General features: G+C 72.4%; 52 protein-coding genes and 2 pseudogenes. 34 read left to right on the top strand and 20 right to left on the bottom strand.

All coding sequences use genetic code 11. The annotated features are described in order from the left end of the window. Nucleotides 1-113 precede the first annotated feature (113 nt). On the top strand, nucleotides 114-725 hold the full coding sequence (locus OO68_RS13975) for a sigma-70 family RNA polymerase sigma factor (RefSeq protein ID WP_033308651.1): 612 nt from the start codon (nucleotides 114-116) through the stop codon (nucleotides 723-725). 72 nt (nucleotides 726-797) lie between these two features. Here OO68_RS13975 and OO68_RS13970 read toward each other — a convergent pair whose 3' ends face one another. From OO68_RS13970 to OO68_RS13955, 4 genes are all read right to left on the bottom strand, one after another. Beyond that, nucleotides 798-1,631, bottom strand: a complete 834-nt coding sequence (locus OO68_RS13970) for an alpha/beta fold hydrolase (protein ID WP_033308650.1) — start codon at nucleotides 1,629-1,631, stop codon at nucleotides 798-800. Between the two features lie 3 nt (nucleotides 1,632-1,634). Beyond that, a complete protein-coding gene (locus tag OO68_RS13965; protein ID WP_033308649.1) occupies nucleotides 1,635-3,017 on the bottom strand; it encodes an FAD-binding oxidoreductase in 1,383 nt (460 codons plus the stop codon). Between the two features lie 136 nt (nucleotides 3,018-3,153). Next, nucleotides 3,154-4,440 carry a cytochrome P450 gene (locus OO68_RS13960; protein WP_403551431.1) on the bottom strand — a complete coding sequence of 429 codons (1,287 nt, stop codon included), beginning with the start codon at nucleotides 4,438-4,440 and terminating at the stop codon, nucleotides 3,154-3,156. A gap of 29 nt (nucleotides 4,441-4,469) precedes the next feature. After that, on the bottom strand, nucleotides 4,470-5,819 hold the full coding sequence (locus OO68_RS13955) for a glutamine synthetase family protein (protein ID WP_033308647.1): 1,350 nt from the start codon (nucleotides 5,817-5,819) through the stop codon (nucleotides 4,470-4,472). 343 nt (nucleotides 5,820-6,162) lie between these two features. Here OO68_RS13955 and OO68_RS13950 point away from each other — a divergent pair, with 343 nt between their 5' ends. From OO68_RS13950 to OO68_RS13905, 10 genes are all read left to right on the top strand, one after another. Continuing rightward, nucleotides 6,163-6,351, top strand: a complete 189-nt coding sequence (locus OO68_RS13950) for a ferredoxin (protein WP_033308646.1) — start codon at nucleotides 6,163-6,165, stop codon at nucleotides 6,349-6,351. A 1-nt stretch (nucleotide 6,352) separates the two neighbouring features. Next, on the top strand, nucleotides 6,353-7,564 hold the full coding sequence (locus OO68_RS13945) for an NAD(P)/FAD-dependent oxidoreductase (protein ID WP_033308645.1): 1,212 nt from the start codon (nucleotides 6,353-6,355) through the stop codon (nucleotides 7,562-7,564). After that, nucleotides 7,561-8,373 (top strand): acetoacetate decarboxylase family protein, encoded by an 813-nt coding sequence (locus OO68_RS13940; RefSeq protein ID WP_033308644.1) that lies wholly within the window; start codon nucleotides 7,561-7,563, stop codon nucleotides 8,371-8,373. The genes OO68_RS13945 and OO68_RS13940 overlap by 4 nt, the downstream gene beginning before the upstream one ends. 96 nt (nucleotides 8,374-8,469) lie before the next feature. Then, on the top strand, nucleotides 8,470-9,933 hold the full coding sequence (locus OO68_RS13935) for an aldehyde dehydrogenase (protein WP_033308643.1): 1,464 nt from the start codon (nucleotides 8,470-8,472) through the stop codon (nucleotides 9,931-9,933). After that, entirely contained in the window at nucleotides 9,926-10,855 is a 930-nt protein-coding gene (locus OO68_RS13930; protein WP_033308642.1) for a 3,4-dihydroxyphenylacetate 2,3-dioxygenase, read from the top strand. Before OO68_RS13935 ends, OO68_RS13930 begins: the two co-directional genes overlap by 8 nt. Beyond that, on the top strand, nucleotides 10,848-11,693 hold the full coding sequence (locus tag OO68_RS13925; RefSeq protein ID WP_033308641.1) for a fumarylacetoacetate hydrolase family protein: 846 nt from the start codon (nucleotides 10,848-10,850) through the stop codon (nucleotides 11,691-11,693). The genes OO68_RS13930 and OO68_RS13925 overlap by 8 nt, the downstream gene beginning before the upstream one ends. Nucleotides 11,694-11,748: 55 nt before the next feature. After that, nucleotides 11,749-12,351 carry a TetR/AcrR family transcriptional regulator gene (locus OO68_RS13920; protein WP_033308640.1) on the top strand — a complete coding sequence of 201 codons (603 nt, stop codon included), beginning with the start codon at nucleotides 11,749-11,751 and terminating at the stop codon, nucleotides 12,349-12,351. A 137-nt stretch (nucleotides 12,352-12,488) separates the two neighbouring features. Then, nucleotides 12,489-13,940 (top strand): APC family permease, encoded by a 1,452-nt coding sequence (locus OO68_RS13915; protein ID WP_033308639.1) that lies wholly within the window; start codon nucleotides 12,489-12,491, stop codon nucleotides 13,938-13,940. A gap of 63 nt (nucleotides 13,941-14,003) precedes the next feature. Continuing rightward, entirely contained in the window at nucleotides 14,004-15,494 is a 1,491-nt protein-coding gene (locus tag OO68_RS13910) for an aldehyde dehydrogenase (RefSeq protein ID WP_033308638.1), read from the top strand. Beyond that, entirely contained in the window at nucleotides 15,491-16,186 is a 696-nt protein-coding gene (locus OO68_RS13905) for a gamma-glutamyl-gamma-aminobutyrate hydrolase family protein (RefSeq protein WP_033308637.1), read from the top strand. The genes OO68_RS13910 and OO68_RS13905 overlap by 4 nt, the downstream gene beginning before the upstream one ends. Nucleotides 16,187-16,191: 5 nt before the next feature. Here the strand turns inward: OO68_RS13905 and OO68_RS13900 are convergent, their stop codons facing one another. Beyond that, nucleotides 16,192-16,764, bottom strand: a complete 573-nt coding sequence (locus OO68_RS13900) for a MarR family winged helix-turn-helix transcriptional regulator (RefSeq protein WP_033308636.1) — start codon at nucleotides 16,762-16,764, stop codon at nucleotides 16,192-16,194. Between the two features lie 101 nt (nucleotides 16,765-16,865). Here OO68_RS13900 and OO68_RS13895 point away from each other — a divergent pair, with 101 nt between their 5' ends. Beyond that, on the top strand, nucleotides 16,866-17,807 hold the full coding sequence (locus tag OO68_RS13895; protein ID WP_033308635.1) for a TIGR03619 family F420-dependent LLM class oxidoreductase: 942 nt from the start codon (nucleotides 16,866-16,868) through the stop codon (nucleotides 17,805-17,807). Nucleotides 17,808-17,822: 15 nt separating this feature from the next. On the opposite strand, the gene OO68_RS13890 is transcribed toward OO68_RS13895, so the two are convergent. Next, nucleotides 17,823-18,854: a helix-turn-helix transcriptional regulator gene (locus tag OO68_RS13890; RefSeq protein ID WP_033308634.1), complete on the bottom strand. Its 1,032-nt coding sequence runs from the start codon at nucleotides 18,852-18,854 to the stop codon at nucleotides 17,823-17,825. 282 nt (nucleotides 18,855-19,136) lie between these two features. Between OO68_RS13890 and OO68_RS13885 the strand changes: the two genes are divergently transcribed. The 4 genes and pseudogenes from OO68_RS13885 to OO68_RS13870 all read left to right on the top strand — a co-directional run. Then, nucleotides 19,137-19,364 (top strand): hypothetical protein, encoded by a 228-nt coding sequence (locus OO68_RS13885; protein WP_033308633.1) that lies wholly within the window; start codon nucleotides 19,137-19,139, stop codon nucleotides 19,362-19,364. A 10-nt stretch (nucleotides 19,365-19,374) separates the two neighbouring features. Then, entirely contained in the window at nucleotides 19,375-20,883 is a 1,509-nt protein-coding gene (locus tag OO68_RS13880) for a sugar ABC transporter ATP-binding protein (protein WP_051814616.1), read from the top strand. Beyond that, nucleotides 20,880-21,272, top strand: a pseudogene (locus OO68_RS48460) (ABC transporter permease subunit); the annotation flags it as partial. The gene OO68_RS13880 and the pseudogene OO68_RS48460, both read left to right, overlap by 4 nt. Nucleotides 21,273-21,462: 190 nt before the next feature. Then, nucleotides 21,463-21,933 (top strand): annotated as a pseudogene (locus OO68_RS13870) (amidohydrolase family protein); the annotation flags it as partial. 7 nt (nucleotides 21,934-21,940) lie between these two features. Here the strand turns inward: OO68_RS13870 and OO68_RS13865 are convergent. Genes OO68_RS13865 through OO68_RS13855 form a run of 3 tightly spaced genes read right to left on the bottom strand, consistent with a single transcriptional unit; the run spans nucleotide 21,941 to nucleotide 24,581 of the window. After that, nucleotides 21,941-22,822, bottom strand: coding sequence for a metal ABC transporter permease (locus OO68_RS13865; RefSeq protein WP_033308630.1), 882 nt, complete (start codon nucleotides 22,820-22,822; stop codon nucleotides 21,941-21,943). Further along, nucleotides 22,819-23,655 (bottom strand): metal ABC transporter ATP-binding protein, encoded by an 837-nt coding sequence (locus OO68_RS13860; RefSeq protein WP_403551894.1) that lies wholly within the window; start codon nucleotides 23,653-23,655, stop codon nucleotides 22,819-22,821. Before OO68_RS13860 ends, OO68_RS13865 begins: the two co-directional genes overlap by 4 nt. Nucleotides 23,656-23,660: 5 nt before the next feature. Continuing rightward, nucleotides 23,661-24,581: a metal ABC transporter solute-binding protein, Zn/Mn family gene (locus OO68_RS13855; protein ID WP_033308628.1), complete on the bottom strand. Its 921-nt coding sequence runs from the start codon at nucleotides 24,579-24,581 to the stop codon at nucleotides 23,661-23,663. Nucleotides 24,582-24,764: 183 nt separating this feature from the next. Here OO68_RS13855 and OO68_RS13850 point away from each other — a divergent pair, with 183 nt between their 5' ends. From OO68_RS13850 to OO68_RS13835, 4 genes are all read left to right on the top strand, one after another. Next, nucleotides 24,765-25,445: a helix-turn-helix transcriptional regulator gene (locus OO68_RS13850; RefSeq protein WP_033308627.1), complete on the top strand. Its 681-nt coding sequence runs from the start codon at nucleotides 24,765-24,767 to the stop codon at nucleotides 25,443-25,445. Continuing rightward, nucleotides 25,442-26,422 carry a pyridoxal-phosphate dependent enzyme gene (locus tag OO68_RS13845; RefSeq protein WP_033308626.1) on the top strand — a complete coding sequence of 327 codons (981 nt, stop codon included), beginning with the start codon at nucleotides 25,442-25,444 and terminating at the stop codon, nucleotides 26,420-26,422. Before OO68_RS13850 ends, OO68_RS13845 begins: the two co-directional genes overlap by 4 nt. 60 nt (nucleotides 26,423-26,482) lie before the next feature. Further along, nucleotides 26,483-26,842, top strand: coding sequence for a cupin domain-containing protein (locus OO68_RS13840; RefSeq protein WP_033308625.1), 360 nt, complete (start codon nucleotides 26,483-26,485; stop codon nucleotides 26,840-26,842). 202 nt (nucleotides 26,843-27,044) lie between these two features. Beyond that, nucleotides 27,045-27,650 (top strand): dihydrofolate reductase family protein, encoded by a 606-nt coding sequence (locus tag OO68_RS13835; protein ID WP_033308624.1) that lies wholly within the window; start codon nucleotides 27,045-27,047, stop codon nucleotides 27,648-27,650. Nucleotides 27,651-27,664: 14 nt separating this feature from the next. Here the strand turns inward: OO68_RS13835 and OO68_RS13830 are convergent, their stop codons facing one another. Both OO68_RS13830 and OO68_RS13825 read right to left on the bottom strand, forming a co-directional pair. Continuing rightward, a complete protein-coding gene (locus OO68_RS13830; protein ID WP_033308623.1) occupies nucleotides 27,665-29,023 on the bottom strand; it encodes a vWA domain-containing protein in 1,359 nt (452 codons plus the stop codon). After that, nucleotides 29,020-29,877 (bottom strand): AAA family ATPase, encoded by an 858-nt coding sequence (locus tag OO68_RS13825; RefSeq protein ID WP_033308622.1) that lies wholly within the window; start codon nucleotides 29,875-29,877, stop codon nucleotides 29,020-29,022. The genes OO68_RS13830 and OO68_RS13825 overlap by 4 nt, the downstream gene beginning before the upstream one ends. Before the next feature lie 209 nt (nucleotides 29,878-30,086). Between OO68_RS13825 and OO68_RS13820 the strand changes: the two genes are divergently transcribed. After that, nucleotides 30,087-30,881, top strand: a complete 795-nt coding sequence (locus OO68_RS13820; RefSeq protein ID WP_033308621.1) for an SDR family NAD(P)-dependent oxidoreductase — start codon at nucleotides 30,087-30,089, stop codon at nucleotides 30,879-30,881. On the opposite strand, the gene OO68_RS13815 is transcribed toward OO68_RS13820, so the two are convergent. From OO68_RS13815 to rhaI, 6 genes are all read right to left on the bottom strand, one after another. Further along, nucleotides 30,857-31,507, bottom strand: coding sequence for a LutC/YkgG family protein (locus OO68_RS13815; RefSeq protein ID WP_033308620.1), 651 nt, complete (start codon nucleotides 31,505-31,507; stop codon nucleotides 30,857-30,859). The two genes, OO68_RS13820 and OO68_RS13815, sit on opposite strands and share 25 nt — an antisense overlap. Beyond that, a complete protein-coding gene (locus OO68_RS13810; protein ID WP_033308619.1) occupies nucleotides 31,504-32,982 on the bottom strand; it encodes a LutB/LldF family L-lactate oxidation iron-sulfur protein in 1,479 nt (492 codons plus the stop codon). Before OO68_RS13810 ends, OO68_RS13815 begins: the two co-directional genes overlap by 4 nt. Beyond that, nucleotides 32,979-33,734 carry a (Fe-S)-binding protein gene (locus OO68_RS13805; RefSeq protein ID WP_033308618.1) on the bottom strand — a complete coding sequence of 252 codons (756 nt, stop codon included), beginning with the start codon at nucleotides 33,732-33,734 and terminating at the stop codon, nucleotides 32,979-32,981. The genes OO68_RS13810 and OO68_RS13805 overlap by 4 nt, the downstream gene beginning before the upstream one ends. 70 nt (nucleotides 33,735-33,804) lie before the next feature. Further along, nucleotides 33,805-35,265: a rhamnulokinase gene (locus OO68_RS13800; RefSeq protein WP_033308617.1), complete on the bottom strand. Its 1,461-nt coding sequence runs from the start codon at nucleotides 35,263-35,265 to the stop codon at nucleotides 33,805-33,807. Next, on the bottom strand, nucleotides 35,262-37,301 hold the full coding sequence (locus tag OO68_RS13795; RefSeq protein ID WP_033308616.1) for a bifunctional rhamnulose-1-phosphate aldolase/short-chain dehydrogenase: 2,040 nt from the start codon (nucleotides 37,299-37,301) through the stop codon (nucleotides 35,262-35,264). Before OO68_RS13795 ends, OO68_RS13800 begins: the two co-directional genes overlap by 4 nt. 116 nt (nucleotides 37,302-37,417) lie before the next feature. Then, nucleotides 37,418-38,578: an L-rhamnose isomerase gene (rhaI, locus tag OO68_RS13790; RefSeq protein WP_033308615.1), complete on the bottom strand. Its 1,161-nt coding sequence runs from the start codon at nucleotides 38,576-38,578 to the stop codon at nucleotides 37,418-37,420. A 261-nt stretch (nucleotides 38,579-38,839) separates the two neighbouring features. Between rhaI and OO68_RS13785 the strand changes: the two genes are divergently transcribed. The 11 genes from OO68_RS13785 (at nucleotide 38,840) to OO68_RS48295 (ending at nucleotide 50,387) form a co-directional block, all read left to right on the top strand. Next, nucleotides 38,840-40,357 carry a sugar ABC transporter ATP-binding protein gene (locus OO68_RS13785; RefSeq protein ID WP_033308614.1) on the top strand — a complete coding sequence of 506 codons (1,518 nt, stop codon included), beginning with the start codon at nucleotides 38,840-38,842 and terminating at the stop codon, nucleotides 40,355-40,357. Next, on the top strand, nucleotides 40,354-41,394 hold the full coding sequence (locus OO68_RS13780; protein ID WP_033308613.1) for an ABC transporter permease: 1,041 nt from the start codon (nucleotides 40,354-40,356) through the stop codon (nucleotides 41,392-41,394). Before OO68_RS13785 ends, OO68_RS13780 begins: the two co-directional genes overlap by 4 nt. After that, a complete protein-coding gene (locus OO68_RS13775; protein ID WP_033308612.1) occupies nucleotides 41,387-42,397 on the top strand; it encodes an ABC transporter permease in 1,011 nt (336 codons plus the stop codon). The genes OO68_RS13780 and OO68_RS13775 overlap by 8 nt, the downstream gene beginning before the upstream one ends. A gap of 29 nt (nucleotides 42,398-42,426) precedes the next feature. Continuing rightward, nucleotides 42,427-43,509, top strand: a complete 1,083-nt coding sequence (rhaS, locus tag OO68_RS13770; RefSeq protein WP_033308611.1) for a rhamnose ABC transporter substrate-binding protein — start codon at nucleotides 42,427-42,429, stop codon at nucleotides 43,507-43,509. 17 nt (nucleotides 43,510-43,526) lie between these two features. After that, nucleotides 43,527-43,847 carry an L-rhamnose mutarotase gene (locus OO68_RS13765; RefSeq protein WP_033308610.1) on the top strand — a complete coding sequence of 107 codons (321 nt, stop codon included), beginning with the start codon at nucleotides 43,527-43,529 and terminating at the stop codon, nucleotides 43,845-43,847. Nucleotides 43,848-43,863: 16 nt separating this feature from the next. Beyond that, complete coding sequence (locus OO68_RS13760) at nucleotides 43,864-45,288, top strand: BNR repeat-containing protein (protein ID WP_033308609.1); 1,425 nt, start codon at nucleotides 43,864-43,866, stop codon at nucleotides 45,286-45,288. 87 nt (nucleotides 45,289-45,375) lie between these two features. Then, complete coding sequence (locus OO68_RS13755; RefSeq protein ID WP_033308608.1) at nucleotides 45,376-46,401, top strand: LacI family DNA-binding transcriptional regulator; 1,026 nt, start codon at nucleotides 45,376-45,378, stop codon at nucleotides 46,399-46,401. Nucleotides 46,402-46,509: 108 nt separating this feature from the next. Continuing rightward, complete coding sequence (locus OO68_RS13750) at nucleotides 46,510-47,811, top strand: alpha/beta fold hydrolase (protein WP_033308607.1); 1,302 nt, start codon at nucleotides 46,510-46,512, stop codon at nucleotides 47,809-47,811. Nucleotides 47,812-47,839: 28 nt separating this feature from the next. Further along, nucleotides 47,840-48,583, top strand: a complete 744-nt coding sequence (locus OO68_RS13745; RefSeq protein WP_033308606.1) for a PIG-L deacetylase family protein — start codon at nucleotides 47,840-47,842, stop codon at nucleotides 48,581-48,583. 33 nt (nucleotides 48,584-48,616) lie between these two features. Then, entirely contained in the window at nucleotides 48,617-49,513 is an 897-nt protein-coding gene (gene sigJ, locus OO68_RS13740) for an RNA polymerase sigma factor SigJ (protein WP_033308605.1), read from the top strand. Nucleotides 49,514-49,544: 31 nt separating this feature from the next. Further along, a complete protein-coding gene (locus tag OO68_RS48295; RefSeq protein WP_209442579.1) occupies nucleotides 49,545-50,387 on the top strand; it encodes a pentapeptide repeat-containing protein in 843 nt (280 codons plus the stop codon). Here the strand turns inward: OO68_RS48295 and OO68_RS13730 are convergent. Next, nucleotides 50,349-51,845 (bottom strand): cytochrome P450, encoded by a 1,497-nt coding sequence (locus OO68_RS13730; protein WP_033308604.1) that lies wholly within the window; start codon nucleotides 51,843-51,845, stop codon nucleotides 50,349-50,351. The genes OO68_RS48295 and OO68_RS13730 overlap by 39 nt on opposite strands. Nucleotides 51,846-51,954: 109 nt before the next feature. On the opposite strand from OO68_RS13730, the gene OO68_RS13725 reads away from it, so the two are divergent. Then, complete coding sequence (locus tag OO68_RS13725) at nucleotides 51,955-52,563, top strand: TetR/AcrR family transcriptional regulator (RefSeq protein WP_033308603.1); 609 nt, start codon at nucleotides 51,955-51,957, stop codon at nucleotides 52,561-52,563. A gap of 85 nt (nucleotides 52,564-52,648) precedes the next feature. After that, nucleotides 52,649-53,377, top strand: a complete 729-nt coding sequence (locus OO68_RS13720) for a DUF2470 domain-containing protein (protein WP_033308602.1) — start codon at nucleotides 52,649-52,651, stop codon at nucleotides 53,375-53,377. Here OO68_RS13720 and OO68_RS13715 read toward each other — a convergent pair. Together OO68_RS13715 and OO68_RS13710 are read right to left on the bottom strand one after the other, a co-directional pair. After that, nucleotides 53,345-54,538 (bottom strand): lactonase family protein, encoded by a 1,194-nt coding sequence (locus tag OO68_RS13715; RefSeq protein ID WP_167345891.1) that lies wholly within the window; start codon nucleotides 54,536-54,538, stop codon nucleotides 53,345-53,347. The genes OO68_RS13720 and OO68_RS13715 overlap by 33 nt on opposite strands. A 91-nt stretch (nucleotides 54,539-54,629) precedes the next feature. Further along, nucleotides 54,630-55,736 (bottom strand): hypothetical protein, encoded by a 1,107-nt coding sequence (locus tag OO68_RS13710; RefSeq protein ID WP_033308601.1) that lies wholly within the window; start codon nucleotides 55,734-55,736, stop codon nucleotides 54,630-54,632. Nucleotides 55,737-55,741 lie beyond the last annotated feature (5 nt).

Genomic DNA, 55,741 nt, shown 5'->3' with positions numbered 1-55,741 from the left:
CGGGCACGCCCGCGCCCCCCGCTCACCGGACCGCGCACCCACGCACGCACGTCCGACCTCACGGCCTGCCTGCTCGCGTCCTCGCGGTCCCGGAATCCCGACAAGGACATCAGGTGATCACTCCTGCCCTGCCCCTTCCGCACGAGAGATCGGCGTCGGCCGACGCGTCGATAACCGCCTGGGCGCTGGCCGCCCGCGGCGGCGACTCCGCGGCCGTCGACCACTTCGTGCGCGCCCTGCACCGTGACGTCATCCGGTACGTCGCCCATCTGTGCGCCGACCCGCAGGCGGTGGACGACCTGGCGCAGGACACGTTCCTGCGGGCGCTCGGCAGCCTGCACCGGTTCGAGGGCCGCTCGTCGGCGCGGACCTGGCTGCTGGCGATCGCCCGGCGCGCGGTGGCCGACAGCATCCGCCGCACCGCCGTACGCCCCCGCCCGGCCGACCTGCCGGACTGGCAGCCCGCGGCCGAACTCGCCCAGCCGCGCGGCCTGCCCGGCTTCGACGACGGCGTCGCGCTGCTGGAGCTGCTGGCCGGGCTGCCGGACGAACGCCGTGAGGCGTTCGTCCTCACCCAGCTGCTCGGCCTGCCCTACGCGGAGGCCGCCGCGCTGTGCAACTGCCCCATCGGCACGGTCCGTTCCCGCGTCGCCCGCGCCCGGGCGACGCTCCTCGCCCTGCTCGCCGCGGCCGAGGAACCGGACCCGGCCCTCGCCGCGGCCTGACACCCGTCGGCGACCGCACGGTGCCCGCCGCCTCTTCCCGGCGGGCACCGGCCGGTGAACGGCCGCCCATGCTCAGCGCTGCCGGGCGGCGGGCCCCTCGTCCCGCGCCTCCACCTCCCTCCAGAAGGCGCCGACCCGCGCGTTGAACACCTCCGGCACCTCCTGGAACGGCTGATGCGCCTCCCCGGGCAGCACCTCGAACACGGCGCCCGGGATGCCGTCCGCGACCGCGCGGCCCAGGCGCGGCGGTGTGGCGAGGTCGAGTTCACCGGCGAGCACCAGGGTCGGGGTGCTGATGCCGCCGAGACGGGCGAGGGTGTCGTGGCCGGCGAACGCCGCCAGCTGGCGCTGGAAGGCCTCGGCGGACTGCGGATGCCCGAAGGCCAGCGCCTCGTCGATGTAGCGGCCGACCATGCCGTCGGCGTGGGCGCGCGGGGTGTAGACCCACAGGTAGAACGCCTCCAGCATGGCCCGTTCGTCCGGGGCGCGTTCGGCCATCCAGTTCCAGAAGTCCGTCATGGTGCGGAAGTAGGGATCCGGGCGGGCCATCGTGCTCATGAGGACGAGGCTGCGCACCAGTCCGGGGTGGCGCAGGGCCAGTTCCTGGGCGATGAAACTGCCGCCCGAGAAGCCCGCGACGTGCGCCGTCGGAACCCGGAGCGCACGCAGCAGCGCCGCCGCGTCGTCGGCCATCCCCGCGACGGAGAGCGGGCCGTCGGGCAGCGGGCTGCGGCCCGCGCCGCGGTTGTCGAACGCGGTGAGCCGGTAGCGGTCGGCGAACCCGTCGAGCTGTGGCTGCCACGCCTCGGCGGGGTCCCCGAGCCCCGCGACGAGCAGGACGTCGGGTCCCGCGCCCCGCTGCTCCACCCAGAGTTCCACGCCGTCGGCGTCGACCGTCCTGCCCATGGCTCACCCCCGCGCCGGTTCGATGTTCTGGTTGGCGTGGAAGAGGTTGTCCGGGTCGTAGGTGCGCTTGATCCGGGCGAGCCGGTCGTAGTGGCCGCGGTACGTCGCCCGGACCCGCTCCTGGCCCTCGCCCGAGCCCATGAAGTTCACGTACGAGCCGCCCATCGAGAACGGGTGCAGCTCCTCCTGGTAGCCCACGCACCACCGCCGGATCGTCTCGGCGTTGGCCGGGTCGGGGTCGACGCCGGCGAAGACACCGGACCACAGGGCGTCCCGGTAGCTCCACGCGGTGTCGTCCGGGCCGACCCGGTGGGCGGCGCCGTCGATCGGGTAGAGGTGCATCAGCGAGAGCGGCGTGGGGTTGTTCCGGCCGTAGGCGAGGTGCACGTCCAGGGCGGCGTCGGGGATGCCGTCGAAGAAGTCGCCCCGCCAGTACCACTGGTAGCCCGTCGGGATCAGCTCGTCGAACATGCCCTGCAGTGCGTCGTAGGGCATCGGCGTCGTGAAGTGGAAGGCCGGCCGGCCCGCGTCGTTCACCACCGAGAGGGTCTCGTCGAGCCTGTCGAGGTCGCCGGTGCAGCACCACACGATGCCGCACACCTTCGTGCCGTGGAGCTCCTCGGGGAAGGGCGGGCCGGGCGGGACGACGAGGACGGCGAAGAAGCCGTAGACGTCCTCGGGTGCCTGCGGGAGGAACGCGCGGTACCACGCCAGCACTTCACGCGTGCTGTCGACCGGCCAGACGGTCACCCCGACGCCGACCGTGCCCACCGGGTGCAGCCGGTAGGTGAGGGAGGTCGCGATGCCGAAGTTGCCGCCGCCGCCCCGCAGGGCCCAGAACAGGTCCGGGTGCTCGGTCTCGCTCGCGGTGACGAAGCTGCCGTCGGCCAGCACCACGTCGGCGGCGATCAGGTTGTCCACGGTCAGTCCGTACTTGCGGGTGAGGTAGCCGTGGCCGCCGCCGAGGGTCAGACCCCCGACGCCCGTCATGGAGATGATGCCCGTGGGGGTGGCGAGACCGAAGGCCTGCGTGGCGTGGTCGAGGTCGCCGAGGTGGCTGCCGCCGCCGACCTCGGCGGTCCGCGCCTCCGGGTCGACCCGCACCCAGCGCATCGGCGAGAGGTCGACCGTCACGCCGTCGTCCACCAGGCACAGGCCGGGGCCGCTGTGCCCGCCGCCCCGCACGGCGAGTTCCAGGCCGTGGTCGCGGACATAGGTGACGGCCGCCATCACGTCGGCGGCGTCCGCGCAGGGCACGAAGGCGGCGGGCCGTTTGTCGATCATCGCGTTGTAGATCCTGCGCGCCTGGTCGTATCCGGCGTCCGGCGGGCCGATCACCGGCCCCCGCAGCGTGGTCCGCATGTCTTCCAGGGTGGCGGTGTCCATGGCGATCTCCTCGGGACGCGGGCCCGTGCTGACATCACCAGCCTCTCGCCGACCGCGGAGCGTCGCATGTCCGGAGCATGCGCGGCCGCCGGGGGAGGGCCGTGCCTGTTCCGGTCCCTCCGCCCGGCGGCTCGTGTCAGGCCAGGGTGACCTCCACCGGCAGCTTCTTGATGCCGTTGACGAAGTTGGAGCGCACGCGCGGCGCGTCGCCGGTCAGGCGGATGTCCGCCAGCCGCGGGATCAGTTCCTCGAACATGATGCGGATCTCGGTGCGGGCGAGCAGGTTGCCCAGGCACAGGTGCGGGCTGCCTTTGCCGAAGGTGACGTGGTCGTTGTCGCGGCGCGCGACGTCGAAGTCGTAGGGGTTGCCGAAGACCTCCTCGTCACGGTTGCCGGAGGCGAACCACATCACCACCTTGTCGCCCTCCTTCACCCGCTTGCCGCCCAGCTCGACATCGCGCGTGGCGGTGCGGCGGAAGTGGTAGACGGGGGAGGCCCAGCGCAGGAACTCCTCCACCGCGACCGGGATCAGCGACGGGTCCTCCTGGAGGCGGGCCAGCTGCCCGGGGTGCTGCAGGAGGGCCAGCATCGAGTGGGAGATGGTGTGCCGGGTGGTCTCGTTGCCGGCGACGACCAGCAGCAGGAAGTAGTTGTCGAAGTCCTGCGGGGAGAGCGGGACGCCGTCGCGGGGCGTGGTGTTGACCAGGCGGGAGACCAGGTCCGTGCCGTCGCCGCCGCGCCGCTGCCGGGCCAGCTCCCGGCCGTACGCGAAGACCTCCAGCGAGGCGGGGGAGCGGAAGGGCAGGTCGCGGTACCGCTCGCTCTCCGCGCTGTGCAGCAGGACGTCCGCGTAGTCGGGGTCGGTGTGGCCGATGATGCGGTTGCCCCAGTCGATGAGCTTCCGGTTGTCCTCCGGCGGCACGTCCAGCAGCCGCGCGAGCACATTGATGGGGAAGTCCGCCGAGACGTCCTCGACGAAGTCGAAGCGGCCCTTGGCCAGGGCGGCGTCGAGCGTCCTCGCGGTCAGCCCGCGCAGGAAGTCGGTGTACCCGCCGATCACGTTCGCGCCGAACTGCCGCTGGATGACGCTGCGCAGCGCCCGGTGCCGTACTCCGTCCAGTTCCAGGATCGAGGCGCGCTTCTTGATCTGGTCGTCGTCGACCTCCTCCAGGTTGACGAACCTCGTCGACGTGAAGGTCTCCGCGTCGCGGTCCACCCGGACGATGTCCTCGTGCCGGGTCACCGCCCAGAAGCCGGAGTTGGGCGCCTCCTCGGGCTGCCAGTGCACCGGGTCCTCGTGGCGCAGGGTGTGGAACATCCGCCATGGCGTCACGCCGTCGGTGAAGCGGTCCAGGTCGGTGAGGTCCACGTCGGCCAGGGGCAGCGGTTCGCGCAGGGCGTCGGTCGGGGTCTCGGTCGTCATCGGCATGCTCCTCGGCGTCACAGGGGGCGTCACAGGTGGTAGGCGTACTCGGTGAACTCCCAGTCCGTGACGTGCCGGTGGAAGCGTTCGACCTCGTCGCGCTTGTAGGAGAGGAAGGACGTGGTGAAGCCCTTGCCGAGCAGGCCGGTCAGGGCGGTGTCCGCCTCCAGCGCGTCCAGCGCGGCGGACAGGGTCTGCGGCAGGACGGCCGAGCGGGCGGTGTCGTAGCCGTACCCCTCCAGCGGCGCGGGCGGCTCCTCGCCGGCCAGCACGCCCAGCAGGGCGGCGGCCGTCGTGGCGGCGATCGCCAGGTAGGGGTTGGCGCTCGCGTCACCGAGGCGCAGTTCGAGCCGGGCGCCGCTGCCCCGCTCGGGCGGGATGCGCACCATGGCGCTGCGGTTGTCCAGGCCCCAGTCGATCAGCCAGGGCGCGAGGGTGTCCGGGCCGAAGCGTTTGTACGAGTTGACCGTGGGGTTGAGCAGCGCGGCGAGGGCCGGTGCGTGGGCGAGGACACCGGCGACGGCGTGCCGGGCGGTGTCGGACAGTCCGTACGCGCCCGACGGGTCGTCGAAGGTGTTGCGGCCCTCCTCGTCGTCGCAGGACAGGTGGAGGTGGAAGCCGGAGCCGCCCGCGTCGTTGAAGGGCTTGGCCATGAAGGTGGCCAGCCGGCCCTCCTTCCGCGCCAGTTCCTTGACCGCGGCCTTGAAGCGGAACGAGCGGTCGGCGGCCGACACGGCGTCCGAGTGGGCCAGGTTGATCTCGATCTGGCCGCCGTCGAACTCGTGGTTGCCGCTGATCGCGCCGACCTTCAGATCACGCACGTGCCGCAGGGTGCGCAGCAGGTGGTTGTCCGGGTCGGCGCGCAGACCGGCGGTGTAGACGACCCCGGGGTCGGGCGCGTAGCGGCGCCAGCCGCCGGACCCGTCCGGCTCGCACAGGAAGTACTCCAGCTCGGGTCCGACCACCGGCCGCAGCCCGTGCTCGGCGCACCGGGCGAGGACGGACCGCAGCAGATCGCGGGGCGACTCGGGGGCCGGCGCGCCGGTCGCCGGGTCGACGACCTCGCCCAGACAGGCGGCCACCCCCGGCTCCCAGGGCAGCGGCACCAGCGTGTCGAGGCCGGGGCGGACGCAGATGTCCGGCAGCCCCGCGTCCAGCCCGCCGCTGACCGGGACAACGTCCCCCTGCGGGCTGGTGTGGTAGACGGCGCGGCAGAACGCCAGGCCGTGCTCACAGGCCCGGGGCAGCTCTTCGAGCAGCACGTCACGCGCCCGGTCGGTGCCGATCAGGTCGGGATAGGTCACCCGGACCACGTCGATGCCGTCGGCGGCGAGCCGGTCCATGTGGCGGCGGACTTCTTCGGAATCGTGAGCGCTCACCGTTGTCTCCTCGGGCGGACGTCGGGACACCTCCTGGACACGGGGCCGGGGAGGCGGGTGGCGTGAGAGTGAGCGTCCGGGCGCGGCGGAGCCATGACCGCCCAGGGCTGTTTGACGCCAAACGGTAAGCGGGGACGAGGGGCCCCGCAAGAGGCTCGGCCCAACAATTTATCCATCCGGATAGCTCTTGACCGGACCCCTGCCCCTGCCTACCTTGTTTGAAGCCAAACGAGTTCGGGATGCTTCCACGCACCCCGTTGGCCGGGGCCCGGCCCTTCCGGCCGGGCCCCGTTTTCCTGCTTTTCCGCCGCTTTCGACGCCCTCACATTCAGGAGGACCGGCCATGAAGGTCGTCGTCGACATGAACAAGTGCCAGGACCACGGCCAGTGTGTCTTCTCGGCACCCGACGTCTTCCGGATGGACGACGACGGCCGCCTCGCCTACGTCCCCGACCCCGGCGACGCCCTGCGCGACGAGGTCGAGGAGGCCGCGGACGTCTGCCCGCTCCAGGCCATCCGGATCGAGGACTGACATGAGCGGGCGCATCGTCGTCGCCGGCGCCTCCCTGGGCGGACTGCGGGCCGCCGAGCAACTGCGCGCCGCGGGGTGGAGCGGCTCCGTCACGGTGATCGGCGACGAGCCGCACCCGCCGTACAACCGGCCCCCGCTGTCCAAGGAGGTCCTCGCGGGCAAGGCGGCCTTCGCCTCCCTGGCCTTCGCACCGAAGGCGTCAGTGACGGACGTGGAATGGCGGCTCGGCACGAGGATCGTCTCCGCCCGGCTCGCCGACCGGACCGTCGAACTCGACGACGGCGCGGCGCTCCCCTACGACGGTCTGGTCGTCGCCACCGGCATGCGGCCCCGCCGGCTGGACTGCCCCGGGCCGGTCGCCGGCCGCCACACGGTCCGGACGATCGACGACGCCCAGACGCTGCGGGTCGGGCTGACCCGGCCCGGCGTACGGGTCGTCGTGGTCGGCGCCGGGTTCATCGGCTGCGAGGTCGCCGCCACCGCCGTCGGTCTCGGTGCCGCCGAGGTGACCGTGGTCGATCCGCTGCCCCTGCCCATGGCCGGGCCGCTCGGGGAGCTGCTCGCCCGGGAACTGCGCGCGCGGCACGAGCAGCGCGGGGTCCGCTTCGTGCTGGGCGCGGGCGTGGCCGGGTTCGAGGGCGGTGACCGTGTCACCGGGGTCGTGCTGAGCGACGGGTCCGCGCTGCCCGCCGACGTGGTGGTGGAATCCGTGGGATCGGTCGCCAACACCGAGTGGCTCGACGGCAACGGACTCGACCTGAGCGACGGCGTGCTCACCGACGGGCACCTGCGTGCCGGCGGCCGTCCCGAGGTCGTCGCCGTGGGCGACGTTGCCCGCTTCCCCAACGCCCGCTACGACGGCGTGCCGCGGCGCGTCGAGCACTGGTCCGTGCCGACCGACTCGGCCAAGCACGCGGCGAAGGTACTGGTGGGCGGCGCCGCCGGCGTCCCGTCCTTCGCGCCCCTGCCCACCTTCTGGAGCGACCAGCACGACTTCCGGTTGCAGTCCTTCGGGGCGCCCGGTCTGGGGCTCGGCGACGTCCGGGTCCTGGACGGCGACCTCGCGGGGGACGTGCTGGTCGGCTACCACCGCGACGGTCTGCTGGTCGGCGTCGTCGCCCTCGGGGGGCCTTCCGCCGCGCGGGCCGCCGCCCGGTACCGCGCCGAACTGCTGAAGCAGCCCGCCCTCACCGCGCAAGGAGCCCTCTCATGACCGGACTTCGTGGTTACTTCCACCCCAAGACCGCGACGGGCGCCTCGTCGCTGATCCCGTCCCCGCCGTGGCGGTACTCCGGCGACCTGCTCACCGTCGAGTACCGGACCGATCCCGCTCGCGTGCGGGAACTGCTGCCCGAGCCACTGGAGCCGGCGGAGGAGGACCCGGGGGCCGTCGCCCTGATCTGGGCCGACTGGCAGTCGTGCTCGGCCTCGGGGGAGGAACTGCTGGATCCCGTGCGGGCGCAGTACAAGGAGGCGTTCGCGGTGGTGCGGTGCCGGTTCCGGGGGCGGACGTACTCGCGCTGTGTCCACATCTGGGTGGACAAGGACTTCGCGATCGCGCGGGGGCTGCACCAGGGGTATCCGAAGAAGCTCGGCTCCATCCACCAGACGCGGCCGCATCCGTACGGGCCCGCTCCGCGAATCGAGGCGGGGGCGCGGTTCGGGGCGACCCTGGCGGCTGCGGACCGGCGGCTCGCGCAGGCCGTGGTGACGCTGCGGGAGCCGTCCGGGAGCGGCGGGTTCGTCAACGCGCATCCCATGGCGCATCACCGGTGGCTGCCGTCGGTCGAGAAGGGCAAGGGGCTCGCTCTCGATGAGCTGATCGAGTCCGGGGCGGCGTCCTTCGAGGGCGGTCAGGCGTGGGTGGGGGAAGCGGAGCTGGAGCTGTTCGAGGCGCCCACGGAGGAGCTGGCGCGGCTGGAGGTACGGGAGCCGATCGCTGCGTATTACAGGCAGGTCGGGGTGGTTTGGGATGGGGGGCGGCTGCTCGAGAGTGGCACGTCCGGGGTGGTTGCCGAGTAGTGCCGGTGGGCGGGTGCGGGCTCGTTGTGGTTGTTCGCGCAGTTCCCCGCGCCCCTGGGGAAATGCAGATGCCCCTCGTTGAATGGAACTCTTCTTATGTCTGAGAGCATCACCGTCGCCGGTGTGTCCGTCGACACCCGGCACTGGATCGGGGGGCGTCGCGTCGCCTCCGCCGGGACCTTCACCGATCACTCTCCCATCGACGGCAGCGCGGTCGGCGAGATCGCCCGGGGCGGGCCCGATGAGGCCGAAGCCGCTGTCGGCGCCGCCCGGGACGCGTTTCCCGGCTGGGCCGCCACCCCTCGCGCCGAACGCGCCCGCATCCTGCACGCCGTCGCCGACGGCGTCGAGAAGCGGACCGAAGAGCTGGCGATCGTCGAGACCACGGACAACGGGGCGCTGCTGCGCTCCCACCGGCGGGGGGTCATGCCCCGCGTCGCCCACAACTTCCGGTTCTTCGCCGACTGGCTGCTCCGGCTGGACCACGAGGACTTCGAGACGCGCGGTCACACCAACCACGTCAGCTGGGACCCGGCCGGGCCCTGCGTGCTGATCACGCCGTGGAACGCGCCCCTGATGCTGGCCACCTGGAAGGTCGCCCCCGCCCTCGCCGCCGGGAACACCGTCGTCCTCAAGCCCGCCGAGTGGTCGCCGCTGACCGCCTCCCTGCTGGCCGACATCGCCGCGGAGGCCGGACTGCCCGCCGGTGTCCTCAACGTCGTCCAGGGGTACGGCTCCGAGATCGGCGACGCGCTCACCTCCCACCCCGACGTGCGCCGCATCAGCTTCACCGGGTCGGTGCCGACGGCCAGGCGGATCGCCGCCTCGGCCGCGGCGAACCTCACGCCCCTGAGTCTCGAACTCGGCGGCAAGTCACCCCTGTTGGTGTTCGCCGACGCCGACCTCGACCTGGCCGTCGACCTCGCCGTGGAGCAGTACGACAACGCCGGGCAGGTCTGCCTGGCGGCGACCCGGCTGCTCGTCGAGGAGCCGGTCGTCGAGGAGTTCACCCGCCGGTTCACGGAGAAGGCCTCGGCCCTGCGGCAGGGCGACCCGCGCGATGAGGGCACCGACATCGGGCCCACCATCCACCCGCGCCAGCTGGAGAAGATCGACGGCTTCGTGCAGCGGGCCCTCGCGGCCGGGGCGCGGGCGGTCATCGGCGGCCACCGCAAGGACGGGCAGTACTACGCGCCGACCCTGCTGACCGACGTCGCCCAGGACTCGGAGATCGTGCAGGAGGAGGTCTTCGGGCCGGTCCTGACCCTCCAGACCTTCACCGGCGAGGACGAGGCCGTACGGCTCGCCGACGACACCCGGTTCGGGCTGGCCGCCACCGTCGCGACCGGCGACCGGGAGCGGGCGGAACGGGTCACCGCGCGGCTCGTCGCCGGCACCGTCTGGGTCAACTGCTTCTTCGTGCGCGACCTCCAGGCACCCTTCGGCGGCTCCCGGCAGTCCGGGGTCGGACGCGAGGGCGGCACCTGGAGCTTCGACTTCTACTGCGACCTGAAGAACACCGTCACCGCCCCGGAGGGATGGGACCAGGACCATGGGTGAGATCGTCGGGGCCGGGCTGCTCGCCCACGTGCCCACCATCGTGCTGCCCGAGGCCGACCGGCTGGAGCTCAACGAGGGCAAGGAGATCACCCTCGTCACCGGCCTGCGGGAGCTGCGCCGGGACGTCTTCGAGCGGGATGCCGCCAACGATTACGACACCGTCGTCGTCCTGGACTCGCACTGGGCGACCACCGTCGAGTTCGTCGTGACCGCGCAGGCGCGCAGGGCCGGGCTCTTCACCTCCGAGGAACTGCCGCGCGGCATGTGCAGGATGCCGTACGACTTCCCCGGCGACCCCGAACTCGCCCACAACGTGGCCGCGTTCGCCGACAAGCACGGCACCTGGATCACACCGATCGACGACGCGTACCTGCCGATCTACTACGCCACCCTCAACCTCTGGAAGTACCTGGGGGAGGGCCTGCCCGACAAGCGGTGGGTCACCATCGGCGTCTGCCAGACCGGCGACATGGAGGACCACCTGCGGCTCGGGCGGGCCCTGGCCGACGGGATCGCCGCGACGCCCGGCCGCCGGGTGCTGCTCATCGCCTCCGGTGCCCTCTCGCACACCTTCTGGCCGCTGCGCGAACTGCGCGACCACGAGGCCAGCGACCCCGTCCACATCCGCACCCCCGAGGCCCGCGAGGCGGACTACGAGCGCATCGCCTGGTTCAAGGAGGGCCGCCACGACAAGGTCCTGGACACCATGGACGAGTTCTGGAAGTTCAAGCCCGAGGCGAAGTTCTTCCACTACCTGATGATGGCCGGCGCCCTCGGCGAGCGGCACTGCTCCGCCCGGGCCCGTCAGTACGGCGCGTACGAGAACTCCGTCGGCACCGGCCAGGCCCACCTCTGGTTCGACCGCCCCGCCGGCGGCTGGACCGCCGCCCAGACCCCCGCGCAGGAGTCCGCCCATGCCTGAGTACCGCCGTATCCTCCTCGACGGCGCCGCCGTCCAGGTCACCGTCGACGATGACGAACTCGTCGCCGGGGACGGCCGCCGCGTCAAGACCGAGGACGCCCGGCACTTGCCGCCCGTGGTGCCGTCCAAGGTCATCGCCGTCCACCTCAACCACCGCAGCCGCGTCGAGGAGTTCCGGATCGGGCTCCCCGACACCCCCACCTACTTCCACAAGCCGACCTCGGCCCTCAACGCCCACCAGGGCGCTATCGTCCGGCCCGAGGGCTGCAAGTGGCTCAACTACGAGGGCGAGGTGGCCATCGTCATCGGGAAGACCGCGCGGAACATCTCGCCGGCCGAGGCGGGGGAGTACATCGCCGGGTACACGGTCGCCAACGACTACGGCCTGCACGACTTCCGCGACACCGACGCCGGGTCCATGCTCCGGGTGAAGGGCTCCGACACCCTCTGCCCGCTCGGCCCCGGCCTGGTCACCGACTGGGACTTCCACGGCAAGCGGCTGCGGACGTACGTCAACGGAGAGGTGGTTCAGGACGGTTCCACCGACGAGATGACCTGGGACATGCACTACCTCGTCGCCGACATCGCCCGCACCATCACCCTGTACCCCGGGGACGTCCTGCTGTCCGGCACCCCCGCCAACTCGCGTCCCGTCCGGCCGGGCGACGTGGTCGAGGTGGAGGTCGAGGGACTGGGGCGGCTCACCAACCACATCGTGACCGGGCCGACCGCCGTCCGCACCGATGTGGGCGCCCAGCCCACGGAGTCGGAGGAGGTGCTGTCGACCGCGCTCGGCGGCGACTGGGAGTTCCGTGGCATCCGGGCCCCGCGCCGCTGACGCGGGGCACGGCCGCCCCGTCGCCGAGTGCGAGCACCCGGGTAGGGTCACGAGCATGACCGAGCCCGCCGGGCGACGCCCCCGCAAGCGCGTGAACTACGGCACGGGACGTGAGGCCCTGCTGGAGGCCGCCGTGCGGGTCGTGGCCCGGGGCGGGCTGCGCAGGCTCACCTACCGGGCCGTCGCGGAGGAGGCCGGCGTCACCCACGGCCTGGTCGTGCACCACTTCGGCTCGCGCGACGCCCTGATCGAGGAGGCCGTGGCCCACGCCATCCGCTCCTCCCTGAGCAGCAGCGCCCTCGAACCGGGCACAGGCGAGGTCGCCGACTTCTCGGTGGGCCTGACGGACATGGTGGAGGCCGGTCCGGACCTCCAGGCGTTCCAGTACGAACTGCTCCTGGAGGCCCGGCGCCGCCCCGAGCTCCTGGCCCACCTGCGCTCGCTGTACGACGAGTACTTCGACGCGACCCGGCGTGAGCTCACCCAGATGCTGCCCGGCCCGGTCGGCCAGGGCCTGTCCCGGATGGTGTTCGCCACGCTGGAGGGACTCGTCCTGCACCAGCTGGTCTTCGGTGAGCGCGAGGTCATCGACGAGGCCCTGGACGAGCTGCGCTCGGTGCTGCGGCTGCTCGCCGAGCGGCCCGGCGGCGAAGCCTGACCCGCTCCAGCCCCCGCCGTCCCGCGGCGCCGGAATTCCTCGTCCCTCACCCCTTGCCAAACGGATAGTTCCGCCCCACGATGAGGCAACTCGTTTGGCCTGAAACGATCCTTCCTCCCCTCTGGCAGGTGATCCGAGTGGACAGTCAGACGGTCTCCCGGCACGCGACGGAACCGGACGCGCCCACCGCAGGCACGCTCAAGCCCAACGCCCTCGGCGTCCTGGGCATCCTCTTCTTCGTCCTGTCCGCCCAGGCCCCGCTGACCGGCATCGCCGGCGCGGCCCCCATCGCAGTGGCCCTCGGCAACGGCCCCGGCGTGCCCGCCGCCTACCTGGTGGCGGGCCTGGTGATCCTGCTGTTCTCGGTGGGCTTCGTCGCCATGGGCCGCCACGTGGTGGACGCGGGCGCCTTCTACACGTACATCGGCAAGGGCCTGGGCCGCACCACCGGCACCGGCAGCGCGGGCCTGGCGCTCTTCGCCTACTGCACCATCCAGGCCGCCATGTACGGCCTCTACGGCGCCATCGTGAGCGGCCTGGTCGCGACCCATACCGGCCTCGACCTGCCGTGGTGGCTCTGGACGCTGGCCACCATGGCCGTCGTCCAGGCGCTCGGGGCGGCCGGTGTCGAGATGGGCGCCAAGGTCCTCGCCGTGTTCGTCCTCGCGGAGTTCAGCATCCTGTCGGTCTTCGCCCTGGTCACCCTCTTCAAGGGCGGCGGACCCGAGGGGCTCGGCCTCGCCGACAGCTTCTCGCCGTCCGCGGCCCTGGACGGCGCCCCGGGCGTGGCCGTGATGTTCGCCGTGGCCTCCATGTTCGGCTTCGAGGCCACCGCCATCTACGGCGAGGAGGCCCGCGAGCCCAGGAAGACGGTGCCGCGGGCCACGTACCTCGCGGTCGCCGTGGTCACCGGCTTCTTCGCCCTGGTCTCCTGGATGCTCATCTCCTCCTACGGCGCCTCGAAGGCCACCGCTGCCGCGGGCAAGGCCCTGGAGGGCGGCGACGGCGCAGGGTTCGTCTTCACGCCCATCGCGGCCGACTTCGGCGGCTGGGTGGGCGACGTGCTGCCCGTCCTGCTCGCCACGTCGCTCTTCGCCGGCATCCTCACCTTCCACAACTCGGCCAACCGCTACCTGTTCTCCCTCGGCCGCGACCGGCTGCTGCCGCTGCGGCTGTGCCGGCTCAACCGGCGCCACGCGCCCTGGACCGCCGGGTGCGTCCAGACGGCGCTCGCCGTCCTCCTGGTCGTGCCCTTCGCGCTGACCGGCAAGGACCCGGTGCTGACGCTGTTCTCCTGGTTCAGCGGCGTCGCCGTCCTGGCGATGATGCTGCTGTACCTGCTGACCTCGGTGTCCGTCGTCGTCTTCTTCCGCCGCGCCCGTCTCGACACCCGCCCCTGGAACACGCTGATCGCACCCGTCCTGGGCGCACTCGGCATCGCGGGCGCGATCTGGCTCATCCTGGCCAACTTCACCACCCTCATCGGCGGCGAACGCACCACCGCCCTGTGGCTCACGCTGTCCGTCCCGGTCGTCATGGCGCTGGGCCTCCTCGCCGCCCGGGTGCGGGGCAGGGCCGCCGGCGGCTGACCACGAGCGCGGTCGTCCGCGACAGCCCCGCCCCTATCGTTTGAGACCAAAGGAGGATCCTCCATGCCGGCCGCCCCCCACGACGAGTGGCTGCGCCGCGCCAAGGCGTTCCAGCTCTCCGGTGCCCATCACATCGACGGCGCCGAGGAAGCCGGCGCGGGAGCGGTGTTCCCGGTCGTCTCCCCGCGGGACGGCCGGGTCGTCGCCGAGGTGGCGGACGGCGGCGCCGCCGAGGTCGACGCGGCCGTCGCCGCCGCCCGGCGCGCCTTCGACACCGGCCCGTGGCCGCGCCTGGCACCCGCCGAACGCGGCCGGGCCCTGCTCCGGCTCGCCGGTCTGCTCGAAGAGCGGCGCGAGGAACTCGCCCTCACGGTCACCCTGGAGATGGGCAAACCTATCTCGGACGCGTACGGCATCGAACTGCGCGCGGTCATCAACACCTTCCGCTGGTACGGCCAGCTCGCGGACAAGCTCACCGACGAGTCCCCGCACACCGCCCCGGACGCCCTCGCCCTGGTCACCAGGGAACCCGCCGGGGTGGTCGGGGCGGTGGTCCCCTGGAACTTCCCGCTGACCCTGGCCGGCTGGAAGATCGCCCCGGCCCTGGCGGCAGGCTGCACGGTCGTCCTCAAGCCTTCGGAGAACTCCCCGCTGTCCGCCCTGCTGCTCGCCCGCCTCGCCACCGAGGCCGGCCTCCCGCCCGGCGTCCTCAACGTCGTAACCGGCGACGGCCCCACGGCGGGACGCGCCCTCGGCCTCCACCCCGACGTCGACGTCCTGGCGTTCACCGGCTCCACCGCCGTCGGCCGCCACTTCTTGCGCTACGCCGCCGACTCCAACCTCAAGCATGTCTGGCTGGAACTCGGCGGCAAGTCGCCCAACATCGTTCTGCCCGACGCCCCCGACCTGGAGAAGGCCGCGGCCACCGCCGCCTGGGGCATCTTCTTCAACCAGGGTGAGATGTGCACGGCCCCCTCCCGGCTCCTCGTGCACTCCTCGATCGCCGACCGGGTCACCGAGGCCGTGGTCCGGCGGGCCCGCGAACTGAGGGTCGGCGACCCGCTCGACCCGGAGACCGAGATGGGCGCCCTCGTCGGCCCGGCGCACCTGGACCGCGTGACCGGCCACATCCGTCACGGCGTCGACGAGGGCGCCCGGCTGTGCACCGGCGGTGACCGCGTCCTCGCCGAGACGGGCGGGACGTACCTGGAGCCGACCGTCTTCGACCGCGTCGACCCCGGCTCGCGCCTGGCGCGGGAGGAGATCTTCGGCCCCGTCCTGTCCGTGCTCGCCTTCGACGACCTCGACGAGGCGGTCCGCCTGGCCAACGCCACCGAGTACGGCCTCGCCGCCGGCCTGTGGACCTCCGACCTGTCCACCGCCCACCGGATCGCGCGCGCCCTCAAGGCCGGAACGGTCTGGGTCAACTGCTACGAGGAGGGCGATCTGACCGTGCCCTTCGGGGGAATGAAGCAGTCCGGCAACGGCCGCGACAAGTCCGCCCACGCGCTGGAGAAGTACACCGAGCTCAAGACCACCTGGATCCAGCTGTGACCCGGCCCCTGATCGCGATCCCGGCCCGCTTCTCGGCCACGACCTCGGCCCTCCGGTACGCCGCGGAGGTCAACGCCCGCGCCCTGGTCGAGGCCGTCTGGCGGGCCGGCGGCGAACCGGCCGGCATCCACCCGGCGGACACCGGCACGGCCGCCCGGCTGGCACGCTTCGACGGCGTCCTGCTCCCCGGCGGCGGCGACCTCGCCCCCTCCCGCTACGGCGCCACCGACACCCACGACACCGTCTACGACGTCGACACCCTCCAGGACACCTTCGACCTCGACGTCGCCCGGCACGCCCTGGAGGCAGGGCTGCCCCTGCTCGCCGTCTGCCGCGGCCTCCAGGTCGTCAACGTCGCCCTCGGCGGCACCTTGCAGCAGGACATGGGCGGGCCGGAACGCGAGCACCGGCATCTCGTGCACCCCGTCACCCTGGCACCCGGCTCGCTCCTCGCCCGGGCCGCCGACGCCGAGAAGCTGGATGCGTCCTGCTACCACCACCAGCGCGTCGACCGGCTGGGCGCGGGCCTGCGCGCCACGGCACGGGCGGCCGACGGCACGATCGAGGCCCTTGAACTCCCGGCCACCGCAGGCTGGTTCACGGCCGTCCAGTGGCACCCGGAGGACACCGCCCACGAGGACCCCGCCCAGCAGGGCCTGTTCGACGCGCTCGTGCGGGCCGCGAACCGGTGAGCCCCCTAGGCCCGGGGCCGCCGCCCGCTGCGCCGCGGGGCCGGCTCGGCGCCGCCCAGCAGCGACTGCCGCCGCTCCTCGCCGTGCTCCTCCACCTGGAGGACCACGCTCCGCAGCCCCTCGGCGAGGCGGCGGCACTCGGCGTCGCTGAGCCCGGCGGTGACGAACGCCTCCTCCTCGTTGAACGCCGGGAACACCCGCGCCATGAACTCCTCGCCCTTCGGGGTGAGGCGCAGCAGCACCAGGCGCCCGTCGCTCGGATGCCCGTCCCGCCGCAGCAGCCCCCGGGACTCCAGCGTGCGCACCACGCCCGTCAGCGTGCCCTTGGAGATCCCCGCCTCCTCCGCCACGTGCCGGGTCTCCGACTCGCCCCACACCCAGACCACCCACAGCACCACGAAGGCCGTCCAGGTCAGGTCCGAGCCGCGCAGCACCGAGTTCTCCAGGTGCTGCCGCACCGCGGACGCGGCCCGGTAGATGTTCGCCACCGCCGCCATCTGCTCCCGGCGGATCGCGATGCCGCCGAGCTTCGCCGCGGCGAGCTTCTCGGCTTCGGTGATGGATCGGTGCCCCGGCACGGGCGGCTCCTTCGTCTGGTCACACGTCACGCACGGGCGGCTCGTCCCGGCCGTCCGGTCGTTCGGACTCAAATTGTACGAAGCCGAAAGGAAAACCCGTCATGCCCAGCCCTCCCCGCATGCTCCTCGTCCTCAGCGAGAACTGGACCCTCACCGGCGGCCGGGCCGATCTGCCCGCCGCCGTCCGCTGGGCCCGCGAGGCCGAGGACGCCGGCTTCGACGCCGTCATGGTCAGCGAGCACATCGTCCTCGGCCCCGACGCGGCGGCCGCCGGCGTCATGGGCAACCCCCGCGACTACGCCCTCCCCGGCAACCAGGACCCCCACACCCCCTGGCCGAACTCCCTGCTGCTGCTCGCCGCCATCGCCTCCGTCACCTCCCGGCTGCGCCTGGCCGCGGCGGCCGTCCTCGCCCCGCTGCGCCACCCCCTGCTGCTCGCCCGCGAACTCGGCACCCTCGACCTGATCAGCGGGGGCCGCCTCGTCGTGCAGCCGACGGTCAGCTGGAGCAAGGACGAGTACGACGCCCTCGGGGTGCCCTTCACCCGGCGCGGGCGGCTCCTCGACGAGCACCTGGAGGTCTGGGCGAAGGCCTGGGGGCCGTCCCCGATCTCCCACGACGGGCCGCACTACCCCTTCCGGGACGTGTACTTCGAACCCAAGGCCCACCGGCCCGACGGCCCCCGGCTCTGGTTCGGCGGCCAGCGCCTGCACGGCCCGGTCCTGCGCCGCCTCGTCCGGTACGGCCACGGCTTCCACCCGCTCGGCCGGCCCACGCCCGAGGACCTGCAAGGGCTCAAGGAGGCGATGTCGGCGGCCGGGCGGGACGTCGCCGACCTGGAGATGATCGGCGGCACGCAGGCCGTCTTCCCCGACGACCGCTCACCGGCGGACCTCGGCGCGGCGCTGTCCGTGATCCCGGAGCAGCTGGAGCAGGGCTTCACGACCTTCTGCGTCAAGCCGAACCAGTTCATCGACGACCCGGGCGGCGTGGGGGAGTTCTGCCGCGAGGTCATGCGGCGTGTCGAGGCGCTGACGTCCTGACCGTCCCGGCCCGGATCACCGCTCGACGAACCGCGCCAGGTGGTCCGGGTCCGGCCGCAGCAGCCCGTCCCGCACCGCGAGCGCCGTCGCCTCGGCCCGGGAGGCGCAGCCGGTCTTGCGCAGCAGGTGCTCGACATGGCTGTGCACGGTCCGCGGAGACAGGAACAACGCCTGCGCGATGGCCTGGTTGGTCTGCCCCGTGGCCGCCCGGGTGAGCACCTCCAGCTCCCGGGGGCTCAGCCCGTACGGCAGTTCCGTGGGCGTCTCGTGCACCAGCACCGCGTCCGCCGCCAGGCCGGGACCGGCCGGATGCCGGTGCAGCACGACCCGGCGCCAGCCTCCGCCGGCCGGCCACAGCAGCCGCAGCCGCTGACCGCCCGTGCCGGTGAAGGCGTGCAGCAGCGCACCGAACCCGCCCTCCTCCCGCAGCACCCGGGGCCGGTCGCGGCCGGGCAGGTCGACGACGCGGCCGTCGCCGGTGACGAGGCTCGCCGCGTCCGCGTCCGCCAGGCCGTGCAGATCTCCGGCGTGCGCCAGCGGGTCGGCGAAGGCGGCCAGGGCGGGGATCACGGAGGCGAGCAGCCGTCGCGCGTCGGTGTCGTAGGCGTCCGCGGTCTCGGTGGAGAGATGCACCAGGCCCACCAGCCGGTCCCGGTGCCGCAGCGCTCCTGTGACACCGTCCCGGAATCCGGCCGGGCGGACCCGCTCGGCGTAGAACCAGCCGTGCCGGAAACGCGGCCCGGCGTCCTCGGAGTCCTCCGCGTCCTCCGAGATGGACGGCGGCAGCTCCCGCCGTACGACGTTGCGGTACCACGGGGTGGCGACGAACTCCCCGGCCAGGGCCTGCGAGGCCTCTGCGGTGTAGCCGATGCTCGCGATCCGGACGTGGGAGCCGGTCAGCGGGTCGATCGTGAGCAGGGTCGCCGCGTCCAGCGGCAGCGCGCGGGCGAGTTCGCGCAGCGCCTGCGCGGAGGCCGAGGCGGTGTCGCGCTCGCGGGTGAGCATGCCGATGCGGGCGGCTGCCGCGATCTGGTGGTGGCTGGTCATGCGAGCCTCCGGACGGCTCGGGCAGCGATGTCGTTTGGGGCCTAACGATAGGGGCCGGTATCGGGTCCCACAAGGTGTCCGGCGGAGCCCGGCCAACCCCCAGTCGGTATTTGTACGGATGGTGCGGCGGGCCCGGCGGGTCTTTCCTGTTCGGCACAGCCGGACGCCCGCTCCAGTCGGGCCCGCCCCTCGGAGAGCCCACGCCATGACCCCACCCCCGTACACCGCCTCGCGCAGACACTTCCTCGCCCTGTCCGCCGCCACCGCGCTGGCCGCCGCCGGATGCTCGGCCCCGGAGACGGCTCCGCGCCCTCCCTCCTCGCCGTCAAGCAAGGCACGTTCTACCGGGCCTCCGCCGCACTCGCGCCGAAGGACATCGCCGCCGCCATCGTCGACGTGCCGCGCGCGGTCGCCGCCGGAAAGACCGACCCCAGCGCCGAGGTGCCGATCACGCTCGTCCAGCGCGCCGACACCGCCCGGATCGACGCCCTGCTCGCCCAGAACGCCTAGGGCGGGCGCCATGACGACCACCAACCTCCGCATCAGCGGCCTGACGAAGTCCTTCGGCGGCGTCAGGGCCCTCGACGGTGTCGACCTCACCGTCCCGGCCGGGCAGGTGCACGCCCTGCTCGGCCACAACGGCGCCGGCAAGTCCACCCTCATCAAGTGCCTGGGCGGCGCCTACCCGCCCGACGCCGGCACCATCGAGGTCGGCGGGACGTCGTACACCCGGCTCACCCCACGCGCGTCCATCGCGTCGGGCGTGGCGATCATCTTCCAGACGCTCAGCGTGGTCGACGCTCTGACCGTGGCGGAGAACATCTTCCTCGGCCAGGAGTGGACCCGGCAGGGCCGCATCGACCGGCGCGCCCAGGAGGAGGTCGCCGCCGGGCTGCTTCAGCGGGTGGCCGCCAAGTGCTCCCCGCGCGACCGGGTGGGTGATCTGCCCATGGGGCAGCGCCAGTTGGTGGAGATCGCCAAGGCCCTCAGCCGCAGCGCCGCCGTCCTCGTCCTCGACGAACCGACCGCCGCCCTGTCCGGCGCGGAGACCGACGCCCTCGCGGAACGCGTCGAGGACCTGCGCACCCAGGGCCTCGCCATCGTCTACGTCACCCACCTCCTGGGGGAGGTCGAACGGCTCGCGGACGCCGTGACCGTACTGCGGGACGGCCGGGTGGCCCACCACGCGACGGTGGCGGGGCAGACGCGACGGGACCTGGTGGAGGCCATCGCGGGACGGCCGGCGGAGACCGTACGAAAGCCACGACGGCCTCCCGCCCCACCCCGTCTGGTCGTCGAAGCGCTGTACGGAACCGGCTTCGGCCCCGTCGACCTCACCGTCGCCGCGGGCGAGCGCGTCGGCCTGTTCGGGCTCATCGGCTCGGGCCGCACCCGCGTCCTGGAGACCCTCTACGGCACGCGCCGCGCCACCGCCGGCACGATCCGCGTCGGCGACCGCGCCGTCACCCCCGCGCGGCCGGCCGACGCGCTCGCCGCCGGGATCGCGCTCGTCCCCGCCGACCGGCGGTCACAGGGCCTGTTCCCCTCGATGACCGCGCACGACAACGCGCTGCTGCCCTCCGTCAAGACCCTGTCCCGCCACGGGCTACGGGCGTTGCGCTCCGAGCGGAGGGTGTTCGGCGCGCTGGCCGACGCGGTAGGGCTGCGCCCGGCCCGGCCCCGGCCGGCGGCGGGCGCGTTCTCCGGCGGCAACCAGCAGAAGCTCCTCCTCGGCCGGTGGGTCAACGAGGCCCGGAACGTGGACGTGCTGCTGCTGGACGAGCCGACGCAGGGCGTCGACGTGGGCGCCCGGCAGGAGATCTACCGGGTCGTGTCCACCCTCGCCGAGGAACGCGGCACCGCCGTGCTGTTCGCCTCCAGCGACCCCGAGGAGATCGTGACGCTCGCCGACCGCTGCCTGATCGTCGCGCGGGGCCGGATCGCGGGCGAACTCTCCGGCGCCGAACTCACCGAACAGGCCCTGCTGTCGGCCGTTCACGACCCCCTGACCGCCGAAGGAGCAGCATGACCACCGCCGACCCGGTCCTCCCGCGGCCCCGCCCGATCACCACCGGCGGGCTCGCCGCCGTACGCCGCAACCCGCTCCTCGTCGTGCTCGTCGCTATGGTGCTGGTCTTCCAGCTGACCACGGGCAGCTTCCTCGACCCGGCCAACCTCAGCGGCATTGCCACCGACGCCGCGACCCTCGCCATCGTCGCCGTCCCCCTGGCCCTGCTCGTCATCAGCGGCTACCTCGACCTGTCGGTCGGCTCCACGCTCGCCCTCGGCGGGCTGGTCGGGGGCTGGCTGGCGGGGCAGCACCACCAGTCGCCCGCCGTCGCCCTGCTCGGGGCGCTCGCGGCCGGGGCACTGGTCGGCGCGGTGAACGGCGTCCTGTGCTGCTGGTTCGGGCTGTCCGCGTTCATCGTCACCCTCGGCATGCTGACCGCCGTTCGCGGCCTGGCACAGCAGCTGTTCCCGCTGCCGCTGAGCGGCTTCGGCTCCGGGTTCGCCTGGATCGGCGGGGCCCGCCTCGCCGGGATCGCCGCGCCGGTCGTCGTCGCGGCGCTCGTGCCGGCCGCGGGCGCCCTGTTGCTGCCGGCGGCCCAGCCTGGCCAAGCTCGCCGCGCACGGCTACGGCGTCAACATGAACCCCGCCATCAAGTGGACCATCTCGGACCTGATGGACGAGGTCGTCGGCCCCGAACGCTCCGCCTACCAGTGGCCGGTGCGCTCCGCGCTCGACGCCGGGGTACGGGTCTGCGCCAGCTCCGACGCGCCGATCACCGAGCCCGACTGGCGTCAAGTCGTGGCCTCGATGATGCTGCGCGAGTCCAAGGCCAGCGGCCGCCCGAGCGGCCCCGAGCAGTGCGTGCCGCTCGCCGACGCCCTGCGTACCTACACCTCCACCGCCGCCTGGCAGGACTTCGCCGACGGCTGGAAGGGCACCATCGAACCGGGCCGCGCCGCCGACCTGTGCGTCCTGGACCGGCCGCTGCTCGGTCTCGACCCGCACGAGATCACGCGGGTGCAGGTGGATCTCACGGTGTTCGACGGGCGGGTCGTCTTCGAACGGTGAGCCCCGCTCAGGCCGTTCGCACCGCCGTCCGCCGCGCCCCCCACCGCCGGGTACGGTACCGCCCGGCCACCCGGCACACCGCGTAGACGGTGAACGAGATCGTCGTGACGTAGGGGCTGATGGGGACGCTGCTGCCCAGGGCCAGCAGGATGCCGCCCTCGATGGAGGCCACGGCGAACAGCACGCTCAGCACGGGCAGCAGCACGGGCGAGGCGGTGACACGGGCGGCCGCCGCGGCCGGGGTGACGACGAGGGACAGCACCAGCAGCGCGCCGACGATCTGCACCGACAGGGCGACCGCGAGCCCGAGGACCAGCATGAACGCGAAGGACAGCCCGCGCACCGGCACCCCACGGGCCTCGGCCACGTCCGGATCGGTGCTGGCGAAGGCCAGCGGGCGCCACATGACGGCCAGGGCCACCAGCACCAGGGCGGAGGTGCCGAGCAGCCACGACATCTGCGGGGTGTCCACGGCCACGATCTGCCCGGTGAGCAGCCCGAACTTGTTGGCCGCCCGGCCCTTGTAGAGGGTTAGGAAGAGCACGCCGAGTCCCAGGCCGAACGGCATGATGATGCCGATCACCGAGTTGCGGTCCCGGGCCCGGGCCCCGAGGACGCCGATGGCGCCGGCCGCGAGCAGCGAACCGATGAGCGAGCCCGCCACGATGTTCGCGCCCAGCAGCAGTGCCGCCGACGCGCCCGCGAAGGACAGCTCGCTGATGCCGTGCACGGCGAACGGCAGGTCGCGCATCAGGACGAACACCCCGGCCAGCCCGCCCACCAGACCCAGCGCCACGCCGGCGACGAGGGAGTTGCGGACCAGGGCGAGGAGTTGGCCGTAGTCGGTGAAGTCGAAGATCTGGTGCCAGATCCCGTCGGCGAGTGTCATGAGCGCACTCCGTCCGTCTCCCGGAGTTCGGGGTGGTGCGGCGGGACGGCCGTCTCGTCGGGTGCTCCCGCCACCACGACCCGGCCCCGGACGCGCACCACGTCGACTTGGGTGCCGTAGAGGCGGGACAGCGACTCGCTGGTCAGCACCTCGTCCGGGGTGCCGACGCGATGACTGCCGCGGGCCAGGTACAGCACCCGGTCGACCAGGCCCAGCACCGGGTTGATCTCGTGCGTCACGAACACCACCGCCGTGCCGTGGGAGCGGCGCCGGGCGTCGATCAGCTCGGTGACGGCCCGCTGGTGGTTCAGGTCGAGCGACAGCAGCGGCTCGTCGCACAGCAGGAGGCGGGGGTCGGTCGCCAGGGCCTGCCCGATGCGCACCCGTTGCCGCTCGCCGCCGGAGAGCATGCCGAGTGGCACGTCGGCGTACGCCGAGGCGCCGACCGACTCCAAAATCTCGTCCACCCGGCGGCGGACCGGGCCGGTGCGCAGCCGCGGCCCGAAGCGGTGGCCGTCGATGCCGAACCGGACGAGGTCGCGGGCGCGCAGCATGGCCTGGGCGGACAGCGCCGCCTGCTGCGGTATGTACCCGATGTGCCGGGCGGCCTGCCGCGCGGGCCGGCCGAGGACCGTCAGCGTGCCCGCGGACAGTGACTGACGGCCCAGCAGGGCCCGGACGAAGCTGGTCTTGCCGGCACCGTTCGGGCCCAGCACGGCCAGGAACTCGCCGGGCCGTACGTCCAGATCGAGACCGCTCCACACCTCGCGCTCGCCGTAGGACAGGGCGGCTCCGCGCAGCGCGACGACCGGCGTGCCGTGCTGCCGGGGTATCGGGGTCACTTGGCCAGCGCGCTCGCGAGCGCGTCGACGTTGTCGGTCATCCAGCCGAGGTAGTCCTTGCCCTTCGGCAGGGTCTCCGTCACGGGTACGACGGGGATGCCGGCCGCCTTGGCCGCCGCCTCGGCCTTCTCGGTCTGCGGGCCGGAGGTCTGCTCGTTGTAGACGAGGACCTTCACCTTCTTGCCGCTGAACAGTGCGAGGCTCTCCTGGAGGACGCGCGGGGAGACGTCGTCGCCCTCCTCGATCGCCTCGCTGAACTGCGCGGGCGTCCGGTTCACCAGGCCGCTCGCCTCGGTCATGTACAGCGGCACGGGTTCGGTGATGGCGACGCCCTCACCGCCGTGCGCCTTCTTGATCCGCGCCTCCTCGGCCTCCAGCGGCGCGAGCTTCGCCTTGAAGGCGGCGGCGTTCTTCTCGAAGGCGCCCGCGTCGCCCGGGTCGGCCTTGGCGAGGGCGGCGGAGATCCGGTCGGCGACCTTGGCGACGGTGGGGAAGTCGTACCAGACGTGCTCGTTGAGCTCCCCGCCCTCGGGCGCGGTCCTACCGGACACCTCGACCGCGTTGACGACCTCGGCGGAGTCGTTGTGCCCGCTCTTCAGCATGCGGTCGACGAAGTCGTCGTAGCCGCCGCCGTTCTCGACGACGACCTTCGCCTTGGACAGGGCCAGCTGGTTCTGGGGGTCGGCCTCGTAGGAGTGCGGGTCCTGGTCGGGGTTGCTGATGACCGAGGTGACGTCGACCCGGTCGCCGCCCACGCGCCGGGCAATGTCGCCCCAGACGTTCGTGGAGGCGACCACGGCCACCCGGGCCGGCCCGCTCTTGGCGTCGGCGGAGTCCGACGAGCTGCCGCAGCCCGCGAGCAGGGCCAGTGACGCGCCGGTCAGCAGCGCGAGGCGGCGGGACGTGGACAGGGACATGGCTCCTCCAGGACGGGCGGGCACAGCGAGTTCAGCAGGGATCACGCTAGATGGGAATGAATGTCAGAAGCGCGGCACGACCGAAGTCATGTGAAAACCATTGCCAACTGTTGGGGATGGGCTGGACTTACTATCCAAGCGCTGGACTTTTGGTCTAAGGTGGTGGGTGTGAGAGGAGACGGGATGAGCAGCGGGACGAGCGCCGAGCGGGACGCGATCCTGGCCGCGCTGACGCCGGTCGTGGAGGGCATCGCCGCGACCTTCGGGCCGGTCTGCGAGGTCGTGCTGCACGACTACCGGAACCCGGAGAAGTCGGTGGTCGCCGTGGCCGGTTCGGTGACGGGGCGGGCGGTCGGCGGCGCGATGAGCGAGATCGGCATGCGCGTCCTCGCCCGCGGTGACGAGGCGGCCGACGAACTGAACTACGTCACCCGCACCCGTGACGGGGGGCAGGTGAAGTCCTCGACGATGGTCCTGCGTGACTCCACGGGAGCCGTGTTCGGCGCCCTCTGCGTCAACGTGGACGTCAGTGCCGTCGCCCGGGTTCACGACCTGCTCGGCGCGCTCGCCGGGCTCGGCGCAGCCCCGGCGGAGCTGCCGACCACCACCTTCGGCAACAACATCGACTCCGTGGTCGACGCCCTCTTCGACGCCCACCGGTCGCGGCAGCGGGGCAGCTGGGCGGAGCTCGGCCGGGAGGAGCGCGTGGAGCTGTTCGGCGGTCTCGACACCCGCGGTGTCTTCGCCGTGCGCGGCGCCGTCGAACAGGTCGCCGCACGGCTCGGCATCTCCCGTGCCTCCGCCTACAACTACCTGTCCCGGGCCAGGGCGGCCCACGACACTTCCCCCGGAGGAACCGCGTGACGACCACCACCCCGCCGGTCACCCTCGACGACGTCCGGGACGCCGCGGCCCGGCTCAAGGGCGTCGCCCACCGCACGCCCGTGCTGCGCTCCCGCACCCTGGACGCGCTCGCGGGCGCCGAGATCTTCCTCAAGTGCGAGAACTTCCAGCGCGTGGGTGCCTTCAAGTTCCGCGGCGCCTACAACGCCGCCTCCCGCCTCACCCCCGAGCAGCTGTCCCGGGGCATCGCCGCCTACTCCTCCGGCAACCACGCCCAGGCCGTCGCCCTGGCCGCCCGCGAACTGGGCACCACCGCCGTCATCGTCATGCCGGAGGACGCCCCGCCGTCGAAGCGGGCGGCCACCGCCGGCTACGGCGCCGAGATCGTCACGTACGACCGCTACACCGGTGACCGCGTCGCCATCGCCGAGGCCCTCGCCGCCGAGCGCGGCCTCGCCCTCATCCCGCCGTACGAGCATCCGCACGTCATGGCCGGACAGGGCACGGCCGCTCTCGAACTGCTCGAAGAGGTAGGGGAGCTGGAGGCGCTGCTGACGCCGGTCGGCGGCGGCGGGCTGATGGCCGGCAGTGCCACCGCCGCCAAGGGCATGTACCCCGGCATCCGGACCGTCGGCGTCGAGCCCGAGGCCGGGGACGACACGAAGCGCTCGCTGGAGGCGGGCCGGCGCATCAGCGTCCCGGTCCCGCGAACCATCGCCGACGGCCAGGCCCTGCACACCCCCGGGGAACTGACCTTCTCGGTCAACCGGCGGCTCCTCGACGAGGTCGTCCTGGTCACCGACGACGAGATCCGGGACGCCATGCGGTTCGCCTTCGAGCGTCTGAAGATCGTCGTCGAGCCGAGCGGCGCCACCCCGCTGGCCGCCCTGATGCACCGCCGGGCGGGCACGCTGCCGCGCCGGGTCGGCGTGATCATCTCCGGCGGCAACATCGACGCCGGGCGCTTCGCGGAGCTCTGCGGCAGCGACGCGCGCTGATTGGCGCGGCCCCTCGGGCGGACGGACGATGGAAGCACACCCTCACCGAGGAGGAGCGTCATGCTTGAAGTGAAGACGCTCGACAAGCCGGACGAGCGGCGCGACTACCCCCGAGGCCACCTGGAAGCCGTCCACATGACGGGACTGGACTTCGCCGTGGCCACCTTCGAACCGGGCTGGCGCTGGTCCGAGTCCGTGGCCCCGATCGCCGGGACGGACAGCTGCCGGATCCACCACAACGGCTATGTCGTCTCGGGCCGTATGCACATCCGCATGGACGACGGCGCGGAGACCGAAGTGGGCCCGGGTGACGTGTTCGTCTGCGCACCCGGCCACGACGCCTGGGTCGTCGGCGACGAGCAGTGCGTGGTCTACGACTTCGCGGGCAGCATGGCCAAGGAGTACGCCAAGAAGAACTAGAACGCGCCTCGTAGACGGGCGGCCGGACCCGGGCTGAGCGACTGCCTCTGCCCACCCGGGTCCGCATACCCATGCGTCCTGCGCTGTCGACGGCCACCGCGGGCGTCCGCCTTCGCGCCCGTGGCGGACGGCGGGTGATCGAGGCCCCGATGAGTTTCCGGTGGCCGCGCAGTCCAACCCGTCGACACGAAGGGAGCGCACCATGCGCAAGATCATCGTTTGCACGTTCCTGTCGCTGGACGGCGTCATGCAGGCACCGGGCGGGCCGGACGAGGACGCCGAGAGCGGCTTCGAGCACGGCGGCTGGCAGAAGCCGGTGTCCGACGACGAGGTCGGCGCGGCCATCGCCGGCTGGTACGAGCCCTCCGACGCGATGCTGCTCGGCCGCAAGACGTACGACATCTTCGCGGCGTACTGGCCGACCGCCGATCCCGGCAACCCGTTCACCGAGCGGATGAACAGCATGCGCAAGTACGTGGCGTCCCGGACCCTGACGTCACTGGAGTGGGAGAACTCCACGCTGCTGGAGGGCGACGCCGCCGACGCCGTGCGCGGGCTGAAGGCGTCCGACGGCGGTGACATCAACGTCGTCGGCAGCGGCGACCTCGCCCAGACGCTCATGCGGCACGACTTGGTCGACGAGTACCGGCTGACCATCCACCCCGTGATCATCGGCACCGGCAAGCGGCTGTTCGCCGACGGGGCGGTCCCCACCGCTCTGGAGCCGGTCAGTGTCTCGACGACGAAGAGCGGCACCGTCGTCGGCGTCTACCGGCCGACGGGCAAGCCCGGTTACGACAGCTACTGAGGACTTCGCTCTGATCACACCGGCAGCAGCCGCGCCACCAGCGCGCTCAACTGCCGGGCGTTGCGGCACTCGTGCATCTCGACCAGCTCGGCGTAGGCGGGCGCGACGGAGTCGCCCGTGCCCCAGCGGGAGCGCTGCTCGGGGTTGAGCCAGTGGACGCGGCGGGCGCGCTCGGCGATCTGCCGCACGGCGGGCAGGTTGGGATCGCTCCCGTTCGTGCGGGCGTCACCGAGGACGAACACGGTCGTGCGGGACCCGACCGCCTCCGCGTACCGCTCGGCGAACTCGCCCAGCGCCATGCCGTAGTCACTGCTGCCGTGATAACCCGTGACCGCCGCCTCCCCCTGGATACGGCTGCTCAGCCCCTCCGGGTCGGCCCGGCCGCGCTCCAGCAGCCCGCTCACCTCGTCGATCCGGTTGACGAAGGCGAACACGCGCACCTTGCTGAACTGGTCGTGCAGCGCCTGCACCAGCAGCATCGTGAAGTCGGAGAAGCCGGAGACCGACCCCGACACATCGCACAGCAGTACCAGTTCGGGGCGCATGGGACGCCGTCTGCGCAGCACCGGCTTCATCGGCACCCCGCCCGTCGACAGCGAACCGCGCAGGGTCCGCCGCAGATCGATCGAGCCCCGGGAGGCACGGCGGCGCCGGGCCGCCAGCCGGGTCGCGAGCTTGCGGGCGAGCGGCTGCACCGTCCTGCGCAGTTCGGCCAGCCGGTCCTGCCCGGCGAACAGGAAGTCGACCCGGTCGGCGGTCGGGGCCACCGCCCGCCGGGCGATCTCGTCCCGGCCGCGCCGCTCCGCGACCCGCCGCCGCGCCTCGGCCGCCACCATGGCCCGGAAGGTGTCGATGCGCCGCCGGATCTCGTCCTCCAGCAGCCGGTCCGCGAACCCCGTACTCCCGCCCTGGCCACGGACGTTGTCGCGCACCCGGGCCAGCAGGGTCTGCGGCCGCAGCCGTTCGAGCGTCTGGTACGACGACCAGCCGTCCGACTCCGGCGAGGAACCGTAGCCGCCGAAACCGCCGACCGCCTCGATCGCCAGCCGCCCCAGCATCTGCTGGTCGTCGGCGGTCAGGGCGTCGGCCAGCCGGTCCCGCAAGTCCTCCCGCCCGGCCGCCCGCTGCTCCGGGCCGCCGACGCCGCGCGGGAAGTAGAGGTCGAACACGGGGTCGAACACCTGCCGCTGCCCGGGCCCGTGCAGGAGCGTCGCCGCCAGCCCCTCGCGCAGCAGCTCCCGGTCCGCGAGGCCCAGTTCCCCGACCGCCCGGGCCGCGTCGACGCTCTCCCCGGTGCCGATCCGCATGCCGTGCGCGCGCAGCGCCCCGACCAGGGACGTCAGCCGCTCGGCGACGCCCGCCGGCGTGGTCACAGGGCGTCCAGATCGAGCTTGGCCGACGCCTTGAGGACGTCGTCCTGGTGCTTGAGCAGCACCCCGAGCGTGGCCCGCACGACCGTCTCGTCGAGGGAGCCGGCCCCGAGCGCGAGCAGGGTGTGCGCCCAGTCGACGGTCTCGGCGACCGACGGCACCTTGCGCAGATCCATCGCCCGCAGCGCGCCCACGATCCGGACGACCGAGCGGGCCAGCGCATCGTCGAGGCCGGGCACCTTCAGCCGGACGATCCGGCGCTCCAGCTCCTCGTCGGGGAAGCCGATGTGCAGGAAGAGGCAGCGGCGGCGCAGCGCCTCGGACAGCTCCCTGCTCGCGTTGGACGTGAGGACGACGAAGGGGCGGCGCGTCGCCGTGATGGTGCCCAGCTCGGGGACGGTCACCTGGAAGTCGCTGAGCACCTCCAGCAGCAGGCCCTCCACCTCGACGTCCGCCTTGTCGGTCTCGTCGATCAGCAGGACCTTCGGGTCGTCGCCCCGGATCGCGGTCAGCAGGGGCCTGGTGAGCAGGAACTCCTCGCTGAAGATGTCTGTACGGGCCTCGTCCCACGTCTCGTCACGGCCCGCGCTGATGCGCAGGAGCTGCTTGGCGTGGTTCCACTCGTACAGGGCGCGGGACTCGTCGACCCCCTCGTAGCACTGGAGGCGGACCAGCCGTGCGCCGGCGACCTCGGCGACGGCCTTGGCGAGCTCCGTCTTGCCGACCCCGGCCGGGCCCTCCACGAGCAGCGGCTTGCCGAGGCGGTCGGCGAGGAAGACGGTCGTGGCGACGGCGGGTGAGGCGAGGTAGCCGGTCTCGGCGAGGCGCGCGGAGACATCGTCGACGGATGTGAACAACGGGGCCTCCAGGACGGCGGCGGCGGACTGACGGTCAGGGCACTATCTAAGCGCTTGTTCACCCGCGCTGTCACACGCCTTGTGTCACGCCCTCGACGCTACGGAGAAGGGGACCCGGCCACACGGGCCGCAGAACCCGTCTTCCGGGGTGTACCCAGCGACACCCCACGGGTACTCGGTCGCCGCCGTACGGAAAGGGCTGACACGGCATGCAGATCGATCTGAAGGGCCGCACCGCTCTGGTCACCGGCTCCACCCAGGGCATCGGCGCCGCCATCGCCGCGGGGCTGGCCCGCTCGGGCGCACGGGTGGGCGTCAACGGCCGCACGCCCGCCCGCGTGCAGGAGGCCGTGGACCGGATGCGGGACGAGGTGCCCGGCGCCGACCTGGTGCCCGTCGCCGCCGACGTCACCACCGACGAGGGCGCCCGGCAGGCGGTGGACGCGCTGGGGCAGGTCGATGTCCTCGTCAACAACCTCGGCGTCTTCGAGTCAGCCGACCCCCTGGAGATCAGCGACGAGGAGTGGCGCCGCTACTTCGACGTGAACGTCCTGTCGGCGGTGCGCCTGACCCGGCTCGTCCTGCCCGGCATGACCGGGCGCGGCTGGGGCCGTGTCCAGTACATCGCCAGCGACTCGGCGGTCGTCATCCCCGCCGAGATGATCCACTACGGCATGTCGAAGACCGCCCTGCTCGCGGTCGGCCGGGGCTTCGCCAAGCAGGCGGCCGGCACCGGCGTCACGGTGAACTCGGTCATCGCCGGCCCGACCCACACGGGCGGCGTCGAGGACTTCGTCTACCAGCTGGTCGACCGCGACCTGCCCTGGGAGGAGGCCCAGCGCGCGTTCATGCGCCGGCACCGGCCGCAGTCGCTGCTCCAGCGGCTGATCGAGCCGGAGGAGATCGCCAACATGGTCGTCTACCTCGCCTCCGACCACGCCTCGGCGACCACGGGCGGTGCCCTGCGGGTCGACGGCGGCTACGTCGACTCGATCCTGCCCTGACCGACCAGGACCACGTCCAGGGTGCGCGGACCGTGCACGCCCTCGACCCGGTCCAGCTCGATGTCACTGGTCGCCGACGGCCCGGAGATCCACGTCAACGGGCGTGCCGGGTCGAGGCGTTCGAGGCCCTGCGGCACCGATGACACGACCTGGCCGGGCACCCGGACGACGCAGATGTGGTGGTCCGGGACGAGGGTGATCCGGCGCCGCCCCTGGTCGGGCGAGCCGTCGAGGACGATCGTGCCGGTCTCGGCGATGGCGACGGCACACCCGGTGACGACGCTGTCGACCCGGTCGAGTTCCTGCGGCGTGCTGACGGCCCGGTCGGGGACGCGTGTCGCGTCGACCCCCGCGAGCCAGTGCGGCGGCAGCCCGGGGGGCACCAGTACGGATCGCGCGCCCCGTTCCGCCAGGAGCCGCACGAGCACGTCCGGCAGCGCGTCGTCCGTGCAGTGATGCACGACCGCCCGGTAGTCCGCCAGGTTCTCGGCGAGCAGCTCCACCGTCTCCGCGACGCTCCGCCGCCCGTGCTCGCGCAGGTACTCCCGCGCGATCGGCGCCTCGTCGGCCGGCGTGTCCGCCAGCGCACGCCGTACCCGTCCCAGGATCCGTTCCCTGCTGTTCACCTGTCCCCGTCCTTCCCGCCACGCGTCCGCTGCCACCAGTCCCGGAACGGCTCGGCCGGCACCGGCGGCAGATCCCGGGTCCCGCTCCACGCCCTGCCCGGACCCGGCAGGGTCCGGGGATGGAAGCGGCGGGACCGGGAGGCGGCACGCTGGCCCGTGCGGAGCGCGCCCGGATGGCTGAAGGCCCAGCGGGCCGCACGCATCGCCGCCCGCTCGGCGGCGTGCCCCTTCGCCGGCCGCAGCACCACCTTGTTGCCCTCGCGGGTGACCTCGCCGCCCTGGACGACCCGCTCCCGCAGATGCACCAGCACCTCCGGGATGTCGATGGCGACCGGGCACACCTCGTAGCACGCCCCGCACAGCGAGGACGCGTACGGCAGCGAGGCGTCGATCTCGCTGGCCGTGCCCCGCAGCTGGGGACTGAGGATCGCGCCGATCGGCCCCGGGTACACCGAGCCGTAGGCGTGACCGCCGGCCCGCTCGTACACCGGGCACACGTTGAGGCAGGCCGAGCAGCGGATGCACCGCAGTGCCTGCCGGCCGACCTCGTCGGCGAGGGTGTCGGTGCGGCCGTTGTCCAGCAGTACCAGGTGGAAGTTCTGCGGACCGTCCTCGTCCGTGGTGCCGGTCCACGTCGAGGTGTAGGGGTTCATGCGCTCGGCCGTCGAGGAGCGGGGGAGGGTCTGCAGGAACACCTCCAGGTCCTGCCACGTCGGCACGATCTTCTCGATGCCGACGACCGAGATCAGCGTCTCGGGCAGGGTCAGGCACATCCGGCCGTTGCCCTCGGACTCCACGACCACCAGCGTGCCCGTCTCGGCGACCATGAAGTTGGCGCCGGAGATGCCGACCTTGGCGCGCAGGAACTTCTCCCGCAGGTGCAGGCGGGCGGCCTCGGCGAGTTCGGCCGGTGTGTCGGTCAGGCCCTCGGGAGCGGGCCGGCCCCACTCGCTCATCTCCCGGGCGAAGATGTCCCGGATCTCGCCCCGGTTGCGGTGGATGGCCGGGACGAGGATGTGCGAGGGCCGGTCCTCGCCCAACTGCACGATCAGTTCGGCGAGATCGGTCTCGTAGGCCCGGATGCCCTCGGCCTCCAGCGCCTCGTTGAGCCCGATCTCCTGCGTGGCCATCGACTTGACCTTGACGACCTCCGTCTCGCCGGTCATCTTCACGAGCTGTGTGACGATCTCGTTGGCCTCGGCCGCGTCGGCGGCCCAGTGCACGACGCCGCCCGCGGCCGTGACCGCCTCCTCCAGCTGCACGAGGTAGCGGTCGAGACGGCGCAGCGTGTGGTCCTTGATCCGCTTGCCCGCCTCGCGCAGCTCGGCCCAGTCGGACACCTCCGTCACGGCCTTCGCACGCTTGGCGCGGATGGTGTGCGTGGCGTGCCGCAGATTGCCGCGCAGGGTCGTGTTCGCCACGGCCTCCCGCGCGGCCTCCGGAAACGCCGGCATGCCGAGATACGTCCCGCTCATACGGCCGGTCCCTCCTCCGTGCTCGCCAGGATCTCCGCGATGTGCACCGGCCGCATGCCGGTCCGCAGCCGGGCCATCGTCCCGCCGATGTGCATCAGGCAGGAGTTGTCCGCAGCGCACAGCACCTCGGCGCCCGTCGACTCGGCATTGCGCACCTTGTCGGCGCCCATCGCCGCCGAGACGTCGGAGTTCTTCAGCGCGAAGGTGCCGCCGAACCCGCAGCACTCGTCGGCCCCCGGCAGCTCGACGAGCTCCAGCCCCTTCACCGCCTGGAGCAGGCGCCGCGGGCGGTCACCGAGTCCGAGTCCGCGCAGCCCGTGGCAGGTCGGGTGGTAGGTCACCGTGTGCGGGTAGTACGCCCCGACGTCCGTCACGCCCAGCACGTCGACCAGGAACTCGGTCAGCTCGTACGTCTTGGGCACCACCGGCGCCAGCGCCGCCGCGAGGGTGTCGCCCCGCCCCTCGGCCCGGGCCCGCTCGCCCATCCGCGGATACAGCTCCCGCACCATCGCCCCGCACGACCCGGACGGTGTCACGATCGCCTCGTACTCGCCGAAGACATCGGAGAAATGGCGGGCGAGCGGCTCGGCCTCATGACGGTATCCGGTGTTGTAGTGGGCCTGCCCGCAGCAGGTCTGCGCCATCGGGAAGTCGACGTCGACGCCCAGCCTGGTCAGCAGTTTCACCACGGCGCGGCCGGTGTCCGGATAGAGCGTGTCGTTGACGCAGGTCAGGAACAGGGCGACACGCATCGCGGCTCCTTGTGGTCGGTCATCGGATGAGTGAAGCGTAGTCCGGGGGCAGGACGCGGGGGAGACCCCGTCAGTCCCGGGCGAGCCGGGCCTGCGCGGCCTGCCACCGCTCGGTCCCGCCCCGGGGCTCGTACCGGGTGAGCGGCTGCGTGTTCACCAGCAGCCGACGCATCCCGGCCAGGTCGCCGACCAGCCCGTGCGCCCGCGCCTGCACCAGGACGTTCCCGAGCGCGGCGGCCTCGGTCGGCCCGGCCACCACCGGCAGCCCGCACGCGTCGGCGGTCAGCTGGCACAGCAGGGCGTTGCGCGTGCCGCCGCCGACCACGTGCACGACGTCCACCGCGTGTCCGGCCAGCCGCTGGGCGTCCTGGACGGCCTTGCGGTGAGCGAGGGCGAGGGAGTCGAGGATGCAGCGCGTCACCTCGGCCGGCGACTCGGGCACCGGCTGCCCCGAAAGCCGGCACGCCTCGGCGATCCGCTCCGGCATCCGCCCCGGCGCGAGGAACGCCGCGTCCCCCGCGTCCACGACCGACCGCAGCGCCGGAGCCTTCGATGCCTCCAGCAGCAGCGCGCCCAGGTCCGGGTCGCCCCAGGCCCGTACGCACTCCTGGAGCAGCCACAGCCCCATGATGTTGCGCAGGTAGCGGACCGTGCCGTCCAGCCCCAGCTCGTTGGTGAAGTTGGCCGCCCTGCTCTCCTCGGTCAGCACCGGCGCGTCCAGCTCCAGACCGGCCAGCGACCAAGTGCCGGTGCAGATGTAGGCGAACCGCTCGCCCGAGGCGGGTACGGCGGCGACCGCGGAGGCGGTGTCGTGCGACCCGACGGCCGTCACCGGCACGGGACCGGCGAGCCCGGTCTCCTCCAGCACCTCGCCGCGCAGCAGCCCCGCCGGATCGCCGGGCTGCCGCAGCGGCGCGAACAGGTCCAGGTCGATGCCGAGCCGGGAGGCGACGTCGTACGCCCAGTCGCGAGTGCGCGGGTCGATCAGCTGGGTCGTGGACGCGTTGGTCAGCTCCGTGCCCTGCGCGCCGGTCAGCCAGTAGGTCAGCAGGTCCGGCATCAGCAACAGCCGCCGGGCCCCGTCGAGCTGGGCCGTGGAGCGGGCGGCGGTGAGCTGGTACAGGGTGTTGAAGGGCGCGTACTGCAACCCGGTCGCGGCGTACAGCTCCTCGGCGGGCACGGTCGCCCACACCTTCTCCGCGACCCCCTCGGTCCGCGGGTCCCGGTAGTGCACCGGGTTGCCGAGCAGCGCCCCGTCCGCGTCCAGCAGCCCGTAGTCCACGGCCCAGCTGTCGATGCCGACGGAGTCGAGTCGTCCACCGCAATGGGCACCCGCCGCCCGCAGCCCGTCCAGCACTCCGGCGTACAGCCCGAGCACGTCCCAGCGCAGCCCCTCGGGCACCCGGACGGGCCGGTTGGGGAAACGGTGCGCCTCGGTGAGCTCCAGGCTGTCCGGGCCCACGCGGCCGACCATGACGCGCCCGCTGGACGCGCCGAGGTCGACCGCGGCGTACGACTTCTCGGCGCTCATCGCAGGAAGGCGGCCGCGACGCCGGCGTCGACGGGGATGTGCAGGCCGGTGGTGTGCGTGAGGTCCCCGCCGGTCAGCGCGAACACGGCGTTGGCCACATGCTCGGGGAGCACCTCGCGCTTGAGGATGGTCCGCTGGGCGTAGAACTCGCCCAGCTTCTCCTCCTCCACCCCGTACACGGCGGCCCGTTTGGCGCCCCACCCGCCGGCGAAGATGCCCGACCCGCGCACGACCCCGTCCGGGTTGACCCCGTTGACGCGGATGCCGTGCTCGCCCAGCTCGGCGGCGAGCAGCCGCACCTGGTGGGCCTGGTCGGCCTTGGTGGCCGAGTAGGCGATGTTGTTGGGACCGGCGAACACGGCGTTCTTCGAGGCGATGTAGACGATGTCACCGCCCAGCTCCTGGGCGGTCATCACCCGGGCGGCTTCCCGCGACACCAGGAAGGAGCCGCGCGCCATGATGTCGTGCTGGAGGTCCCAGTCCTTGGCGGAGGTCTGAAGCAGTGGCTTGGAGATCGAGATGCCCGCGTTGTTGACGACGAGGTCCACCCCGCCGAAGGCCAGCACCGCCGCCCGGAACGCCTCGGCGATCTGCTCCTCCGACGTCACGTCCACCGTCACGGCGACGGCCTTGTCGGGCCCGCCCAGCTCCTCGGCGACGGCCTCGGCGTTCTCCGTGTTGAGATCGGCGACGACCACACACGCCCCCTCGGCGACGAGCCGGTGCGCGATGGCCTTCCCGATGCCGCTCCCGGCACCCGTCACCAGCGCCACCCGGGTCGCCAGCGCCTTGGGCTTCGGCATCCGCTGGAGCTTGGCCTCCTCCAGTGCCCAGTACTCGATCCGGAACTTCTCGGACTCCTCGATCGGCGCATAGGCGGAGACGGCCTCGGCCCCGCGCATCACGTTGATGGCGTTGACGTAGAACTCGCCCGCGACCCGGGCGGTCTGCTTGTCCTTGCCGAAGGAGAACATGCCCACGCCCGGCACCAGCACGATCGCCGGGTCGGCGCCGCGCATGGCGGGGGAGTCGGGCTCCGCGTGCCGCCGGTAGTAGGCGGCGTACTCCTCGCGGTACCCGGCGTGCAGCTCCTTCAGCCGGGCGATCGCCTCGTCGAGCGGCGCGCTCGGCGGCAGGTCCAGCACCAGCGGCCGGACCTTGGTGCGCAGGAAGTGGTCCGGGCAGGACGTCCCCAGCGCGGCGAGCCGCGGGTGCTCCGCGCTCGCGAGGAAGTCGAGCACGACCTCGGAGTCGTCGAAGTGCCCGACCTGGGGCCGGTCCTGCGAGGCGATGGCCCGCACGTACGGGGCGAGCGCGGCGGCCCGCTCCCGCCGCTCCGCGGCGCCCAGCGCGGCGTACCCCTCGATCACCGGGCCGAAGGGCTCGGGCTTGCCCTGCTCGGCGAGGAACGTCTCGGCGGTGCGGATGATGTGCAGCGAGTTGCGCTCGCACTCCTCGGAGGTGTCACCCCAGGCGGTGATCCCGTGTCCGCCGAGCACGCACCCGATGGCCTGCGGGTTGGCCTTCTTCACGGCGGCGATGTCCAGCCCGAGCTGGAACCCGGGCCGCCGCCACGGCACCCACACCACACTGTCCCCGAAGCACTCGGCGGTCAGCTTCTCCCCGTCGGCGGCGCAGGCGAGCGCGATACCCGAGTCCGGGTGCAGATGGTCGACGTGCGCGGCTTCGACCAGCCCATGCATCGCGGTGTCGATGGACGGAGCGGCCCCGCCCTTCCCGTGCAGGCAGTAGTCGAACGCGGCGACCATCTCGTCCTCGCGCTCGACACCGGGATAGACATCGACCAGGGCCCGCATCCGGTCCAGCCGCAACACGGCCAGCCCCGCCTCGGTCAGCGTCCCGAGATCCCCGCCGGACCCCTTCACCCACATCAGCTCCACATCACCCCCGGTGACGGGATCGGTGTCGGTGCCCTTGGCGGAGGCGTTGCCCCCCGCGTAGTTCGTGTTCCGGGGATCGGAGCCGAGCCGGTGCGACCGGGCGAGGAGAGCGGCAGCTTCGGGATGAACAGCCATGCCAGTTCCTATTCAAGAGAGAGGGAGGTGGGGGGGCTCGCTTTTAGGGGCGCGGGGAACTGCGCGATCAATCACAGACAACCTGCGCCCCGCAGACAACAGCTCTCGGCAGACGCTTACGCCCCCCACCCCGCCTGCTGCCCGCCAACCCGCTCGGCAACGATCTTCTCGGCCCACCCGGACGCCTTGTACGCGGCGATCGGGTTCGCGTCCAACCCCATCTCGCCCCGGACCTCCGCGAGCAACGGCCGCACATCCGTGTTGTACGCGTCCATGATCACGGCATTCGCCCCGAGCACATCACCGGATGCCTGCGCATCGGCCAGAGCGACGCGGTCGATCAGCAGCGCCTTCGCCGTGGCCTCCTGCACGTTCATCACCGACCGGATGATCGCCGGGATCTTCGCCTCGATGTTGTGGCACTGGTCGAGCATGAACGCGACCTCGGGCGAGAACCCACCGCCCCGCACGACCTCGTACATGATCCGGAACAGCTGGAACGGATCCGCCGCCCCGACCATGAGGTCGTCGTCCGCGTAGAACCGCGAGTTGAAGTCGAACCCCCCGAGCTTCCCCTCACGGAGCAGCGTCGCCACGATGAACTCGATGTTGGTCCCCGGGGCGTGATGACCCGTGTCGACCACGACCTGCGCCTTCGGCCCGAGCTTCAGACAGTGGGCGTAGGCGGTACCCCAGTCCGGCACGTCCGTCGTGTAGAACGCCGGCTCGAAGAACTTGTACTCCAGCAGCATCCGCTGCCCGTCGCCGAGCCGCTCGTAGACCTCCGCCAGCCCTTCGGCCAGCCGGTCCTGCCGCCCCCGGATGTCGTCCTGCCCGGGATAGTTCGTCCCGTCGGCGAACCACAGCTTGAGGTCCGTCGAACCCGTCGCGTCCATGATGTCGACGCACTCCAGCAGGTGATCCACGGCCTTGCGCCGTACGGAGGCCTCCGGATGGCAGATGCTCCCGAGCTTGTAGTCGTCGTCCTGGAAGGTGTTGGAGTTGATCGCCCCGAGCCTCACACCCCGCTGCTCGGCATGCTTGGCCAGCGCCGCGTAGTCGTCGACCTTGTCCCACGGAATGTGCAGGGCCACGGTCGGGGCGACGCCCGTGAACTCGTGCACCTTCGCCGCGTCGTCCAGCTTCTCGAACGGCGTGCGCGGCACACCCTGCTGCGCGAACACCTTGAACCGTGTGCCCGAGTTCCCGTACGCCCACGACGGCGTCTCGACGGCCTGTGTCTTGAGAGCGGCCTTCGCCGCGGCGAGCTCGGTCACGTCAGGCTCCTGTGACATCGGGTCGTGACGACCACTGGATGAAACGATTCAGGACGCGAAGCTATGGGCCCCCCGAAGGGGTGTCAACCCCTGCGGCCAAGGCGGTTTCCCGTGACCCGTGCGTGACCTTCTGTCCTCGAAACTTTTTCGACCGGAACCCATTGACGTGACATGCGCGGCCCGCCTAACGTCCCGGCAACCCAGTTGAAACCTTTCACGACGCCGAGAGGGCCGACCCGCCGGCGTTGTCGAGGAGCCCTCATGACCCACCCGTCCACCACGGGTCCGGCCCCGGTCCTCGCTCTGAAGGACGTCTCCAAGTCCTTCGGCGCGGTCCGTGCACTGCGGGACGTCTCCCTGGAGCTGTTTCCCGGGGAGGTGCACGCACTCGCCGGTGAGAACGGTGCCGGCAAGTCCACCCTCATCAAGACCCTCGCCGGGGTGCACCGCCCGGACGCCGGCCAGGTGCTGCTCGACGGTGCGCCCGTCGCCTTCCACGGCCCCGGCGACGCCCGCGACGCCGGCATCGCCGTGATCTACCAGGAGCCCACACTCTTCCCCGACCTGTCGATCGCCGAGAACATCTACATGGGCCGCCGGCCGCGCCGCGCCCTCGGCCGGATCGACCACAAGGCCACCCACAACGCGACGGCCGCCCTGATGGAGCGCCTCGGCGTCGAACTCGACCCCGACCGGCCGGCCCGCGGTCTGTCCATCGCCGACCAGCAGATCGTCGAGATCGCCAAGGCGCTCTCCTTCGACGCCCGCGTCCTGATCATGGACGAGCCGACGGCCGCCCTCACCGGCAGCGAGGTCGCCCGCCTCTTCGGCGTCGTGCGCACCCTGCGCGACCAGGGCGCCGCCGTGCTGTTCATCTCCCACCGGCTGGAGGAGATCTTCGAGATCTGCCGACGGGTCACCACCCTGCGCGACGGCGCCTGGATCGCCAGCGAGCCCCTGGACGGCATGACCGAGGACGACCTCGTACGCCGCATGGTGGGCCGCGACCTCGACGAGCTGTTCCCCAAGCAGGACGTGACGCCGGGCGAGGTCGCCCTGAGCGTGCGCCGGCTGACCCGCGAGGGCGTGTTCACCGACGTCTCCTTCGAGGTCCGGCACGGCGAGATCGTCGGTCTGGCCGGACTCGTCGGCGCCGGGCGCACCGAGGTCGCCCGGGCCGTGTTCGGCATCGACCGATGGGACGCCGGCGAGGTCTCCGTCGACGGCAAGGCCCTGGTCAACGGTGCCCCCTCCACCGCGATGTCCGCCGGACTCGCCCTGGTCCCGGAAGACCGGCGCGCCCAGGGCCTGGTGATGGACATGTCGATCGAGCGGAACATCGGTCTCACCGGGCTCCGCACGACCGTGAGGGCCGGGCTCATGGACCGCGGCGCCGAGCGCAGCCGCTCCCTCGACTGGGCCGTCAAGCTCCAGGTGAAGTACGCCCGGATCGCCGACACCGTCAACACGCTCTCCGGCGGCAACCAGCAGAAGGTCGTGCTCGCCAAGTGGCTGGCCACCGGCCCGAAGGTGCTGATCGTCGACGAGCCCACCCGCGGCATCGACGTCGGCACCAAGGCCGAGGTGCACCGGCTGCTGTCGCAACTGGCCGCGGACGGCGTGGCCGTCCTGATGATCTCCTCCGACCTGCCCGAGATCCTCGGCATGGCCGACCGCGTGCTGGTGATGCACGAGGGCCGCCTCACCGCCGAGATACCCCGCACCGACGCCACCGAGGAAACCGTGATGGCCGCAGCCACCGGGAGGGCTGCCGCATGACGGTCGTCACCCCGCAAGAGGCCCCCGTGGCCGACGTGCCCAAGTCGAGCGGAACCCGGCTGGTCGACCGCGTCTTCAAGATGCGCGAACTCGCCATCCTGCTCGTCTTCCTGGTGATGATCGCCGTCACCCAGGCCGGCAACAGCGAGTTCCTGTCCGAGCAGGGCATCAAGGACCTGCTGCTGAACGCGACCATTCTGGTCCTGGTCGCCACCGGCCAGTCCCTCGTCGTCATCACCCGCAACGTCGACCTGTCCGTCGGCTCCACGCTCGGCATCAGCGCGTTCGCCGCCGGTACGTACCTCCAGGGCGGCGGCAACGCGGTCGTGGCGATCGCCCTGGCCGTGCTGCTCGGCATCGGCTTCGGACTGCTCAACGGACTGCTCGTCAGCCTCGGCCAGGTGCCCGCGCTCGTCGTCACCCTCGGCACGCTCTACATCATCCGCGGCATCGACTCCATCTGGGTCGGCTCCCGTCAGATCACCGCGGCCGATCTGCCCGGCGGCTTCGTCGACTTCGGCTCCGGCGGCATCTCCGCGGTGCCGTACCTGGCGCTGATCGCGCTGGCGGTGCTCATCGCCACCGCCTACTACCTCAAGCACTTCGCCGGCGGACGCGAGCTGTACGCGCTCGGCTCCAACCCCGAGGCCGCCCGCCTCGCCGGCATCCCCGTCCGCAAGCGGATCCTCGTCGCCTACACCTTCTGCGGCGCGCTCGCCGGACTCGCCGGCGCGATGTACCTCGCCCGGTTCGGCAACGTCGACTCCGGCACCGGCAACGGCTATGAACTGACCGTCGTCAGCGCGGTCGTGGTCGGCGGCGTCGTCTTCACCGGCGGCTCCGGCAGCGTCTACGGCGCGGCCCTCGGCGCACTGCTGCTGACCTCGATCAACAGCGTGCTGCCCGCCCTCGGCGTCAGCTCCGTCTGGGTGCTCGCCATCAACGGCATCCTGCTCATCCTCGCCATCGCGGTCGACCGGATCGTCGCGCTGCGCGTGGCCTCCGCCCTGAAGAAGAGGAACGCCCGCCATGGCTGACATCTCCCCGAGCCGAGCGGCCGGCTGGTCCGGCCTGAAGAGGTGGGATTCCGCCGTCGGCGCCCTGCTCGTCGTGGTCCTGCTGTTCTCCTTCGGCTTCGTCGACGGATTCGGCAACGCGCTCAACCTGTCGTTCCTGATCGGCAACACGCTGCCGATCGCGCTGATCGCCCTGCCGATGACGCTGCTGGTCGTCTCCGGCGAGATCGACCTGTCGGTCGCCTCCACGGCCGGTCTGTCCGGCGCCGTGATGGGCGCCCTGTGGAACCAGGGCATGACCATCGAGACGATCATCCCGATCTGCCTGCTGCTCGGTGTCGTGTGCGGGCTGGTCAACGGGCTGCTGGTGACCAGGCTGGGGCTGCCGTCCCTCGCCGTCACCATCGGCACGCTGGCCGCCTATCGGGGCATCGCGCAGATCGTGCTCGGCTCCGACGCGGTGACCGACTTCCCGACGCAGTACCTGGACTTCGCGGCCGGGCGCATCGGCGACACGTTCATCCCGTACGCGCTGCTGCCGTTCCTCGTGCTGCTCGCCATCGCCGTGGTCGCGCTGCACGCCACACCGTTCGGCCGGTCGCTGTTCGCGATCGGGGCGAGCGAGGAAGCCGCGCGGTTCGCCGGGATCCGGGTCAAGCGGCAGAAGCTGATCCTGTTCACGCTGACCGGTCTGATGGCCTCGCTGACCGGGATTTTCTGGGCGCTGCACTACGCCAGCGCCCGCTACGACAACGCCACCGGCCTCGAACTGTCCGTCGTGGCCGCCGTGTTGCTCGGCGGCATCGACTTCGACGGCGGCAAGGGCACACTGGGCGGCGCGATCGCCGGGGTGTTCCTCCTCGGCGCGCTGCAGAACGTGATGAGCCTCCAGGACGTGTCCGCCCAGTCCCAGATCGTCGTCACCGGCATCCTGCTCGTTCTGTCCGTGCTCGGCCCCCGGGTCCTGCGGCAGATCTCCACAGCGAGGGCGGGCCGCAGAGCCGCCTCGACTCCCACCTCGTAACCAGCCCTTCCTCGTAAAGGACCAACGCCATGCGTAAGTCAACCCTGCGCCGCAGCTGCGCGGCCCTCGCCACCGCCACCTCTCTCGCGCTCGCGCTCACCGCCTGCGGCGGCACCACCAAGAAGGACGTCGCGAACGAGGGCGCCTCCGCCGCCACCGCCGGCAAGGCCGACCCGAACGCGGCCACCAAGAAGGGACTCACCGTCGGGTTCCTGCCCAAGCAGGTCAACAACCCGTACTTCACCAGCGCCGACAAGGGCGGCGAGAAGGCGCTCAAGGAGCTGGGCTCCAGCTACAAGGAGGTCGGCCCGTCCAGCGCGACCGACACCGCCGGGCAGGTCTCCTACGTCAACACGCTCACCCAGCAGCAGGTCGACGCGATGGCCGTCTCCGCGCAGGACCCGGGCGCGCTGTGCACCGCCCTCAAGCAGGCGATGAAGAACGACATCAAGGTCGTCACCTACGACTCCGACACCACGCCCGACTGCCGCAACGCCTTCGTCTCCCAGGCCTCCGCCGAGGACCTGGGCCGCACCGAGGTGCAGCTGCTCGCCAAGCAGATCGGCTACAAGGGCGAGATCGCGATCCTGTCCGCCGCGCAGACGGCGACGAACCAGAACACCTGGATCGACTTCATGAAGGACGAGCTGAAGAAGCCCGAGTACAAGAACATGAAGCTGGTGAAGACCGCGTACGGCAACGACGACGCCCAGCAGTCCTTCCAGCAGACCCAGGGCCTGCTCCAGGAGTACCCGGACCTGAAGGGGATCATCTCCCCGACCACCGTCGGCATCAAGGCCGCCGCCCAGTACCTGTCGGGCTCGAAGTACAAGGGCAAGGTCAAGCTGACCGGCCTCGGCACCCCGAACGACATGCGCAAGTACGTCAAGAACGGCACCGTCGATGCGTTCGAGCTGTGGGACCCGGCCAAGCTCGGCGAGCTGGCCGCCCGGACCGCCGTCGCCCTGTCCTCCGGGCAGATCACCGGCAAGGAGGGCGAGACCTTCACGGCCGGCTCCATGGGCGAGTACACCATCGGCAAGGACGGCGTCATCAGCCTCGGCAAGCCGACCGTGTTCGACGCCAAGAACATCGACCAGTTCAACTTCTAGGCCCTGGGAGGTCGTTGATGCAGCGCGTGTGCTTCCTGCTGAAGGTCCGGGCGGAGCGCCTCGACGAGTACCGCGAGCGGCACGCCGCGGTATGGCCCGAGATGCTCCAGGCGCTCTCGGAGACCGGCTGGCACAACTACTCGCTCTTCCTGCGCGAGGACGGACTGCTCGTCGGCTACCTGGAGACCGAGGACTTCGCGGCCGCCCGGGCCGCCATGGAAGCCACCGACGTCAACGCCCGCTGGCAGGCGGAGATGGCGCCGTTCTTCGAGTCGCTGGACGGCGCCCGGCCCGACGAGGCCATGAAACCGCTCACCGAAGTGTTCCACCTCGCATGACGATGGGATCCACGAGATGCACAGACGTACGTTGCTGGCCGCCGCCCTCGCGGGCGCAGTGGTGACCCCCGCCCTCGCCTCCGGCACGGCACGGGCCGCCGACCCCGGCCCCTCGGTCACCCGGACCGGCACCACCACGCTCGACGCCCAGGCCCTCTTCTTCGTGTCCTACGACGGACTGGTCAACAACAACGCGTTCCAGAAGAACGGCCTGCTGACCTACAAGGGCTACCAGTACGCCGTCTGGTACACCGCCGACCGCAACGCCGTCGTCGGCCGCCGCGCCCTCGGTGCCGGTACCTGGTCCACCGTGAAGGTCGGGCACACCCTGCGCTACGACGACTCCCACAACGTCATCTCCATGGGCGTCTCCAAGGTCGACGGCCGCCTGCACCTCAACATGGACTCCCACAGCGACGGCTTCACCTACGTCAAGTCGGTCGCCGGGCTCATGGACGACCCCGGGGGCCTGAGCTGGACCGCGAACCGCTTCGGCACGCCCCAGTCGACGCTCGACGGTCTGGCGCTGACCTCGCAGTTCACCTACCCGCAGTTCGTCTCCACCCCGGACGGCAAGCTCCAGCTGAGCTACCGCGTCGCCGTCTCCGGCAACGGCCGCAACGCCCTCGCCGAGTACGACGGCACGAAGTGGACCAACCTCGGCGAGTGGTCGAGCTCCACGGGCACGTACACCAGCGAGCACGGCTCCTCGACGGCCCGCAACATGTACCTGCACGGCATCGACTACGACCGGAACGGCCGGCTGCACTCCTTCTTCACCTGGCGCGAGCAGAACGGCGCCGTCATGTGCAGCAGCGGCGGCATCACCAACCACGACACCGGCTACGTCTACTCCGACGACCGGGGCCGCACCTGGCGCAACAACGCCGGCACCGTCGTCGGCGTCACCGGCGGCACCGACAAGGTGTCCGTGACCGACGCCGGCCTGGTCGTCGACCCGCTCAACCCGGACCACTCCCTGATGAACCAGGAGAGCCAGTTCACCGACTCCGCGGGCCGGCCGCACGCGATCATCTCCTACGTCCCCGGCCGCTTCGGCCAGTGCACCACGAACTACGTCGCGAACCGGACCGCGAACGGCCGTGCCTTCCACGTCCGCAGGAACGCCTCCGGCACCTGGCAGAAGACCGAGATACCGGTCCCGCTGAACTCCAGCCAGCGCACCAAGCTGATCCTGGACAAGTACGACAACGCGTACGCGGTCTTCCCCTTCGGCCGGATCGCGGGAGCCTCCGCCGCCTCCGGTTACACGGACTGGAGGATCCTCTTCGACGGCAGCGGCCTGGGCGCCTTCGGCGAGGTCGTCATCGACGAGACGCGGGTCGCGCAGGACGGGGTGCTGTCCTTCATGTACCAGGAGAAGTCCACCGGTACGACGCCCTCGGTGCTGCACGTGACCGACTTCCGCCTGCCCGCCTGACCGCATCCGGTTCCCGGGGCGGCGTGCCGGTAGTGTGAAGCCGCCCCGGCCGCCGCCCCCTCGTCTCCCTCTGGAGGTCCCTGCCCGATGGCCCAGTCGGTGGGTATCAAGGACGTCGCCCGCGTCGCCGGAGTCTCCGTCGGCACGGTCTCGAACGTGATCAACCGCCCGGACACGGTCGCGACCGAGACCCGGGCCCGGGTGCTGTCCGCGATAGACCGGCTCGGCTACGTCCGCAGCGAGTCGGCCCGCCAGCTGCGCGCCGGACGCAGCCGCATCATGGGGCTGCTCGTCCTCGACATGGGCAACCCCTTCTTCGTCGACGTGGCGCGCGGGGCCGAGCGCGCCGCCCGCAACGCCGGACTCGGCGTGATGGTCTGCAACAGCGCCCAGGACCCGGGCGAGGAAGCCGATTACCTGTCGCTCTTCGCCGAGCAGCGGGTGCGCGGCGTGCTGCTCACGCCCGCCGACGCGACCGGCCGCAACATCGAGGCGTTCCGCCGGCACGGCATCCCGTTCGTCCTGGTCGACCGGGTTGCCGAGGGCACCACCGAGTGCTCCGTCTCCGTCGACGACGTGGCGGGCGGCGCCCTGGCCGTACGCCACCTCGTCGACGCCGGGCACCGCTCCCTCGCCTACGTCAGCGGCCCGCCCGGCCTCAACCAGGTCCGCGACCGGCGCACCGGCGCCCTCGAAGCGCTCGCCGAGGCCGGGCTCGGGCCCGACGCGCTGCGCGAACTGCCCACCGAACGGCTGGACGTCGCCGCCGGCCGCGACGCCGGGGCCCGCCTCCTCGGCCTCGCCGACCGGCCCACCGCCGTGTTCTGCGCCAACGACCTGCTCGCCCTCGGCGTCCTGCAGGCCATGTACGCGGCCGGTGTCGGCGTCCCCGACGACCTCGCCATCGTCGGCTACGACGACATCGAGTTCGCCGCCGCCGCGGCCGTCCCGCTCACCTCGGTGCGGCAGCCCGCCGTCACCATGGGCGCCATGGCCGCCGACCTGCTCCTGGAGGAGACGGAGGAGGAGGGTGCGGGGCGGGCACACGAACACCGCAGGGTCGTCCTCCAGCCCGAGCTGGTGGTCCGCCGCTCCAGCCTGTCCGCCCGCTGAGCCTGAACGGCTGTTCAGCAAGGTTTCATGATCGAAGGGCTCACGAGCGGACGTTCGCTGTGATGAACTGGGACGCGGCCCGAAAATCCGTCCGTCCCGGGAGCCCTGTTGACCCACAGCTACCGCCAGCCCGGAGTCGTCCTCACCGACCGCCGCTTCACCGTCCCCCTCGACCACGACCGCCCCGGCGGCGAGACGATCGAGCTGTACGCCCGCGAGGTCGTCGCGAGCGACAAGACGCACCAGGACCTCCCGTGGCTGCTCTACCTCCAGGGCGGCCCCGGCTTCGGAGCGGACCGGTCCGTCGGCCGGCCCGGCTGGCTCGGCAGGGCCCTGAAGGAGTACCGCGTCCTCCTCCTCGACCAGCGCGGCACCGGCCACAGCACACCCGCCAACCGCCAGACGCTCCCGCTGCGCGGCGGTCCCGCCGAGCAGGCCGGCTACCTCAGGCACTTCCGCGCCGACGCGATCGTCCGCGACTGCGAGGCCATCCGCGCCGAGGTCACCGGCGGCGCCCCCTGGACCGTCCTCGGCCAGAGCTTCGGCGGCTTCTGCGTGACCAGCTACCTGTCCCTCGCCCCCGAGGGCCTGGCGACGGCCGTGATCACCGGCGGTCTGCCCTCCCTGGACGCCCACGCCGACGACGTCTACCGGGCCGCCTTCCCGCGTATCGAGCGCAAGGTCACCGCCCACTACGCCCGCTACCCGCTGGATGCCGAGCGCGCCCGCCGCATCGCCGACCACCTGCTGCACCACGACGTGGTCCTGGCCAACGGCTACCGGCTCACCGTCGAGGCCTTCCAGTCCCTCGGCATCGTCCTCGGCACCGGCGACGGCACCCACCGCCTGCACTACCTCCTGGAGAACGCCTTCGTCCGCACCCCGCAGGGCTCCACGCTCTCCGACGCGTTCCTGGAGCAGGCGCAGGCCATGCTCTCCTACGCCCGCCACCCGCTGTACGCCCTGATCCACGAGTCGATCTACGGCCAGGACGCCCGGCCCACCGCCTGGTCGGCCGAGCGGGTCCGCGCCGAGTTCCCGCAGTTCGACGCCGCCAAGGCGCTCGCGGGCGACGAGCCCCTCCTGTTCACGGGAGAATCGATTCACCCCTGGATGTTCGAGTGCGACCCGGCCCTGCGCCCGCTGCGCGAGACGGCCGACCTGCTCGCCGCCCGCACCGACTGGACGCCCCTGTACGACCCGGCACGCCTCGCCGCCAACGAGGTACCGGTCGTGGCGGCCGTCTACCACGACGACATGTACGTCGACACGGCCCACTCTCTGCGCACCGCCCGCACGATCCGGGGGCTGCGCACCTGGATCACGGACGAGTTCGAGCACGACGGCATCCGCACCGGCGGCCCCCGCGTCCTCGACCGGCTGCTGGCCCTCGTGCGGGACGAGGCGTGATGCCGGTGCCGCGGACTAACCTGCCGACATGACGGAGCCGACGAGCACTCAACTCCAGCCCATGCCGGGCGACTGGCGGCGCGCCCTCGCGGTCGTGGCCCACCCCGACGACCTCGAGTACGGCTGCTCCGCAGCGATCGCGGCCTGGACCGACGAAGGCCGCGAGGTCGCCTACGTCCTCGCGACCCGGGGCGAGGCGGGCATCGACACGATCGAGCCCGCGCGGTGCGGGCCGCTGCGCGAGCGCGAGCAGCGGGCGAGCGCGGCGGTCGTCGGCGTGTCGGAGGTGGAGTTCCTCGACCACGCGGACGGCGTCATCGAGTACGGCACCGCCCTGCGCCGCGACATCGCCGCCGCCATCCGCCGGCACAAGCCCGAGCTGGTCATCACGCTCAACCACCGCGACACCTGGGGCGGCGTCGCCTGGAACACCCCGGACCACGTGGCCGTGGGCCGGGCCACGCTCGACGCGGCCGGCGACGCCGGAAACCGCTGGATCTTCCCCGAGCTGGTCGAGCAGGGCCTCGACCCCTGGGACGGCGTGCGCTGGGTCGCGGTCGCGGGCTCCAGCACCCCCACCCACGCCGTCGACGCGACGGCCGGCATGGAGCGCGCGGTGGCCTCCCTGCTGGAACACCGCAGCTACATCGAGGTGTTGACCGACGAGGACCCGGAGACCTACGTCCGCGGTTTCCTGACCGGGCACGCCGAGGCCATGGGGGAGCGGTTCGGGGGCAGGCCCGCGGTGACGTTCGAACTGTTCAGCAGATGATCAGCGGCTGATCGACAGACGACGGGGGAGACCATGACAGGCAGCGAGGAACTGGCCGGGCGGTTCGAGGAGCACCGCGGCCATCTGAAGGCGGTCGCGTACCGCATGCTGGGCTCACTCGCCGAGGCGGAGGACGCCGTTCAGGAGACCTGGCTGCGGCTGAGCCGCTCCGACACGGACGACATCGGGAACCTGGGCGGCTGGCTGACGACCGTGACCGGCCGCATCTGCCTGGACCTGCTGCGCTCGCGCGCCGCACGCCGCGAGGAACCGATGGGCGACGCCTTCGTCCCGGACCCGGTGCTCAAACCCCTGGCGCAGGTCGCCGACCCGGCGGAGGAGGTGCTCCAGGCCGACTCCGTGGGCCTGGCCCTGCTCGTCGTGCTGGAGAACCTGGCGCCCGACGAGCGGCTCACGTTCGTGCTGCACGACATGTTCGCCGTGCCGTTCGACGACATCGCGCCGATCGTGGAGCGCAGCCCGGCCGCGACCCGGCAGCTCGCGAGCCGCGCCCGGCGCCGGGTGCGCGGTGCCACCCCGTCGGCCGAGCCGGACCTCGGCCGGCAGAAGCAGGTGCTCGACGCCTTCCTGGCGGCCTCGCGCGCCGGGGACTTCGAGGCGCTGGTGGCCGTACTGCACCCGGATGTCCTGCTGCGGGCCGACTCGGGCGCGCTCGTGCGGGGCGCGGCCGCCTCCAAGGTCGTCCAGGGCGCGAAGGCGGTGGCGGAGCAGGCGCTCATGTTCGCCCCGTTCACGCAGGGCGCGGAGCTGGTCCTGGTCAACGGCTCGGTCGGAGTGGTCAACGCGAACGAAAGCCGCGTCCAGTCGGTCATGGGCGTCACGATCGTCGACGGCCGCATCACGGACATGTACATCCTGGCCGACCCCGAGCGGCTGGAGCGTCTGGAGGTGCCCCGGCCGGCGGTGTGACCGGAACGCGCCCGTCAGTCGCCGTTTTCGTATGCTGAACGGCATGCGAGAACACCAGGCCGAGCAGGCGGAACTGCGCGGCGACTGCGAGCGGTGCTTCGGGCTGTGCTGTGTCGCCCTGCCCTTCGCCGCCTCGGCCGACTTCGCGGTGGACAAGGCCGCCGGCTCGCCCTGCCGCAACCTCCGGGAGGACCACCGCTGCGGCATCCACGCCCGGCTCCGGCAGAAGGGATTCACCGGCTGCACGGTCTACGACTGCTTCGGTGCCGGGCAGCAGGTCTCGCAGGTCACCTTCGGCGGGCGGGACTGGCGCACCGGGCCGCGGGAGGACGCCCGCCGCATGTTCGAGGTATTCCCGGTGGTCAGGCAGCTGCACGAGCTGTTGTGGTACCTGACCGAGGCGCTCGCCCTGCCGGCGGCCCGTCCCGTCCGCCCTGAGCTGGACGAGGCCCTGCGGAAGACCCGGGAGCTCACCGCCGGAACACCCGAGGAGCTCGCCGGGCTGGACGTGGCGGCGCACCGCCAGGAGGTCAACGTCCTGCTGCTCAGGACGAGCGAACTGGCCAGGGCCGGCACCAAGGGCCGCAAGAAGGACCGCCGGGGCGCGGACCTGATGGGCGCCCGGCTCAGGGGCGCCGACCTGCGCGGTGCCAGTCTCCGCGGCGCCTACCTCATCGCCGCCGACCTCACCGGCGCGGACCTGCGGGACGCCGACCTGATCGGTGCCGACCTGCGCGACGCGGACCTCACGGACGCCGATCTGACCGGCGCGTTCTTCCTCACCCAGCCGCAGCTGAACGCGGCGCGGGGGAGTGCCGGGACCCGGCTGCCCGGGTCAGTCGCCCGCCCCGGGCACTGGACGGCGCAGGTCTGACCCCGGCTCCCGCACCGGCGCGCGGCGCTCCGGGCGCAGCCGCAGACCCTCCGGCATGAGCGTCAGCCGTTCCGTCACGCGCAGCCGGTAGGCCGGGTCGGCCCGCAGTTCGTAGCGCCGCAGCAGCAGCCCGAGCACCAGGGTGGCCTCGTGCAGCGCGAACTGGCGCCCGATGCAGGCCCGGGCGCCCGTCCCGAACGGCTTGAAGGTGTGCGCCGGCCGGGACCGTACGGCCTGTGCGTCGAAGCGGTCGGGGTCGAACCGCTCGGCGTCCGCGCCCCACACCTCGGGGTCCCGGTGCAGCATCGGCGTCAGCACCAGCGCCCACGCCCCGCGCCGCATGGGATGCTCCCCGGCCAGCACCGTGTCCTCAAGGGCCTGCCGGGAGAACGCGGGCGCGGTGGGCCACAGCCGCAGCGACTCGTCCAGCACCCGGCGGACGTAGCGCAGCCGGGCCACCTGCTCGTAGGCGGGCTCCGCCGCGTCTCCCCACACCCGGCCCACCTCCGCGCGGGCCCGGGCCGCGATCTCGGGGTGGCGGGCGAGGTAGTACAGGGCGAAGGAGAGCGCGCCGGAGGTCGTCTCGTGTCCGGCGACGAGGAACGTGATGACCTGACGGCGGACGTTCTGCGGCGACAGCCGTTCCCCGGTGTCGGGATGGGCCGTCTCCAGCATGCGGTCGAGCAGATCGCCGTCGCCGCCGCCGGTTGCGCGCCGGGCCCGGACCAGTTCGTCGACCGTCTGGTTGAGGTGGGCGATGTCGGCCTCGTTGCGCCGGCCCGCGCTCCGCAGCAGCAGCGGAGCCAGGGGGAAGGGCACCGTGTTGAGCCGCTGCGCGTAGGTCAGCGTGCCCACCATGGCCGTCACGAAGGGATGCGGCTGGGAGCGCTCGAACGAACCGAAGTCGTGCCCGAAGCCGGTGCGCGCGATCGTCTCCAGCGTCAGCTTGGTCATGTCGCCGGGCACGTCCACCACCCGTCCGGCGGCCGCCGCCCGGTCCCAGTGCTCCGTCAGCCGCTGCGCGACCGACAGCATCATCGGGTGGTAGCCGGCCATGGCGTCGCGGCTGAACCCCGGCGCGAGCACGTCGTGGGCCAGCTGCCAGTTGGGCTCGTGGTTGTACGCCGTGAACAGGCCGTCCCCGGCTACCGGCCGCAGGTTGGCCACACCGAGCCCCACGTGCTTGGCGAACCGCGACTCGTCCGCGAGGTCGGCCGCGTGCCGGGCACCCCACACGAACACGAACTCCTTGCCGAACGCCTTCCGCCGGAAGACCGGCCCCAGCCGGCGGGCGTGGCGCATCGACTCCTGCACGGGGGTGCTCCGGTTCACGCCGACCACGTCACCGAGCAGCGGGACCCTGCGCGGCGGATGCGGGATGCGGTCCAGCTCCGGCCATCCCAGCTCGGCGCTGCGGAACCCCTTGGGCTCCCCGGTCCGTATCTGCGCCTGGGCCATGACGCGATCTCCCTTGATCAGGCGGCTGGTTCGCACGTGTTGTACGTGAGTTCAATAGCGCGGTTCAGTCTGATCCCGTTGTTGAACCGGCGTCAAGTAAAGTGCGGGCATGGCCGCGAACCAGGGCGGGCGCACGCGCCGCCGGCTCAGCACCGAGGAGCGCCGGGAGCAGCTCCTGTCGGTCGGGGCGCGACTGTTCTCGGAGAGTCCCTACGACGACGTGTGGATCGAGCAGGTCGCCGAGATCGCCGGGGTGTCGCGCGGGCTGCTGTACCACTACTTCCCGACCAAGCGGGACTTCTTCGCGGCGGTCGTCGAGCGCGAGAGCGAGCGCATGCTGCGCATGACGGCGGCGGTGCCCGGCGTGCCGGTACGCGAGCAACTGGCGGCAGGACTCGAGACGTTCCTGGAGTACGTCCAGGCGCACGCGCACGGCTACCGGGCCTTCCACCGCGCCGACGCGGCCGGGGACCAGGCGGTGCGGCGGGTCTACCGGCGGGCCCTGGCCGCACAGGAGCGGCAGATCCTCGCCGCGCTGGCCGCGGACCCCGAGTTCGGCCCGGCCTCCGAGGGGCGGCCGGAGATCCGGCTGGCCGTGCGCGGCTGGCTGGCGTTCACCACGGCCGTCTGCCTGGAGTGGCTGCGCGGCACGGAGTTGGGCCGGGAGCAGGTGCGTGAGCTGTGCGCACGCGCCCTGCTGGGCGTCCTCACTGTCTGAAAGGTCTCGCAAAGACTGCGTGACGCGGTTGGCGTGCACCCCGATCTTCGATAGGTTAGGTGAGGCTTACCTAAGGAGGTCTGGGATGGGTGACGACAGCCACAGCTGGACGGCGGCTCCCGCCGCGGCGGAGCGGGCGCGCTCGGTGCTCGCCGCCGCGTGGTCCTGCTCCGTGACCGCGGAGGGCACGCGGGAGGAGCTGGTCGGCGCGCACACCGTGGGCGAGGACGGCCGGGTGGTCGTGGAGGTGCCGGAGGACAGCGCCCTGCTCGCGGCCGCGATCTGCGCGCCCCGCAGCGAGCCGTCCGCGGTGCTGGAGTTCGCCGACGTCGCGCCCGTCCCGGTCCGCAACCGGATCCGCGCCCGGCTGTGGCTCGCGGGCTGGTTCGCCGTCGAGGGCGAGCGGCTCGTCTTCACGCCCACGCGTGTCGTGCTGCGGCAGCCGTCCGGCTCCGTGGTCGTGGACCTCGACGAGTTCGCCGCCGCCGTGCCCGACCCGCTCACCACGGCCGAGGCCCGGCTGCTGACCCATCTCGCCGACTGCCACGCCGACGCCGTCGAGCGGCTCACCCGGCTCGTCGACTCCGACAGCCTGCACGGAGCGGTCCGCGTCCAGCCCCTCGCCGTCGACCGGCACGGGCTGACCCTGCGCATCGAACGCGCCCGCGCCCACTGCGACGTCCGCCTCGCGTTCCACGCGCCCGCCGACGACGTCGCACAGCTCACCGAGCGCATGCACATCCTGCTGGGCCAGGCCAGTGCCGCGTCGTGCCCGCGGGCTCTACAGCGGCAGCGCACAGACGGCGACGGGTGAGGGGAACGCTTCGCCCGCGCGCCGCAGTCCGCCGTTCGCCCCGTCCACGTGGAAGACGGTGACGGTGGAGGACTTCTGATTCGCCGCGAACAGCAATGTGCCCTCCGGAGAGAAGGCGATCTGCCGCGGGAAGTCCCCGCCCACCGGAACCGTCCCGAGCAGCCTGAGCCGGGCGCCGTCCGCCTCGACGGCGTACCGGGTGAGGCTGTTGTGCCCCCGGTTGGCGAGATAGGCGTGGCGGCCGTCGGCGGTCACCAGGATCTGCGCCGGATAGCTGGTGCCCGAATCCGTGCCCGTGGACTGCGCCTCGCCGACCTCCACACGGCCGGAGGCGGGGTCGTACGAGCAGACCGCCACCGTGTTGTCGACCTCGTTGGCGAGGTACGCGTAGCGGCCGCCCGGGTGGAAGGTGAGGTGGCGCGGCCCCGCCCCCGGCCGGGTGTGCGCCTGCGTGACCTCGCTGAGCGTGCCGGCCTTGTCGTCCAGCCGGTACGTGTAGACGGTGTCGGTCCCCAGATCGACGGCGAGGACATGGCCGCCGTCCGGACTCGTGACGAACTGGTGGGCGTGCGGGCCCTCCTGGCCGGGGCCCGGCGGCGGAGTGGTGTGCCGGACGAGGTCGGTGCGCTCGCCCAGGGCGCCCGAGGCGTCGATGGGATGCACGGCCACACTGCCCGACCCGTAGTTCGCGCTGAGCAGCCAGCGTCCGCCCGGATGCACCGACAGATGGCAGGGGGCCGCCCCGCCCGTCCCCCGGCTGCCCAGGACCTTCCGGTCGGCGAGCCGGACGGCGGTCACGGCACCGTCGTCGCGCTCGTCCACGGCGTAGAGCGTGCGGCGGTCCGGGTGGAGCGCGAGATACGACGGGTCGCCGACGCCGGTGACGGTGCCGCTGCCGGTGATCCGGCCCGTCGCCGCGTCGTACGTGGCCAGGCCGATGCCCTTGCCGCCGCCCTCTGCGGACGTGTAGGTGCCGAGGTACAGCGGGCGGGGTCCGGAGGGGCGGCGGGCCTCCCGCGACGCGCTCGTGCCCGCCTCGGGCTCCGGGGCCGGAGTCGCTGCCGGCTCGGGAGCGTTGTCACAGGCCGGCAGCGCCGCCGCGGCGGCCCCGCCCGCCAGTGCGCCGACGAACCGGCGCCTGCTCCAGCCACCACTGTCCATGTCGCCCCTCAGGTCGTCACTCGTCCCCGTCGTGACAGCCACCCTGACGTTTCCGGGCCGCCGAGTGCAACAACGGCAGGGCCCGGGCCGCCTACCAGTCCCCGTCCGCGACCGGTTTGCCCGGGGCATCCTTGAGCTGCTGGATCTGCCCCGGCGTGGGCGGCTGCCAGGGCTCGTGGTCGTCGCCCAGCCAGTCACCGACCGGCTGCACGGACTGGAGGGTGTCCGTGGGGGCCAGATTCGGCGCGTCCTCGTCGTAGTAGTCGAACCAGGGCAGACCCGCCCGGGTGTACGCCGCCCGGTCGACCGGCGACGGCGGTGCGGCCTCACCGGTGATGCGGCGCCACTGCGGGGGTGTCACCAGGTGGACGAAGACCCGGCCCGCGGGACGCTCCGACCAGTCCGTGAGCGGCCGGTCGTCCTGGTAGACCTCCTGCCGCAGGGAACCGCCGACGCCCAGACCCATCGCCGCGGCCGCACGGGGCGCGCTCGCCGGAGCGGCTCCCGCGGCCGGCGCCGGAACCGACCCGGGCGCGGGCGGGGCCGCCATCGGCATCGGGGCGCCGAAGCCGGCCGAGACGGGCGGGGCCGCCATGGGCATCGCGGCGCCGTACCCGCTCGGCGGCGGCATCGACCGCTGCCGCTCCGCACGCTGCCGCTCCTGCGCACGCCACCGCGCCAGCTCCCGGTCGTTCAGCGTGAAGGACTGCAGCTGGACCCCGCCCCACACCTCCTCGCCCGTGACCTGCCCCTCGACGGTGGCGCCCAGGCCGAGCGGGACGGCCACGAACTGCCGGACCGTGCCCGTGCCGGCATTGATGCCGTCCAGCCAGGGCTGGCGGGGGAGCACCACGTAGTTCTGCGGGCCGCGGGCGAGGTGGTCGCTCCAGGGCCGGCCCGAGACCGCGCACACCTTGCCGACCCCGACCTGGAGCGCGGCCGGCTCCGAGGTGCCCCCGAAACTCAGCCACATCGCCTCGCGCAGATACACCGGCAGCATCACACCGCCGCGCGCCCGCCACGCCTCGGGAACCCTGTCCCCGTAGTCCGAGACCCGCCGCACCGGGAACTCGCCGAGCCCCGGCGGCAGCGGATGGGTGCCGGTCTCCGGCAGGCGCAGGGTGCGGATGAACCGCACGGCGACCCCGCCCGGCAGCCGCAGTGTGTTCCCGTCGATCCGCACGCTCGTCCCGGCCATCGGCC

It is taken from the genome of Streptomyces iakyrus (assembly GCF_000717055.1).
Taxonomy (GTDB): domain Bacteria; phylum Actinomycetota; class Actinomycetes; order Streptomycetales; family Streptomycetaceae; genus Streptomyces; species Streptomyces iakyrus.
Note: the sequence above shows the minus strand (reverse complement) of the source record. Positions and strands in the feature narration are given on the sequence as shown.

Excerpts from the sequence above, each read along its gene's own strand:
- OO68_RS13970 (WP_033308650.1), bottom strand. The coding sequence starts at position 1,631 with ATGGGCAGGACGGTCGACGCCGACGGCGTGGAACTCTGGGTGGAGCAG.
- OO68_RS13965 (WP_033308649.1), bottom strand. The coding sequence starts at position 3,017 with ATGGACACCGCCACCCTGGAAGACATGCGGACCACGCTGCGGGGGCCG.
- OO68_RS13960 (WP_403551431.1), bottom strand. The coding sequence starts at position 4,440 with ATGACGACCGAGACCCCGACCGACGCCCTGCGCGAACCGCTGCCCCTG.
- OO68_RS13950 (WP_033308646.1), top strand. The coding sequence starts at position 6,163 with ATGAAGGTCGTCGTCGACATGAACAAGTGCCAGGACCACGGCCAGTGT.
- OO68_RS13945 (WP_033308645.1), top strand. The coding sequence starts at position 6,353 with ATGAGCGGGCGCATCGTCGTCGCCGGCGCCTCCCTGGGCGGACTGCGG.
- OO68_RS13940 (WP_033308644.1), top strand. The coding sequence starts at position 7,561 with ATGACCGGACTTCGTGGTTACTTCCACCCCAAGACCGCGACGGGCGCC.
- OO68_RS13935 (WP_033308643.1), top strand. The coding sequence starts at position 8,470 with ATGTCTGAGAGCATCACCGTCGCCGGTGTGTCCGTCGACACCCGGCAC.
- OO68_RS13930 (WP_033308642.1), top strand. The coding sequence starts at position 9,926 with ATGGGTGAGATCGTCGGGGCCGGGCTGCTCGCCCACGTGCCCACCATC.
- OO68_RS13925 (WP_033308641.1), top strand. The coding sequence starts at position 10,848 with ATGCCTGAGTACCGCCGTATCCTCCTCGACGGCGCCGCCGTCCAGGTC.
- OO68_RS13920 (WP_033308640.1), top strand. The coding sequence starts at position 11,749 with ATGACCGAGCCCGCCGGGCGACGCCCCCGCAAGCGCGTGAACTACGGC.
- OO68_RS13910 (WP_033308638.1), top strand. The coding sequence starts at position 14,004 with ATGCCGGCCGCCCCCCACGACGAGTGGCTGCGCCGCGCCAAGGCGTTC.
- OO68_RS13895 (WP_033308635.1), top strand. The coding sequence starts at position 16,866 with ATGCCCAGCCCTCCCCGCATGCTCCTCGTCCTCAGCGAGAACTGGACC.
- OO68_RS13890 (WP_033308634.1), bottom strand. The coding sequence starts at position 18,854 with ATGACCAGCCACCACCAGATCGCGGCAGCCGCCCGCATCGGCATGCTC.
- OO68_RS13885 (WP_033308633.1), top strand. The coding sequence starts at position 19,137 with ATGCTCGGCCCCGGAGACGGCTCCGCGCCCTCCCTCCTCGCCGTCAAG.
- OO68_RS13880 (WP_051814616.1), top strand. The coding sequence starts at position 19,375 with ATGACGACCACCAACCTCCGCATCAGCGGCCTGACGAAGTCCTTCGGC.
- OO68_RS13865 (WP_033308630.1), bottom strand. The coding sequence starts at position 22,822 with ATGACACTCGCCGACGGGATCTGGCACCAGATCTTCGACTTCACCGAC.
- OO68_RS13855 (WP_033308628.1), bottom strand. The coding sequence starts at position 24,581 with ATGTCCCTGTCCACGTCCCGCCGCCTCGCGCTGCTGACCGGCGCGTCA.
- OO68_RS13850 (WP_033308627.1), top strand. The coding sequence starts at position 24,765 with ATGAGCAGCGGGACGAGCGCCGAGCGGGACGCGATCCTGGCCGCGCTG.
- OO68_RS13840 (WP_033308625.1), top strand. The coding sequence starts at position 26,483 with ATGCTTGAAGTGAAGACGCTCGACAAGCCGGACGAGCGGCGCGACTAC.
- OO68_RS13835 (WP_033308624.1), top strand. The coding sequence starts at position 27,045 with ATGCGCAAGATCATCGTTTGCACGTTCCTGTCGCTGGACGGCGTCATG.
- OO68_RS13820 (WP_033308621.1), top strand. The coding sequence starts at position 30,087 with ATGCAGATCGATCTGAAGGGCCGCACCGCTCTGGTCACCGGCTCCACC.
- OO68_RS13810 (WP_033308619.1), bottom strand. The coding sequence starts at position 32,982 with ATGAGCGGGACGTATCTCGGCATGCCGGCGTTTCCGGAGGCCGCGCGG.
- OO68_RS13805 (WP_033308618.1), bottom strand. The coding sequence starts at position 33,734 with ATGCGTGTCGCCCTGTTCCTGACCTGCGTCAACGACACGCTCTATCCG.
- OO68_RS13800 (WP_033308617.1), bottom strand. The coding sequence starts at position 35,265 with ATGAGCGCCGAGAAGTCGTACGCCGCGGTCGACCTCGGCGCGTCCAGC.
- OO68_RS13795 (WP_033308616.1), bottom strand. The coding sequence starts at position 37,301 with ATGGCTGTTCATCCCGAAGCTGCCGCTCTCCTCGCCCGGTCGCACCGG.
- OO68_RS13785 (WP_033308614.1), top strand. The coding sequence starts at position 38,840 with ATGACCCACCCGTCCACCACGGGTCCGGCCCCGGTCCTCGCTCTGAAG.
- OO68_RS13780 (WP_033308613.1), top strand. The coding sequence starts at position 40,354 with ATGACGGTCGTCACCCCGCAAGAGGCCCCCGTGGCCGACGTGCCCAAG.
- OO68_RS13775 (WP_033308612.1), top strand. The coding sequence starts at position 41,387 with ATGGCTGACATCTCCCCGAGCCGAGCGGCCGGCTGGTCCGGCCTGAAG.
- rhaS (WP_033308611.1), top strand. The coding sequence starts at position 42,427 with ATGCGTAAGTCAACCCTGCGCCGCAGCTGCGCGGCCCTCGCCACCGCC.
- OO68_RS13765 (WP_033308610.1), top strand. The coding sequence starts at position 43,527 with ATGCAGCGCGTGTGCTTCCTGCTGAAGGTCCGGGCGGAGCGCCTCGAC.
- OO68_RS13760 (WP_033308609.1), top strand. The coding sequence starts at position 43,864 with ATGCACAGACGTACGTTGCTGGCCGCCGCCCTCGCGGGCGCAGTGGTG.
- OO68_RS13755 (WP_033308608.1), top strand. The coding sequence starts at position 45,376 with ATGGCCCAGTCGGTGGGTATCAAGGACGTCGCCCGCGTCGCCGGAGTC.
- OO68_RS13745 (WP_033308606.1), top strand. The coding sequence starts at position 47,840 with ATGACGGAGCCGACGAGCACTCAACTCCAGCCCATGCCGGGCGACTGG.
- sigJ (WP_033308605.1), top strand. The coding sequence starts at position 48,617 with ATGACAGGCAGCGAGGAACTGGCCGGGCGGTTCGAGGAGCACCGCGGC.
- OO68_RS48295 (WP_209442579.1), top strand. The coding sequence starts at position 49,545 with ATGCTGAACGGCATGCGAGAACACCAGGCCGAGCAGGCGGAACTGCGC.
- OO68_RS13730 (WP_033308604.1), bottom strand. The coding sequence starts at position 51,845 with ATGGCCCAGGCGCAGATACGGACCGGGGAGCCCAAGGGGTTCCGCAGC.
- OO68_RS13725 (WP_033308603.1), top strand. The coding sequence starts at position 51,955 with ATGGCCGCGAACCAGGGCGGGCGCACGCGCCGCCGGCTCAGCACCGAG.
- OO68_RS13720 (WP_033308602.1), top strand. The coding sequence starts at position 52,649 with ATGGGTGACGACAGCCACAGCTGGACGGCGGCTCCCGCCGCGGCGGAG.
- OO68_RS13715 (WP_167345891.1), bottom strand. The coding sequence starts at position 54,538 with ATGGACAGTGGTGGCTGGAGCAGGCGCCGGTTCGTCGGCGCACTGGCG.
- OO68_RS13710 (WP_033308601.1), bottom strand. The coding sequence starts at position 55,736 with ATGGCCGGGACGAGCGTGCGGATCGACGGGAACACACTGCGGCTGCCG.